The 57,671-nt window shown below is 48.4% G+C and carries 46 protein-coding genes and 1 rRNA gene (1 of these 47 running past the window's edge); 22 read left to right on the plus strand and 25 right to left on the minus strand.

Annotated features, from left to right (window positions below):
- The 4 genes from IC230_RS18630 to IC230_RS18645 all read right to left on the minus strand — a co-directional run.
- Positions 1-68 (minus strand): 16S ribosomal RNA (locus IC230_RS18630); the annotation flags it as partial.
- Positions 69-497: 429 nt separating this feature from the next.
- Complete coding sequence (gene tyrS / locus IC230_RS18635) at positions 498-1,799, minus strand: tyrosine--tRNA ligase (RefSeq protein WP_191040559.1); 1,302 nt, start codon at positions 1,797-1,799, stop codon at positions 498-500.
- A 107-nt stretch (positions 1,800-1,906) separates the two neighbouring features.
- Positions 1,907-3,121 carry an S-adenosylmethionine:tRNA ribosyltransferase-isomerase gene (locus tag IC230_RS18640; RefSeq protein WP_191040861.1) on the minus strand — a complete coding sequence of 405 codons (1,215 nt, stop codon included), beginning with the start codon at positions 3,119-3,121 and terminating at the stop codon, positions 1,907-1,909.
- The gene (locus IC230_RS18645) at positions 3,114-3,623 is read right to left on the minus strand and encodes a hypothetical protein (RefSeq protein WP_191040560.1); all 510 of its coding nucleotides are present in this window, start codon (positions 3,621-3,623) and stop codon (positions 3,114-3,116) included. Before IC230_RS18645 ends, IC230_RS18640 begins: the two co-directional genes overlap by 8 nt.
- A 165-nt stretch (positions 3,624-3,788) precedes the next feature.
- Between IC230_RS18645 and IC230_RS18650 the strand changes: the two genes are divergently transcribed.
- Positions 3,789-4,340, plus strand: coding sequence for a cob(I)yrinic acid a,c-diamide adenosyltransferase (locus IC230_RS18650; protein WP_191040561.1), 552 nt, complete (start codon positions 3,789-3,791; stop codon positions 4,338-4,340).
- A gap of 106 nt (positions 4,341-4,446) precedes the next feature.
- Positions 4,447-5,517, plus strand: a complete 1,071-nt coding sequence (locus IC230_RS18655) for a branched-chain amino acid aminotransferase (protein ID WP_191040562.1) — start codon at positions 4,447-4,449, stop codon at positions 5,515-5,517.
- A 74-nt stretch (positions 5,518-5,591) separates the two neighbouring features.
- Here the strand turns inward: IC230_RS18655 and IC230_RS18660 are convergent, their stop codons facing one another.
- Positions 5,592-6,170, minus strand: coding sequence for a hypothetical protein (locus IC230_RS18660; RefSeq protein ID WP_191040563.1), 579 nt, complete (start codon positions 6,168-6,170; stop codon positions 5,592-5,594).
- A 490-nt stretch (positions 6,171-6,660) separates the two neighbouring features.
- On the opposite strand from IC230_RS18660, the gene IC230_RS18665 reads away from it, so the two are divergent.
- Entirely contained in the window at positions 6,661-7,512 is an 852-nt protein-coding gene (locus IC230_RS18665) for an alpha/beta fold hydrolase (RefSeq protein ID WP_191040564.1), read from the plus strand.
- Between the two features lie 25 nt (positions 7,513-7,537).
- Here IC230_RS18665 and IC230_RS18670 read toward each other — a convergent pair whose 3' ends face one another.
- The 6 genes from IC230_RS18670 to IC230_RS18695 all read right to left on the minus strand — a co-directional run bounded on the left by IC230_RS18670 (position 7,538) and on the right by IC230_RS18695 (position 12,479).
- Positions 7,538-8,377: a S41 family peptidase gene (locus tag IC230_RS18670; RefSeq protein WP_191040565.1), complete on the minus strand. Its 840-nt coding sequence runs from the start codon at positions 8,375-8,377 to the stop codon at positions 7,538-7,540.
- 34 nt (positions 8,378-8,411) lie between these two features.
- On the minus strand, positions 8,412-8,651 hold the full coding sequence (locus IC230_RS18675) for a hypothetical protein (protein WP_191040566.1): 240 nt from the start codon (positions 8,649-8,651) through the stop codon (positions 8,412-8,414).
- A gap of 93 nt (positions 8,652-8,744) precedes the next feature.
- Positions 8,745-9,554, minus strand: a complete 810-nt coding sequence (locus tag IC230_RS18680) for a LytR/AlgR family response regulator transcription factor (RefSeq protein ID WP_191040567.1) — start codon at positions 9,552-9,554, stop codon at positions 8,745-8,747.
- The gene (locus IC230_RS18685) at positions 9,551-10,585 is read right to left on the minus strand and encodes a sensor histidine kinase (protein ID WP_191040568.1); all 1,035 of its coding nucleotides are present in this window, start codon (positions 10,583-10,585) and stop codon (positions 9,551-9,553) included. Before IC230_RS18685 ends, IC230_RS18680 begins: the two co-directional genes overlap by 4 nt.
- A gap of 38 nt (positions 10,586-10,623) precedes the next feature.
- Positions 10,624-11,643, minus strand: a complete 1,020-nt coding sequence (locus IC230_RS18690; protein ID WP_191040569.1) for a S41 family peptidase — start codon at positions 11,641-11,643, stop codon at positions 10,624-10,626.
- Positions 11,644-11,654: 11 nt separating this feature from the next.
- Positions 11,655-12,479 carry a hypothetical protein gene (locus tag IC230_RS18695; RefSeq protein ID WP_191040570.1) on the minus strand — a complete coding sequence of 275 codons (825 nt, stop codon included), beginning with the start codon at positions 12,477-12,479 and terminating at the stop codon, positions 11,655-11,657.
- Positions 12,480-12,761: 282 nt separating this feature from the next.
- Between IC230_RS18695 and IC230_RS18700 the strand changes: the two genes are divergently transcribed.
- Entirely contained in the window at positions 12,762-13,766 is a 1,005-nt protein-coding gene (locus IC230_RS18700; RefSeq protein ID WP_191040571.1) for an NAD(P)/FAD-dependent oxidoreductase, read from the plus strand.
- Positions 13,767-13,858: 92 nt separating this feature from the next.
- Positions 13,859-14,185, plus strand: coding sequence for a 2Fe-2S iron-sulfur cluster-binding protein (locus IC230_RS18705; RefSeq protein WP_191040572.1), 327 nt, complete (start codon positions 13,859-13,861; stop codon positions 14,183-14,185).
- 10 nt (positions 14,186-14,195) lie between these two features.
- On the opposite strand, the gene IC230_RS18710 is transcribed toward IC230_RS18705, so the two are convergent.
- A complete protein-coding gene (locus IC230_RS18710; RefSeq protein WP_191040573.1) occupies positions 14,196-15,059 on the minus strand; it encodes a PhzF family phenazine biosynthesis protein in 864 nt (287 codons plus the stop codon).
- Between the two features lie 92 nt (positions 15,060-15,151).
- Here IC230_RS18710 and IC230_RS18715 point away from each other — a divergent pair, with 92 nt between their 5' ends.
- Together IC230_RS18715 and IC230_RS18720 are read left to right on the plus strand one after the other, a co-directional pair.
- Complete coding sequence (locus IC230_RS18715) at positions 15,152-15,511, plus strand: winged helix-turn-helix transcriptional regulator (protein WP_191040574.1); 360 nt, start codon at positions 15,152-15,154, stop codon at positions 15,509-15,511.
- 161 nt (positions 15,512-15,672) lie between these two features.
- The gene (locus tag IC230_RS18720; protein WP_191040575.1) at positions 15,673-17,796 is read left to right on the plus strand and encodes a S9 family peptidase; all 2,124 of its coding nucleotides are present in this window, start codon (positions 15,673-15,675) and stop codon (positions 17,794-17,796) included.
- Positions 17,797-17,950: 154 nt separating this feature from the next.
- Here IC230_RS18720 and IC230_RS18725 read toward each other — a convergent pair whose 3' ends face one another.
- Entirely contained in the window at positions 17,951-19,198 is a 1,248-nt protein-coding gene (locus tag IC230_RS18725; RefSeq protein WP_223860715.1) for a hypothetical protein, read from the minus strand.
- A 530-nt stretch (positions 19,199-19,728) separates the two neighbouring features.
- Between IC230_RS18725 and IC230_RS18730 the strand changes: the two genes are divergently transcribed.
- Positions 19,729-25,116, plus strand: a complete 5,388-nt coding sequence (locus IC230_RS18730; protein WP_191040577.1) for a DUF7379 domain-containing protein — start codon at positions 19,729-19,731, stop codon at positions 25,114-25,116.
- A 43-nt stretch (positions 25,117-25,159) separates the two neighbouring features.
- Positions 25,160-25,723 carry a toll/interleukin-1 receptor domain-containing protein gene (locus tag IC230_RS18735; RefSeq protein WP_191040578.1) on the plus strand — a complete coding sequence of 188 codons (564 nt, stop codon included), beginning with the start codon at positions 25,160-25,162 and terminating at the stop codon, positions 25,721-25,723.
- 243 nt (positions 25,724-25,966) lie between these two features.
- On the opposite strand, the gene IC230_RS18740 is transcribed toward IC230_RS18735, so the two are convergent.
- Complete coding sequence (locus IC230_RS18740; RefSeq protein ID WP_191040579.1) at positions 25,967-26,974, minus strand: hypothetical protein; 1,008 nt, start codon at positions 26,972-26,974, stop codon at positions 25,967-25,969.
- 161 nt (positions 26,975-27,135) lie between these two features.
- On the opposite strand from IC230_RS18740, the gene IC230_RS18745 reads away from it, so the two are divergent.
- Positions 27,136-28,971: a toll/interleukin-1 receptor domain-containing protein gene (locus tag IC230_RS18745; RefSeq protein WP_191040580.1), complete on the plus strand. Its 1,836-nt coding sequence runs from the start codon at positions 27,136-27,138 to the stop codon at positions 28,969-28,971.
- Here the strand turns inward: IC230_RS18745 and IC230_RS18750 are convergent.
- Both IC230_RS18750 and IC230_RS18755 read right to left on the minus strand, forming a co-directional pair.
- A complete protein-coding gene (locus IC230_RS18750; RefSeq protein WP_191040581.1) occupies positions 28,968-30,059 on the minus strand; it encodes a toll/interleukin-1 receptor domain-containing protein in 1,092 nt (363 codons plus the stop codon). The genes IC230_RS18745 and IC230_RS18750 overlap by 4 nt on opposite strands.
- A gap of 6 nt (positions 30,060-30,065) precedes the next feature.
- Positions 30,066-30,749 carry a hypothetical protein gene (locus tag IC230_RS18755; protein WP_191040582.1) on the minus strand — a complete coding sequence of 228 codons (684 nt, stop codon included), beginning with the start codon at positions 30,747-30,749 and terminating at the stop codon, positions 30,066-30,068.
- 303 nt (positions 30,750-31,052) lie between these two features.
- Between IC230_RS18755 and IC230_RS18760 the strand changes: the two genes are divergently transcribed.
- Both IC230_RS18760 and IC230_RS18765 read left to right on the plus strand, forming a co-directional pair.
- Positions 31,053-34,910 carry a caspase family protein gene (locus IC230_RS18760; RefSeq protein ID WP_191040583.1) on the plus strand — a complete coding sequence of 1,286 codons (3,858 nt, stop codon included), beginning with the start codon at positions 31,053-31,055 and terminating at the stop codon, positions 34,908-34,910.
- 125 nt (positions 34,911-35,035) lie between these two features.
- On the plus strand, positions 35,036-38,158 hold the full coding sequence (locus IC230_RS18765; RefSeq protein ID WP_191040584.1) for a leucine-rich repeat domain-containing protein: 3,123 nt from the start codon (positions 35,036-35,038) through the stop codon (positions 38,156-38,158).
- A gap of 15 nt (positions 38,159-38,173) precedes the next feature.
- Here IC230_RS18765 and IC230_RS18770 read toward each other — a convergent pair whose 3' ends face one another.
- From IC230_RS18770 to IC230_RS18780, 3 genes are read right to left on the minus strand one after another with little or no spacing between them, the layout of a single operon-like run.
- Positions 38,174-39,103 carry a nucleoside hydrolase gene (locus IC230_RS18770; RefSeq protein WP_191040585.1) on the minus strand — a complete coding sequence of 310 codons (930 nt, stop codon included), beginning with the start codon at positions 39,101-39,103 and terminating at the stop codon, positions 38,174-38,176.
- A gap of 38 nt (positions 39,104-39,141) precedes the next feature.
- Positions 39,142-39,891, minus strand: coding sequence for a subclass B1 metallo-beta-lactamase (bla, locus tag IC230_RS18775; protein ID WP_191040586.1), 750 nt, complete (start codon positions 39,889-39,891; stop codon positions 39,142-39,144).
- A 16-nt stretch (positions 39,892-39,907) separates the two neighbouring features.
- Positions 39,908-41,806, minus strand: coding sequence for a CocE/NonD family hydrolase (locus IC230_RS18780; RefSeq protein WP_191040587.1), 1,899 nt, complete (start codon positions 41,804-41,806; stop codon positions 39,908-39,910).
- A 100-nt stretch (positions 41,807-41,906) separates the two neighbouring features.
- Here IC230_RS18780 and IC230_RS18785 point away from each other — a divergent pair, with 100 nt between their 5' ends.
- Positions 41,907-43,013: a hypothetical protein gene (locus tag IC230_RS18785; protein WP_191040588.1), complete on the plus strand. Its 1,107-nt coding sequence runs from the start codon at positions 41,907-41,909 to the stop codon at positions 43,011-43,013.
- A 4-nt stretch (positions 43,014-43,017) separates the two neighbouring features.
- Here the strand turns inward: IC230_RS18785 and IC230_RS18790 are convergent, their stop codons facing one another.
- Positions 43,018-43,521 carry a DinB family protein gene (locus IC230_RS18790; RefSeq protein WP_191040589.1) on the minus strand — a complete coding sequence of 168 codons (504 nt, stop codon included), beginning with the start codon at positions 43,519-43,521 and terminating at the stop codon, positions 43,018-43,020.
- A 72-nt stretch (positions 43,522-43,593) separates the two neighbouring features.
- Positions 43,594-44,745, minus strand: a complete 1,152-nt coding sequence (locus tag IC230_RS18795; RefSeq protein ID WP_191040590.1) for an amidohydrolase — start codon at positions 44,743-44,745, stop codon at positions 43,594-43,596.
- Between the two features lie 164 nt (positions 44,746-44,909).
- Here IC230_RS18795 and IC230_RS18800 point away from each other — a divergent pair, with 164 nt between their 5' ends.
- The 7 genes from IC230_RS18800 to IC230_RS18830 all read left to right on the plus strand — a co-directional run bounded on the left by IC230_RS18800 (position 44,910) and on the right by IC230_RS18830 (position 51,129).
- The gene (locus IC230_RS18800; RefSeq protein WP_191040591.1) at positions 44,910-46,184 is read left to right on the plus strand and encodes a M20/M25/M40 family metallo-hydrolase; all 1,275 of its coding nucleotides are present in this window, start codon (positions 44,910-44,912) and stop codon (positions 46,182-46,184) included.
- Between the two features lie 243 nt (positions 46,185-46,427).
- Positions 46,428-46,886 carry a RidA family protein gene (locus IC230_RS18805; protein ID WP_191040592.1) on the plus strand — a complete coding sequence of 153 codons (459 nt, stop codon included), beginning with the start codon at positions 46,428-46,430 and terminating at the stop codon, positions 46,884-46,886.
- A gap of 186 nt (positions 46,887-47,072) precedes the next feature.
- Positions 47,073-48,113, plus strand: coding sequence for a class A beta-lactamase (gene bla / locus IC230_RS18810; protein WP_191040593.1), 1,041 nt, complete (start codon positions 47,073-47,075; stop codon positions 48,111-48,113).
- Positions 48,114-48,122: 9 nt separating this feature from the next.
- Positions 48,123-48,689, plus strand: a complete 567-nt coding sequence (locus IC230_RS18815; protein ID WP_191040594.1) for a Crp/Fnr family transcriptional regulator — start codon at positions 48,123-48,125, stop codon at positions 48,687-48,689.
- Between the two features lie 89 nt (positions 48,690-48,778).
- Positions 48,779-49,141, plus strand: a complete 363-nt coding sequence (locus IC230_RS18820; RefSeq protein WP_191040595.1) for a DoxX family protein — start codon at positions 48,779-48,781, stop codon at positions 49,139-49,141.
- A gap of 67 nt (positions 49,142-49,208) precedes the next feature.
- Positions 49,209-49,622, plus strand: coding sequence for an EamA family transporter (locus tag IC230_RS18825; RefSeq protein ID WP_191040596.1), 414 nt, complete (start codon positions 49,209-49,211; stop codon positions 49,620-49,622).
- Positions 49,623-49,683: 61 nt separating this feature from the next.
- Positions 49,684-51,129, plus strand: coding sequence for a serine hydrolase domain-containing protein (locus tag IC230_RS18830; protein WP_191040597.1), 1,446 nt, complete (start codon positions 49,684-49,686; stop codon positions 51,127-51,129).
- A gap of 235 nt (positions 51,130-51,364) precedes the next feature.
- Here the strand turns inward: IC230_RS18830 and IC230_RS18835 are convergent, their stop codons facing one another.
- Positions 51,365-53,278, minus strand: a complete 1,914-nt coding sequence (locus tag IC230_RS18835) for a S9 family peptidase (RefSeq protein ID WP_223860716.1) — start codon at positions 53,276-53,278, stop codon at positions 51,365-51,367.
- A 330-nt stretch (positions 53,279-53,608) separates the two neighbouring features.
- Here IC230_RS18835 and IC230_RS18840 point away from each other — a divergent pair, with 330 nt between their 5' ends.
- Complete coding sequence (locus IC230_RS18840) at positions 53,609-54,571, plus strand: alpha/beta hydrolase (protein ID WP_191040598.1); 963 nt, start codon at positions 53,609-53,611, stop codon at positions 54,569-54,571.
- 196 nt (positions 54,572-54,767) lie between these two features.
- Complete coding sequence (locus IC230_RS18845) at positions 54,768-55,553, plus strand: DUF2490 domain-containing protein (RefSeq protein WP_191040599.1); 786 nt, start codon at positions 54,768-54,770, stop codon at positions 55,551-55,553.
- A gap of 8 nt (positions 55,554-55,561) precedes the next feature.
- Here IC230_RS18845 and IC230_RS18850 read toward each other — a convergent pair whose 3' ends face one another.
- From IC230_RS18850 to IC230_RS18860, 3 genes are all read right to left on the minus strand, one after another.
- Positions 55,562-56,836, minus strand: coding sequence for a sensor histidine kinase (locus tag IC230_RS18850; RefSeq protein ID WP_191040600.1), 1,275 nt, complete (start codon positions 56,834-56,836; stop codon positions 55,562-55,564).
- Positions 56,833-57,510 (minus strand): response regulator transcription factor, encoded by a 678-nt coding sequence (locus IC230_RS18855; RefSeq protein WP_191040601.1) that lies wholly within the window; start codon positions 57,508-57,510, stop codon positions 56,833-56,835. Before IC230_RS18855 ends, IC230_RS18850 begins: the two co-directional genes overlap by 4 nt.
- A gap of 140 nt (positions 57,511-57,650) precedes the next feature.
- On the minus strand, positions 57,651-57,671 hold the final stretch of the coding sequence (locus IC230_RS18860; RefSeq protein WP_191040602.1) for a hypothetical protein. The gene runs 300 nt beyond the window's last position; the window shows 21 of its 321 coding nt (coding positions 301-321); its start codon lies beyond the right edge, outside the window; it ends in the stop codon at positions 57,651-57,653.

The following is a 57,671-nucleotide window of genomic DNA, read 5'->3' on the forward strand; positions in this document are numbered from 1 at the left end:
CGTTCGACTTGCATGTATTAGGCCTGCCGCTAGCGTTCATCCTGAGCCAGGATCAAACTCTCCATCGTAAATAATTGTGAGACCAGATAAATCCAATCTCGATGTTGTTCAACCGGTGATCGAAATCACAAAGTTGAGTCTTTTGTTGTGCTGCCCGTTTGTCAAAGAACTTGGCGCCTGACCCGTTGGTCGAAGCGTTGTTGAGATCAGATGTTATTCGTCTCTCGTTGTTTGGGAGTGCAAAGGTACACTTTATTTCCCACTTGTCAAGTAAAAGCTGAAAATATTTTTGGGTATTGATTGTCAGCTTGTTACTCGTAATCTACTGATAGTCAAGCGGCTGCTCTTTGTATCAGCCCTGTTTCTTTCGATTTGGGACTGCAAAGGTATGGCTTCGAATCGCTTTTGTCAAGGGGCGGTCTCAAAATAATTGGGGCTACTACCGAACATTATTTGGTAATAGCCCCACCATCAGTCATTTAACGTCTAAACTATTTTTAAACTTTTTTCAAAAGATGGTTTTTCTTTCCTTTGGATACCAGTAAATACCGGTTCTGAAGCCATTCTAAATCAACTGGTGCCGTAGGATCAGCTACTTTTAGTTTATTAATACTTACCGCATTTTGTATAATGGCCCGTCGAGCTTCGCCTTTAGAAGAATACACCTCACCCCGGCTGGCAACCGATAGAAGATCAGTTATATCTTTACTGTTCGCTAGTTCCTCTTCAGAAACTTCAGTTTGAGGAACCCCCTCAAAGATGACATCAAATTCATCGACCTGAATTGACCGCAGTGTATCAAGTGTTGCTTTACCGAAAAGAACTTCTGAGGCTTTCACGGCCAAATTATAACCAGCCTGCGAATGAACACGTATCGTTACATCTTCTGCAATGGCTTTTTGTAAAATTCGCAAGTGAGGAGCTTCATTATGTTGACGCTCTAGCTCTTTAATTTCCTGTTGAGATAGAAGGGTAAACACACGAATAAATCGTGGACAATCGGCATCCGTACTGTTAAGCCAGAATTGATAAAACTGGTAAGGGGATGTCATGCCGGGATCAAGCCACACGTTCCCGCCCGCCGATTTACCGAATTTTGTTCCGTCAGCTTTTGTAATCAACGGAGTGGTTAGAGCAAACGCCTGGTGTTCTTCCGAACGGTCGGTCCCTGCGCCTTCCTTACGCCGGATTAGCTCGGTACCTGTTGTAATGTTCCCCCATTGATCCGACCCACCCATTTGCAATCGGACACCTTTATGTTTGTAAAGCCAGTAGAAGTCGTAGCCCTGCAATAGTTGGTAAGAGAATTCCATAAACGATAGACCGGTCTCCAGTCGCTTTTTTACGGAATCTTTGGCAACCATGTAATTGACTGTAATATGCTGGCCTGCTTCCCGCAAAAAATCCAGGAACGATATTCCTTTGAACCAATCATAATTATTGACCATTTCAGCGGCATTATCGCCGGAACTAAAGTTCAGAAAGCGCGCTAACTGAGCCCGAATACCTTCCTGATTGTGTCGTAACGTTTCTTCCGACAAATAATCTCGCTCGGTCGAACGGCCTGATGGGTCACCAATCATACCAGTAGCCCCACCGACCAGCGCAAATGGTTTATGACCTGCACGCTGTAAATGCACTAACAGCATAATGGTGGCGAGGTTGCCAATGTGAAGCGAAGCTGCTGTCGGATCGAAGCCGATGTAGCCTGCCGTCATTTCCTTCTGGAGTTGTTCTTCGATACCGGGTGTCATGTCGTTCAACATACCACGCCAGCGGAGTTCTTCAATAAAATTCATAGTAGGGGAAGAAAGAAAGGGAGGGTCGAGAGAAAAAAATACAACTATATAGGCTTATTTCCGTAGCCCTATTCACCCTCTCCTCCTTTTTTTGCAAAAGTAGTGGTTTATGGCAAAAGCAGCGATGAATCGCCATAACTCAGAAAACGATAGTGGTGTTGAAGCGCTTCCGTATAGACTCGTTTCCAATCTTTACCGATGAGGGCGGTAATAAGCAAAATTAACGTTGAACCGGGTTGATGAAAATTGGTGATGATACCTTTACATACATTGAACTGGTAACCAGGGGTAATGTATATGCTTGTATGCGCTACAATTGACGTTTGTTTTATACCAGTCAAATACTGCAAAACGGCACGTAGCGAATCAATGACCGGTGGCTTCTGCTCGGCTGGAATTTGGTAAGCGTAATATTGATCGAGTTGAAACGGGTCTGAATCGTTACGTATTATTTTAACGCCCATCCAATATAAGCTTTCCAAAGCGCGGACAGATGTTGTACCAACCGCAATAACATTGGCTGACTGCCTGATAAGATTCTGTAGATTTTCCTGCGTATAGACGACCTGCTCCGTATGCATATAATGCTGGCGAACATCGTCGGTTTTAATGGGCTGGAAGGTTCCGGCTCCAACGTGAAGGGTCAGATAATCGTAGGCGATGTTCCGTTCTGAGAGCGAATCGAACACAGCTGGCGTAAAATGCAACCCGGCCGTTGGTGCCGCTACAGCTCCCTCCTGCTTCGAGTAAACAGTTTGGTACGTATTCCGGTCAGCGTCGGTGGCGCTACGTTTCAGGTAAGGCGGCAAGGGAATTTCGCCAGCGTACTGAATAATTTGGGCAAAAGTTAAATCAGTTGGGGCCCAGCTAAGCTTAACGATTGACTGATCATAGTCGTGCCAGGATGCCGATAGCGTTACGTTGCCAATCATTGTTGAGAACGTAGTGTTCAATGTTTCTGTTGGTTTCCAGCGCTTACGGTTGCCAATCATACCTTGCCAGATAGCCGATCCCGTAGCTTCCATTGTCTGACTAATGGGTAGGTCATTTGGAAAAGGATTGAGCAGAAACAACTCGATCACAGCCCCGGTTGGCTTGGTAAAATGCAGACGCGCCGGAATGACCTTTGTGTTGTTAAAAACTAAGAAACTACCCTCAGGTAGTAGATTCGGTAAGTTCGAAAAGGTTTCGTGGCTAATCTGTCCACTTCGATAAACGAGCAGTTTCGATGCGTCGCGCGGAGATAACGGAAACCGCGCGATACGGTCATCAGGCAAATCATATTGAAACTGGCTCAGCAAAAATTCATGCGTTTCAGTCATCATCCCCGGGTTTCATGAACAAACGTACTGGTAGCCCAACCAGCACAGCGACCAGAATAGCCGTACTTACGGGCAGTAACCAGGCATAGTCATACGGCTGCATGGACCGATCTCCACGATTTAATAAGGATAGCACAAACAATCCGAGGGCCAGCACCGTATTTATAGATGCGGTAAGTGCATAAAACCAGTTCCTGAAAATCTCGTTTAACTGCGGGCGATGTGATACCCAAACCGCCTGATTCGGAATAGGAATCTGAGCTGTGGGCAAACGCAGAAAAAGCTTACTGATGGCATTGATTAGAGTAATATTGATGAGAAAAATGGCTACAGCAACGTAAAAAATCGCTTCCCGATTAATGGTTTGAATGGGCTGTTTTAATTCATTGAAGCGAACGGCAACATTTTCAGGATACGAAATATAACTGCTGAACAATGCGAACAATAATCCGAGAATGGACAAAATACGCCACGTACGGACAAAAAAAGTACCTGCTTTCATTTGGTCAATGACCGGGTCGCCGGTGCGATAAATAAACGAATGAGTGACTGACTCAATAACTCAACCAGCTCAAGGTCATTCATTAGAAGTAGGGCGCAAAGGTACGGCTCGAATGGGTGAAATCCGTTAGCTTATTCAATTGTTACAGATTTTGATTCAGAGATTATGAAGATTTACACAAAAACGGGCGATAAAGGGCAAACAGCACTGATTGGTGGGCGTCGGGTTAGTAAAGCAGATCTGCGAATTGATGCTTATGGAACCGTCGACGAGTTGAATTCATGGATTGGTTTATTACGTGATCAACCCCTGTACACTGAAACCAAAGACCTGTTACAGGAAATTCAGGATCGGTTGTTTACGATTGGAACCGAGTTGGCTATGGACCCAGAAAAAACCCCCAATCGATCAATGCCAGCCATTGTACCCAATGACGTTACGTTGCTGGAACAGGCCATGGATACGATGGATGCAGAATTACCTCAGTTAAGGGCGTTTATACTGCCGGGTGGTCATGAAGCCGTATCCTTCTGCCATCTGGCGCGTACGGTATGCCGCCGAGCTGAACGACTCGTAACGGCACTCAATGACGAATCGCCCGTGGATGAGCTGGTGTTACAATATCTGAATCGACTGTCGGATTATTTATTCGTTTTAAGCCGCAAAATGGCGCAGGATTTAAACGTAACGGAAGTCGTTTGGAAGCCAAGGACCTGACCGTTTAAAAAAAAGTTGTCAAGACAACTAAATTTACTCAACCTATTTTTTTAGCTTTGCCGCAGCCTATTGATAAAGAGGCTAAACTTATTAACCACAAGCTGTTATGACGACGGACGTCTTGCAAATTGAATTGCGGAAAGCGGAACGCTCCCGCCTTCAAGAGGTAGATTTTAATCATCTGCCTTTCGGAAAACATTTCTCGGACCACATGTTCGTGGCCGATTTCGTAGACGGTCAGTGGCAGAATCAACTGATTGTGCCGTTTGACAATTTTACCCTAAGCCCTGCTCTGTCGTCGCTACACTATGGTCAGTCTATTTTTGAAGGCCTAAAAGCCTACAAAAGCGAAGAAGGTAAAGTTTTGATGTTCCGGCCTTACGCCAACTTCGAGCGTATGAACGAATCTGCCCGACGAATGTGCATGGCCACCTTGCCCGAAGAGGTGTTCATGGGCGGTCTGGAAGCCTTGCTACGGGTGGATGCCGACTGGGTGCCCAACACGCCCGATAGTTCGTTGTACATCCGGCCGTTTATGTTTGCAACCGATACGTTCCTGGGTGTAGCGCCATCGAAGACGTACCGTTTCTGCATTTTCACCGGACCGGTTGGCGCGTATTATACAAACCCACCGAAACTGAAGGTTGAAACCGAGTATATCCGCTCGGCACCAGGGGGCGTAGGTTACGCTAAATGTGCGGGTAACTATGCCGGTTCAATGTATCCAACTCTGCTGGCGCAGCAACAGGGCTACGATCAGTTGATCTGGACCGATGCTCGTGAGCATAAGTACATTGAGGAATCGGGTACGATGAACATCATGTTTATGATCGATGGCAAATTAGTGACGCCTGCTACGTCGGATTCGATTCTTAAAGGGGTTACACGCGATTCGATTTTGCAGATTGCCCGTAGTTGGGGAATCACGGTTGAAGAACGGCTGGTTTCCATTGAAGAGGTGATCAGTAGCATTGAAACGGGTCGCCTGACGGAAGCTTTTGGGGCAGGAACAGCCGTTGGCGCGTCGCCTTACTCGCTTATTGGCTACAATGGTCAAGACTATATGCTACCCGAATTCTCTCCGGAAAACTCGTTTGCCGCTCGGGTGAAGGATTATTTAACCGATCTACGGACTGGTAAGATCACCGATGAGTTCGGCTGGATGCAGACGATCTAAGTCGATTCGTAATCCAAAAATAAAGCCCCAATCGAACGGTTGGGGCTTTATTTTTGGGTATGACTGAGACAGTTTTATTTCGCGGATGCTGTTGTTACACCGCCCGATGGCGAAATTTTAATTTTCAGCCCAAAATCTTTTCCCTTCGATACGTCTTTTAACGTAACCGTTTCACCTTTTGATCCCTTCCAGACAGTTTCGTCGCCGGTAGTCTTGGGTGTACCGTACCGAGCGGTGAAATAAGGCGTCAATTCTTTCTGATAATCAGTAACCGATTGCCGACTGATCAGGAATAAGTCGACCTCAATGGCTGAGACTTTTTGATTCGTCTGGTAATAAAGCATATCCGCCGTTTCGAGGTTTTCGAACTCGATTGTATAGCCGACGTGCGAGGCATCGCTCTCAAACGCTTCCCCTTTTTCAGTGGTTTTTACTTTAGCGAAATCGTCGCCAAGGTTAATGCCCCGCCAATCACTAGTTGTTGTTAGCCCGAGTCCAGCCAGGCGACTGGTTATTTGTACGTCGGATGAACCTGCCTGAACCGACGTCGCTACGGAGTCATTGGGTTGGCTATCGGTTTGTTGTCGGCTCCGACAGGCCTGCTGATATTGAAAAAACGTAATGATTATGACTAGTAGACCAATTTGTCGCATACACGCTGGGGTTGATTAGTAATACAAAGGTAAACGAGTAGATGGGGAAGTTGTCCTCACTACCTACCTTCTCTTCATCTTTCACTTGAAATAAGGTTCGTTCAGATGCTGATAGACTGGCGAGACAACGTCCTGCCTGTCGGAAAACGTGCTCGCCAACTCTTCGCTCAAAACGACGGTGATCAGGCGCTTTCTCCATCGAAGCTGGCCATTCCAGCAAGTGTGAACGATTGAATAAAGCCAGGGGAAAAGCTGGATCAATGCTCACACGTAACTCGACCAATTTCTAAGCAGGTACTTTTCACATATTGAGTAATCATTACATCGTTTCGTCTGGCCTTTTTGTCATTTGGCAACAATTGCTTCCCGGCAGAATAAATTGACGTTGTAGCTTTATTCCCAGGTTTCATACGTACAGGAAACCAGTTAGTTATTCAGGAGTGAGTGATTCACTACCACGTAAAAACTTCGGATAAATTTATTAGAAACAATGACCAAAACAGGTAACGTCAGCATTCAGGGGTTTACACTAAGATACCGCATTGAAGGAGAAGGGATACCGACTGTAGTGATTGGCGATTCGGTCTATTACCCAAAAATATTTTCCGGTATTATTCGGCAGTATTTACAGCTTATTTTCATCGACCACAGAGGGTTTGTTCCTCCCCCACCCGATCATCTGAAAAACGATGATGTTTCCCTGAATGTGTTGCTGGATGACATCGAGCTAATTCGTAAGACTCTGAATCTGAATTGCTTTATAATTTTAGGTCATTCCGGTCATGCGTTTATGGCGCTTGAGTACGCCAAAAAATACCCGCAGTACGTATCTCATGTCGTGATGATCGGAGCAAGTCCAGACTACAGTGCCGCAACCGCTCAGGCCCGAATGGATTATTTTGAGAAAGACGCTACGTTAGAGCGGAAAGCCGCTTTCCAACGTAATATGGCTCAACTGCCAGCGAAAATTGAAGCCGATCCCGAACGGCGGTTTGTGCACATGTGCGTATGTGCCGGACCGATTAGTTGGTACGATCACACGTTCGATGCGACACCTTTGTGGGAAGGGGTATACACGAATATGCAGATTCTCGATCATGTCTGGGGCGTGGTTTTTCGTGATATTGATATAACACAGAATCTGGATTCGTTCGACCGACCCGTTTTCTTAGCCCTTGGCAAATATGATTATTTAACGGGTTTACCGTTTCTGTGGGATCAAATCAAAACGCAGTTTAACGATCTGACCATTCAGGTTTTTAATAAGAGTGCCCACACGCCCCAGTTCGAAGAGCCTGACTTATTCAATCAGGCATTAATCAACTGGATTCACCAGCACTGAGCCACTAAAAATCTTCGCATTTTGGTTATTTAGCCTCTAATTTTTGATAGTAATTCTGCACAAACCCCACCCAGTCTTTTTCAGTCGACGGGATCGGTACGTCCGGTGCAAAACCTACGTTGTCGATGCGGTACTGACGAACCCAGCCATTACGTCCCCATGGCGTGGCCAGATTAAATGTACCGTCGCATAGGTCGAAGTTCTGATCACTTCCGTAATCCATCACACCATACGTATTGGTGCCGAACAATGTCACTTTTTTGCTTTGTTTGCCCTCAAAAACGAAGTACTCGGTTGAGCTGCCACAGCCTTTATTCGTAAGCAAAGCAACCCGTTTCGGATTAGCGGCTGGGTCGGCGTCGGAGGTTCGGGTTAAGTCGTCACCCTCGCGTACCAGTTCTCCCGGTTTGGCCTGCATCTGACGCAACAGTTGTTTAGCCCGCTGATAAAAAAAGGCATTGGTAATGGTATCTTTCTGATAGGCTTTCAGTTCTTTCTCCGTCGCCCGGATTCGTTCTGGACTCGACCGGTAATCCCAGGCGGGATAGATAATCGGATTGGTATAAATGAGTTTGACCATCTCTTCGGATGTACTGGCATTTCCTCCACCATTGCCCCGAACATCAAAAATCAGATTGGGCGTTTTAGCAATCAGACTGGCGTTGGCACGTAGTAGACTGTCCAATTTGTCAACTTCGCGTTGATTGAAAACAGCCAGTTTAACATACACGTAGTCAGCATTTAGCGGTTTAACTTCAACCAGGTCTGTACGATCTTTGAGCGCATCGGCGGTCGTTCGTGAACCATACTTTTGCCAGATAACAAACACGTGACTGTCCTTAAAGAAGTCGGTATATGACTTCAAAATAGTATGGCAGGCCGCCTGTGTATTCGCCTACTTAGCCCGATTTTTGTACGGATTGCACCAGACGATCATACTGCGCCTGCGTTTTCGGAGTCACTTTGTCGTTGAAGCCTGCATAGATTCGACTGACTTTATCAATGGTTTGTTCAAGAGCAGATGAACAGCTACACTCGTTTGACAACCGTAAGCGCTGTTCTTTATCACGTTGAGCCACTGAAAAACTGGCCATTAGCCAGCAATACATAGCAAAAGCAAAACGTATTGTCCGAAACATAATGGGGGAAACTTTAGGCAACTAAACCTATACTAAAGTTTATTTATCAAAGCAAATCCATAATCGTTTCTAACGGTATACGTTGACTTTTACTCATTCCCCCAGCCATTGCCGGAACGCCATAGCTTTCTCGCGGCTGATCATTACGTCCTCTTCAGCGGCCGGGCGTAGATCCAGTTTTAGTTTGCTGTTGAAATATAAATGAAGTTTCTGAACCGCTTTATGGCTCACGATAAACTGGCGATTTGCCCGATAAAACTGGCGGGGATCGAGCGTTTTCTCCAGTTCATCGAGCGAATAGTTCAGCATGTACTGATAGTCGTTGTGTGTTTTCAGAAACGTTAGTTTGTTGGTCGAATAAAAATAGGCGACCTCTAAACTCTCTATCGGCAGCAATCGTTGCCCGACGTGCACCAGAAACCGTTCACGATATGTAATGACGTGTTGCTGGCGCTGGCTGAGTTGCCGAATCAGGTCATTAATAGGTACCGTAACCGTTGACGTACCGCCGTAGGTTTGCTGAAGCTGCCTAAATTTTTGCAGGGCTTTCCGTAAGGCCGTTTCCTGGATTGGTTTCAGCAGATAATCGACACTATTGACCTCAAAAGCACGTAGCGCGTACTCGTCATAAGCCGTCGTGAAAATGATTGGACTTGTTACGTTCACCTGTTCGAAAATGGCAAAGCTTTGCCCATCCGACAGTTCAATATCCATCAGAATCAAATCGGGATGAATAGTCTGCTTTTCTCCACCTGATTGTGTGCTACTTTGCCGTAAATACTCAACCGATTGTTCAATACAGTCGAATACAGCCAATACGTGAATGTCGTCGCCTGCCCGCTCGACCATGGCCTTAAGTTGCCGGGCCGCTACGGCTTCATCTTCAATAATCAGTACGTTCATGACTGTACATGTTGTAGCAACGGAACCGATACCTGAAAAATGGTATCAGTCTGGTGAATAACAATGTCGGGCTGATTCAGCAGGCGGTATTTGGCCGAGATATTCGCCAGACCCATCTGATTCGACGGAATGACCGTTTGCTTCCGTTGCAGGTTATTAACCACCAGCAGATTGTGTGCGGCATCACTGTAAATACGTATCGTTAGCGGAGACCGGGTTGAAATGCGATTGTGTTTCACAGCATTTTCTACTAACATCTGAAGAGTCAATGGCGGTAATGCATAATCGAGTACATCGGATGCTACGTTGACCTCTAACGTCAACCCCTGTTCGTAGCGGGTTTTGAGTAGATCGACGTAAGCGCGGATAAAGTCCAGTTCTTTCGACAACGGAATCAGCACCTGCTCGTTGCTCTGTAGCAGATACCGATACACCTGCGACAGGTTGATAATAAACGCTACGGCCAGTTCTTTTTCGTCTTCCATCACCAGTCCCTGCAACGTATTGAGACTGTTGAACAGGAAGTGTGGTTTCACCTGCTCTTTCAGTGATTCCAGCTGGGTTTGCAGGTTTATTTTTTTTAATTCCTGGGCTTCGTAGTACGTAACGGTCCATTGCCGATACAGGTACATGCCTTCGTAAATAGCCGCTATCGGTATGATGCAAAAGAAGCCAACCGCTACGTTGTATACGTAACGAATGGGCGTATATGAATAGCCCCAGAACATCGTTACGTCGTAGATGAACGTAGTAAGCAATCGCAGGCAAGCCGTTACAGCCAGAAACCAAACTACCTGATACAGAATCCGTTGCCGGGTTTCACTTAGCGTTGGATAACGACGTCGCGCCCGCAGGATGCCGTAGCGGGCCTGCGTCCAGAGCAGCGACACTTCCAGCAGGCTGAAGATCCAGTCGATCCAGACCTGCTGGTTGTGCTGCCGATTGATTTCGTCGTAAAAAATCCAGTTCCCCAGCAACGCCATCGCCGGAATTCCCACCAGTCGAAACCATTTATCGTTTAACCGTATCATCCGTCGTTGATCAACAGTTGCAAGGTAATCGGCCCCGTTCATTGTAACAACTCAATAGCCCGCTCCAGCGCCCGGTCGTACCCCGCCTTTATTTCTTCCGGTGTATTTTTTATCCGGATTTTGGGTATGATCCCGATTCCTTCCAGACTCTGCCCATTTGCATCGCGAACGTCGGCGATGGGTACGCGAAAGCTCCAGCCATTCGGTAAATCCCGGGGAAGTGCATCGGGAAAAGCCCCGCCCGTTACGTCGCCAACTTGCGTGACCTGCTTATTTTGCAGCATGGCTAGCACGAATGTTTCTGCTGAGCTGTATGACGATATATTGGTTAGTATCACAACCGGTTTGGTGTACTGAAACATACCCGCAGGTTCGGTATAAAACGTCAACTCAGGCGCAAAATCAGTGTGGCGGGGTCCGTTCCGCATTCGGGCCGTGAACGACAGATGTCGCTCGCTGGCAAACCGGTTTGTTACATATTGCGCTATCCGATCTTCACCACCGCCGTTATCGCGCAGGTCGATGATGATGCCTTTCGTGTCTTTTAAGTAGGTCAGCACGGAGTCCATTGTTTTCTCATAGGTACCGTAATTATTCTCGAACCCTTTCAGCAGAATGTAGCCGACGTTCTGTTTGGTTTTGCTGCACAGAAATTCGCGCGTAATCTCTCTGGTTTCGGTCAAGTATGTTTTCACGACATCGGCGTTGTAATCTGTGACGGCTGTTCGGCCCAGAATCCCGCCCGAATACCAGGGCAGTTTCGTATCGGCTGTCGGGCGCAGGTAAACGTGGTTATCGTCCAGTACGTCCAGCAGTTTCGTCATCACCTGATACAGTTCGGCGTCCGTTGTTTTTTCGGTGATTTGGGAGCGATACGTTTTATAAGCAGCCTCCCAATCGATTTTTTTAGGTTCAAACGTCCCGTACAACAGATCGTATTCTTTCCACAGATAATCGAAATTAGTTATGGGCGAATTAGCCGTTTGTGGACTGATAAGCTGTGGTGTACAGGCTGTTGTCAGGAAGAACAGCACGAGTAGATAAGGTATCTTTTTCATGGTTGTAGAGATTAGAAATGAACTTCGCCATCAATGGAAATCGAGCTGCTAACCGCCCGAACAGGACGCGGATCTGGGTACGACAGATAACGGGCCCGATACGTAGCGCCCAGGCTCATGCGCGAACTCATACGATAGCTATAGCCAACCTGCACATTCACGTTTCCCAGCTTACCTACCGTTACTACCCGGGTTCCCTGTTTGAAATAGGCCCCAACGTTCGTATCATCCGTCGATTTGGGAAAGTTCGACCAGATCGCGCGGCTGATCAGCCCCAGAACGGTCATGTCGATACGTAGCGTGAGGCTATGATTTGGCTGGAAAGCATAGTCGGTTTGTATGACCGGCGCCAGCGTAGCCGTATTAACGATCCACGGAAAATTACCAACCTCATCGGCGTACCAGGCCGACTCCCGAATCGAACCGCCCACCCAGGTAGTGAATTTACCCGGTTCAGCCGAGCCAACACGCCGGAGGTAATCCGCTTCCAGATCAAACACATACATCGCCGACGAAATCTGATACGAATAGGTTTTCCCCTCACCCATCGGCGTTGTGTACGTGCGTGGGCCAAATCGCGACGGATTCATCGTTCCGGCACCGCCTGTCAGACGCAGGTTAAAGCGCGAGTTTTCGGACCAGTGGCGGTACGTGAGCCCGACTAAGGGAAGCGCATTGCCCGAATACTCCAGCACCGATGCCTGCTGATCGATCGACTGCAGTCGGAACGTACCGAGCGACAGACCGATGGCATTCTGGTACGTTTGGGCACTAGCCGATACCCCAAGACTTAGTGTAAGTACAAGGCTGAAAATTAGTTTAAGGTGTGGATGCATAATTTCTCTCGGTTGATTGATGCGACAAAGTTGCCACTCGCCTGACTGAACTGAAACGATCTACTGACGAACCGTAGCCAATCGATCACTAACCCGGAAAGAGAGGTACCGAAGTGCAATCCGTATTCCCTCTGCTTATCCCTCATTCCAATTTATCATAGCCTCCGAGCCTGTATGTGCCTCTACCTTTACGGCGTATTGCAGCAGAGCTATGACTGTCTGCTCCTACACAACACCTTATAACGATTGACGAGGCAGTACGTCCAACTCATCCACAACCACATGATAACAACAGATATTTGTATTATTGGCGCAGGTCCGGTGGGCTTGTTTGCCGTTTTTGAAGCCGGTTTATTGAAAATGCGGTGCCATCTGATTGATGCATTGCCACAGGTAGGCGGGCAGCTTTCAGAGATTTATCCGCAAAAACCGATCTACGATATTCCAGGTTATCCAGCTGTTAACGCGCAGGTGCTGGTCGATAACCTAATGGATCAGATTGCTCCGTTCAATCCCGGCTTTACATTGGGTGAGCGCGTTGAGTTGCTGGATCGGCAGACCGACGGTTCATATATTATTACCACTAACGAAGGAACGGCCGTTTACTGCCAGGTAGTGGTCATTGCCGGTGGATTGGGGTGCTTTGAACCGCGCAAGCCAGAGATTGAAAATCTGGAGCGATTCGAGGGCAAGGGCGTGGCCTACATGGTTAAGAATCCAGAACAACTTCGCGACCGTCGGGTAGTGCTGGCAGGCGGTGGCGACTCCGCGCTCGACTGGACAATTTTCCTCGCCGACATAGCGAAAGAAGTTACACTCGTTCACCGCAGTGATACGTTCCGGGGCGCACCAGATTCGGCCGAGAAGGTCTTCCATCTGGCGAATCAGGGACGTGTTAATCTGGTGTTGCAATCAAACATCACCCGGATCAACGGCAACGGCCATCTGAACGAGGTGAGCATTACGGCAAAAGACAAGACCGTAACGATCCTGCCTGCCGATCATCTGATTCCGCTGTTTGGCCTGACACCAAAACTAGGCCCGATCGCCGATTGGGGACTTTCTATCGACAAATCTGCCATTAATGTCAACACGACAGACTACTCAACCAACGTCGAGCGGATTTACGCCATTGGCGACATCAATACGTATCCGGGTAAGTTGAAACTGATTCTCTGTGGTTTCCACGAAGCGGCCCTAATGTGTCAGAGTGCTTTCCGCTACGTTCACCCCGATCAGAAACTGAGTTTTAAATACACGACCGTTAACGGCGTACCTACTTTTTAAACGGAAAGGGAGGAAGGATGAAAGGGTTGGTAGATTCCCAATCGATTTTTACTCCTCCCCTTCTTCCATCCTCCCTTTCTCCACACATTGCTATGATCCACTTCACCATTGAAGACCGAGACGGCGAACGACAGCCGATCGAAATACCCGAAGGCATTAACCTAAGCCTGATGGAAGTGCTGAAAGCGTCGGAGTATACCATTCTGGCCACCTGTGGGGGCATGGCGCTCTGTGCAACCTGTCACGTGCAGGTTCTGGATGGAATCGATACGTTACCCTCCGCACAGGATGCCGAACTCGATATGCTGGACACGCTCCCCGACGCCGAATCTGACAGCCGACTCGCCTGCCAAATTCGCGTAGACGAAACGTTAGAAGGGGCTGTTTTCAGAATTAAAAGTCCTGAACCGTCTTATTAGCCTGGACGGTTCAGATTACCCGCTCGCCCGATACGTAGGCGTTCCCTCCGGCAAACAATTTTTTGATTGTGCGACTCTCTGTCTCCAATCTGACTTCCAGCAAACTCCGGGACGGATGGCTCATAAACTTACCCTGCTCGATCCGAATTAAATTAGTGTCTACCAGATTATTATCATACAGGAAACAAGCCAGTGGTCCGGCAGCCATGCCGGTAGCTGATTCTTCATCGATTCCATACAGCGGGGCAAACATTCGCGTTGTGGCCTGTAGAAACGTATCGTTTTCCGGTTGCGTGTAAGCATAATAGCCGATTAGTCCATACCGCCCGGAAATGGCCTGAATTTGTTCGAAATTGGGGTTCAGATTCGTCAGAATCCGTTCATCGTTGAGTGGAATGACCAGGAACGAATTGCCTGTATTCACAATCATCGGTGATAAACCAGGAACAAGATCTTCCTCCGTAATGCCTATCGATTGATAGATAACCGGATAATCGCGCTCGGGTTTACTGTATGTTGGTGCTTTTTGCTCCATGAATGCCTTGCCGGATTCAAAAAAGATGGTCCGATTCCCGTCGATAGTTTCTTTAGACGATACGTCTCCAGATAGCAACCCCTGCTGCCTGAGGTACGAAAAGACGGCGATGGTTGCGTGGCCGCAATGTGGAATCTGTTTGGCTGGGGTGAAAAAATCCAGCTTGATTGCTGCTGTCTGCGAACGCGAGACAAAAGCCGTTTCGGGTACGCCTACTTTAGCGGCTATCTGTTGCTTCTCAGCGGAGGTCAGAGCATCAGCATTTAAGACGACACCGGCCGGATTGCCACCTGCATTATCAATACTGAATGCGTTGATTATTTTTACACGAACGTTCATGCGGTGTGTTGTTTTTGCCAAAGGTAAAAGCAGCCTCAGACGGACACAAACGATCAGCCAGTTGTGAGTAGCTAACAAAAATGTGAGTAACGATGAGCGAACGAAAACTTGCCTCAACAAACATTATCAACGAAGTCTTTCTGGAAGAACGTTGCGTACTGAATAAAGTACTCAAGCTCGTTAGTCAGCGGTGGGCGTCGGAGATTCTTCTGCTGATTGAAAAAGATTACACCCGTTTTACGCAATTGAAAGCACAACTGGAAGGTATTTCCGACATGGTATTGTCGAGAAGTCTGACCGAACTGATTGCGGCTGAAATTTTGACCAAAACCATGTATAGTGAAATTCCGGTTCGGGTAGAGTATCGATTAACGGACAGTGGCCGCGAGTTGGTGCAACTTTTACATAATTTCTGTCAATGGGGTAAACGGTATGTTGAAACAGGTCGCTAGTTTCAGAGGATATGCGATTATACTTTCGACAAATTATATTACGATAGCGTTGATTTTTAGAATTTTATCCTGTTGGCCAGCTAAAATAAAAAATAAAGTGCTTATTTGAGAGCAATGATTCGCCTGATCGGTGACGTGATTTTATTCCTCATTTACAGCACATGAAGACGTTTACTTTTCTATGCCTGACACTCGGCATTCTTCTTGTTCAGCCCCTTGCCCTACAAGCCCAGACCTTTTCGTTAGAGTCTGTCAAAAGTTATCCTTTTCCAACGGAATTAACCAGTTCGGCGCAGGGTTCGCAGATTGCGTGGGCGTTCAATGAGCAGGGCAAACGGAACGTATACGTAGCACAGGGACCCGATTTTACGCCCCGTAAACTCACCAGTTACAACGAGGATGATGGCCAGGAAATCACCAGCCTGTCAATTTCCGACGACGGAAAATGGGTTGTCTTCGTTCGCGGTGGCGACCACGGTTCGAACTGGGATGACGAATTGCCCGTCAATACAACTTCAGGTCCCGTACCGCCCAAAGTTCAGATCTGGAGTTTTCCGTTTGCCGGCGGTCAAGGCAAGGCAATCGCGGAAGGCGACGCTCCCGTTATTTCCCCAAAGAGCGATCGAATTGCGTTTATCAAATCAGGTCAGGTCTGGATAGCTCCGGCGGATGGATCATCAGCCGCTAAAGCACTATTTAACGCTCGGGGCACGAACAGTTCACTCGAATGGTCGCCTGATGGGTCGAAACTGGCGTTTGTCTGCGACCGGAAAGATCATTCATTTGTCGGCGTTTTTACAAACGAAACAACGCCAATAAGTTGGATAGCCCCTTCCTTCGCGCATGATGAATCACCGCGCTGGTCGCCCGATGGTAAACAGATTGTGTTTGTCCGCACGCCCGGGAGCGGTGGTGCACCGGACTCGCTCCTGGCGCGTCGACACCGACCCTGGAGTATCTGGACTGCCGACGTAGCATCGGGCTTAGCCATACAACGCTGGCAGGCACCTAAAACGCTGGCCGGTTCAGTCCCCACAACGCACGGAGGATTTAATCTGCATTGGGCGGCCGGCGACCGAATCGTTTTTCTGTCGTATCAGGATGGCTGGCCGCATTTATATTCGATGCCTTCGACTGGTGGAACACCGTTACTGCTCACACCAACGCCATTCATGGCCGAACACATTACGATAAGCCCTGATGGCAAATGGCTGGTATTTAGCGGCAATACAGGCCCGGACAAGCTGGATATCGACCGACGACACGTAGTGCGCGTACCCGTCGATAAGGCGGCCATGGAAGTGCTGACACCCGGCAGTGGTCTTGAATGGACACCCGTTATCACCGGTGATGGATCGACCGTAGCGATGATCAGCGCGACGGCTCAGCGCCCGCCCTTACCAGCCATTATGTCCTTTACGAAAGGAACGACCAAGGTGCTTGCCCAGAACCTCGTACCCGCCAGCTTCCCAGCGAATCAGTTAGTAACCCCAAAACAGATTACGTTTAAAGCGCCGGACGGCATGACCGTTCATGGGCAACTGTTTGAACCAGTTGGTGGCCCTGCAAAAAAACCAGCCTTAATTTACGTACACGGCGGCCCTCCGCGTCAGATGCTGTTAGGCTGGAATTATTCGGATTATTACGCCAATTCGTATGCGCTCAACCAGTATCTGGCCAGTCAGGGATTTGTGGTTCTATCGGTCAATTATCGGTTGGGCATCGGTTACGGTTATGATTTTCATCAGCCTGCCAATGGTGGAGCATCCGGGGCCTCGGAATATCAGGATGTTCGGGCTGCGGCTATCTGGCTTACCGAGCAATCGCAGGTCGATGCGACCAAAATCGGTATTTATGGCGGTTCGTATGGTGGGTACCTGACGGCATTAGCTCTCGCCCGCGACTCGAAACTCTTTGCCGCTGGCGTCGATATTCATGGCGTACATGACTGGAGTCAGCAACGTTACGGTGGCGCACAAAGCGATCGGGCTGAAAAAATACCGGACCTCGACCTGGCCAATAAAGTCGTCTATGAATCATCGCCCATTTCGTCGGTAAAAACCTGGACGTCTCCCGTACTCATCATCCACGGAGACGACGACCGGAACGTGCGCTTCAGTCAAAGTACAGACTTGGTCCGTCGTCTTGATAATCAGGGCGTTCCAATGGAAACGCTCGTGATCGTTGACGATACGCACCACTGGATGAAACATACCAACGCGCTGAAAATGAGTGCCGCTACCGCTGACTTTTTCAAACGCAAGCTGATGAAACCCAAACAGTAGGCCGGCTTGCAGTACTATAACCGAAGTTACAGTGAGGTGCTAAGTCAAGTGAGTAACAGCAAGTATTCATTCATCCAATACAAAAGCGCACAACGGGCGACCTGAGATCAGATCGCCCGTTGTGCGCTTTTGTATAAAGGCTAGTCTCAGGCCGTTACGAATATTCCAGCGCTTGCTCACTGGATACTGACAACTGGGTCACTAAATCCGTTAGCCGGTTCTGCATCAGATTTTTCAGTGCCTGCCATCCTGTATTCCATCGGCGGATTACATTCACCTTGCGAACTACCTCAGGCTCTTTGGGCTGGTTAGGTTGTTCGTAGTATTCCGGCATGCGGGCTGTCATTTGATCCACAATCGCGTCAATGGAACCGTAAAGAATCAGATCAGCATCGGCTTTTACCAGTTGGATCAGTGCCCGACCCATGGAAGCTGTGTAAAATGCGCAGTCGATATCCTGGTGACGAACGGGAACGCCGTCATGAAGACGCTGGAGTTTTACGGCACCATCTTCCAGCCGGTCCGAAGCAGGCGCATGGCCGTCGGGTTGTGGAAAAGCAACGTCGATCTTATGTTTGAATTTATTCCACCAGGGCGGCTGCTGACCTGGTTTCAACGTATCACAGAAAATAATTCGTTGCGGCAAAGCCGGTTGTTGGGGGTCCATGATCAGCAAAGCAGCGCCAAGATGCCGGTCATCGGCGGCATGGCGTCGTTGAATTACAAAGCAGTGAGGTTGCGTGTTCCCCTGCTCACCCAGTTGTTCCGTAAGGGTTCTTACCCGCTGGAGCGAATCATGCATGTAGCCTTCAGTGATAACGTGGGTGGGCATTTCAGACGCAGCCATCGCTTCCCAACGCAGTTGATGCGCCAGAATAGCCAACGCCGTTTCATCCGAACGACGGGTACCAAAATAGACACCAATATCTTCACGGGGTTGCCCGTCTGATGTATCGATCAGTTGAATCGTATCACCATGCGTTCCCTGGCGGCTGGGCGGGCTGTACCGAAACGGCACTTCCAGGTGTTCGCGCTGGGCGGCAATGTTATAGATACGCTTCTCAAATTTAGCTAATAGCGGCTCATAGGCATCACCCAGGAAATAGACCTCATCGATGGGACGTAATAAATGGCTGGCTATGGGCTCGTGTTCGAGCAGGCGCTCAAAGGCATCGTCCCGATATTTAAAAAAACTTCGCAGGGCACCGTGTTCAATAAACTCCTCGACATCGTCGGATTCCTCCAGGCTTTTGGTTGAAACGGTCCCTTGCTCGATCCACTCGCGCAGAAACTGTTTAACTGCCAGATCGAAGGCATCGTTGGCCGCTTCGGCTTGTTCTAGGGTATAATCTGTATGACGAAATTCAAGGGTACTGATGGAGGCAAATGCTCCAGATGCCATAGTCATTGAGTAAAATAGGAATAAGAGTAGTTAAATAATAGACGGATTTGGTTAGCCATCAGCTCTTTCTCGAGTTAAGGGCTAAAATAGCGTTTTTTTAGCGGACCACCAACTGGGGATCTACGAAAATAAACCAAAACTTTTATGGGTATTATCCAAGCGTAATCAACTCCGTATAAATGAACGATCTAGTTTATATATCGCTCGCTATTAAGTCCTCGACAAGGCATTAAACGCGGTTGATTATCCAAACTATCAATTAACTTTTCTGAGACGGAAACCCATCAGTGAACGGCTTACCTTTTGTGGGTGCATCAGTTAGTTGTCGTCTACGTATATAACACAAATTCCTACTCTTTTGATCACGTATCGATCAAAAAATAATAGGGTTACTCACCAAGTCTACCGTTTGCTAAATCCATCACCATCAGCACACCAACGTAGCGTTCCTTTTCCGTACTTACCAGCCATTTGACAGTAGATCTAACCTCTTTATTGTCAGATGACTACTCTATTCCTCTACCTTCCTCATGGCAACTATAAAAATTCGTGTTCACGGCGAAAAAAAAGTCACCACGCCCGTCAACGTAGCGGCCGAAGAAACCGAAACGCTATCGCTTGACGAGACCTATGTCATTGGCACCACGACCCGTGGTGAAGTCGAGAGCCGCCAAACCATCAAGCTGGATGAAACTAAGGTAGTTGAGTTTACCTACGACGATAATTCCGTCTGGATCGGCGACCATACCACCATCGATGAGATTTTCCCAGGTACCTCGGCGCAGCTACGTAGCGTCGAAGCAGGTGAGGACGATGTGATCGACATTCCTACCGAAGTTCAAACGGGTGAACTGGGACGTAGCGGGGGGCTGGCAACGATAGCCTTGAAAGTCGTTAAGATTTTCTCCAAGAAAACCCTTCTGGCTCCGCTGGTCAGAAAACTGGCGGGCGACCTGGAGGATAAAGTCCTTGGCCCAACCCGAGGATTGGTCTGGCTCAGTGCGGATTTTAAACTGACCCAAAAACCGGTAGCCGCCGACGGCGAGTACCTGCTGTTTTTGCACGGTACCGGATCATCTACCGAAGGGTCGTTTAGTGAATTGCAGGGTACAACGGTCTGGTCGTTCATTACACAAACCTATAAAGAGAACGTACTGGCGTTCCAGCACGAAACACTCACGAAAAGTCCGTTAGAGAACGTACTGGATCTGGTCAGCCAATTGCCCCAGAAAGCGACCTTAACGCTCGTCAGCCACTCGCGCGGAGGGCTGGTTGGCGATATTTTGAACCGCTTTTGCCTCGATGATCCCACTAAACGCGGCTTTTCGGCCAACGAGAAGAATTTCCTCAGTCGCCAGAATCGCACGGCTGACCTTCAGGTAATTGCGGACATTGAAACGGCAATCCTCGGCAAAAACATCACCATCGACAAATTCATCCGGGTTGCCTGTACGGCCAGCGGTACTACGTTGGCGTCACGTCGACTGGATATCTATTTCAACGTTCTCTTTAACGTGATTGGGCTGGCAGCGGCTCAGGCTACCAATCCGCTCTACGTTGCGTTTAAAGATCTGGTGGCGGCCCTGATCGAAAGCAAAGACGATGCCTCAGTGCTTCCAGGGCTGGAGATGCAGAATCCGCAGTCGCCGTTTAACCAGATGCTGAACAATGCCAGTCCAGAGGCCATCATCAACACCCCCCTGATTGTCATTTCGGGCGATGCCAAACTGAGTCGGCAGTGGTCGGCGATTAAAGTTGCGCTGGCGAATCTGTTTTTCTGGAGCGACAATGATTTTGTGGTCGATACGCGCTCGATGTACAACGGCGCCAAACGGGCCGACGGGAAAGTACAGTACTTTTTTGACGAAGGGGCCGATGTCAGCCATTTCAATTACTTCAAAAACGACAAGACCCGAAATGCCCTGTTTCTGGCCCTGAAAAATCCGGGCGATACGCTCATTCCGAGTTTTTCCAAACTGGAAAACCGCGGGTTCACCGAGGAAGAAATCCGCAACATTGATCCGGCAATTCTGGCGGGAGGCCGGGTATTCCGCAACAGCGTATCGGGCAAGAAGCCAATTGTGGTTCTGTTGCCGGGTATTATGGGTAGTACGTTGACGGTTAACGACAAGCTTGTCTGGGTTAACTTTTTCAGTTTCATCGGCGGAGGGCTTACCCGCCTGCTCTACAGCGACGATAACAACAAAAACGTTCGTCCAGATTCGCTGGTTGGAAGTTCTTACAAAAAACTAACGGAGTACCTTATACGCGACTACGACGTTGTGACCTTTCCGTTCGACTGGCGGCTTAGCATGGACATTAATGCCGCAGCCCTGAACCGGAAGCTTACGGAGCTGATGGATTTTCAACAGCCCATCAAACTCATCGGGCACTCGATGGGTGGTGTACTAATCCGGGATTTCATTATTAATCATTCCGAAACCTGGGGTAAACTGAATGCCAGTAAAGATTTCCGACTGGTGTTTCTGGGATCCCCGTTGGGTGGCTCGTTCCGGATTCCCTACGTCCTATTTGGGCTCGATTCGCTGATCAGTAAACTGGATCTGATCGACATCAGCAACTCCAGAAAGGACTTACTTAAAATCTTTTCCCGATTCCCCGGCATCCTCAGTTTGTTACCACTGACTACAGATTCGTCCAATGACTTTGCAGACCCAGGGGTTTGGAAAAACATGCGGGAAGCCTTCGGTGATATCGACTGGCCTACACCTGCCGACGACGTACTCACACAGTTTAAGGCATACCGCACTAAAGTGTTAAACGCAGGACCGATTGACTATAAGCAAGCTGTTTATATCGCCGGACAATCGCGCCAGAATCAGCAGACGATCAGCGGGTATCAGATTGGTGAGAAAGAAACCTGTTCGGGCAAAAAGCTGGAGCTGGAATTCCTGGCGACCAAAGAAGGAGACGAGAGCGTGACCTGGGATAGCGGTATTCCACCGGCTATGCTTGCGCAGAATACAGTTTACTATTCAGACGTAGCGCATGGCGAGCTGGCTAACGATCCAAAGTTGTTCGGCGCCATCACGGATATTCTGAACATAGGCTCCACCATCCAGCTAAAGAAAACCCGCCCCGCCCTGCGCGGTGCCGGTAAACCCTTCAAAGCCAGAGCCGTTTTCGATTTCGACCTCTCGCCCGAAGGCGTCGAGAAAACCCTGATGGGACTCGGTTCCGACAATCGTTTCACGGCCAGCGACGTACCGATAACGATTTCAGTGAGCAACGGTGATCTGAAATACGCCATGTATCCATTGCTGGCAGGTCATTTTGAAAACGACGGTATCCTCTCGGCCGAAAAGGTCATTGACTGGAACCTGCATGGAGAATTAGGTCGTAGGCATCAGTTAGGTCTGTATCCGGGCGCGTTTGGCACCAGCGAAGTCGTAGAATCTGGAAAAACGAAAGGGTTTCAGGGATCGATCATCATTGGTTTGGGCCGACAGGGTTTTCTGACGGAAGTCCGGCTTACAAGTGCCGTTGAACAGGGTGCCTCCAAGTACTTAGCCATCCTGAACAGCAAATCGGACACATCCTTGAGTAAAGACCTGACGCCCAAGCGTATCGGCCTTTCCGCTTTATTGATTGGTTCTGGTTACGGCGGGTTGCGGGTCGAAAATTCGATACGGGCAATCATACAGGGCGTGCAAAACGCCAATACTAAAATTCGGCAGATCTACGACTCGCCCAGGATCATCGATACAATCGAGTTTGTCGAACTCTACAAAGACAGGGCATTGGCCTGCGTAAAGGCAATTGGTGCCATAGAGAAGGAAGAAAGTCGGTCGCTAAATATTTTTAGAAGTGGCAACAAGATCAAACAGCTCATCGGATGGCGTGAGCGGCTGCCGGTTGATGATACGACCGAATGGTGGACACGTATCAACGTGGGTCGCTATGCAGATGACGAGGACGTAGCGCCTAGTCAACGACACGATCTGCGGTTTACGATTTCTACCGATGCCGCCCGGGTTGAAGAACGTTCGCTGAAAACGCTCAACGATACGCTCATCAAGATGCTGGAAGGCATATCCCGAAAAGATGACTGGTCACCCGAACTAGCCAAAGCCATCTTTGAACTGATGATTCCCAACGATTTCAAGGATCAGGTCAAGCGCCAAAATAACATCAACTGGATCGTAGACAAATACACAGCCGCTTTCCCCTGGGAATTGTTGCAGGATAACCTGGCCAATGCGCGACCTCTGAGCGTAAACGCCGGTATGATTCGCCAGTTGGCTACTGGTGATTTCCGCATCAACATCAATCCGGTAGCTGAACGTACCGCCATTGTGATCGGTGATCCTGACCTAAAAAATCCGGCGATTCAACTGCCCGCAGCTCAGGCCGAAGGCGAAAAAGTAGCTGATCTGTTTGGTACACAGGGTTTCGACGTAACAAGGCTACTGAGAGGATCGGCTGAACAAATTCTGCTGAATCTGTTCAGCAAGAATTATAAAATTGTCCATCTGGCTGGCCATGGCGTTTTCAACAGTGACCCCAATCAACCCACGGGTATGCTAATTGGTCCGCATGCGTTACTCACCCCTTCTCACATCGACCAGATGAGCAACGTACCTGATCTGGTCTTTGTCAATTGCTGCTATCTGGGTCAGGCTGACGGCACGGCCGAGAAATTTAGCCAAAGCCGGTTTCGATTGGCCGCCAATATTGGTACACAGCTAATTCAGATCGGTGTCAAGGCGGTGGTCGTGGCCGGGTGGGCGGTCAACGACAGTGCAGCGCTCGAATTTGCCGAACGGTTCTATCAATACATGTTTGAGCGATATACTTTCGGTGAAGCCATCAAAAAGGCGCGCAAAACCATATTCGAAAAATACGGGTCCCGGAACAATACCTGGGGAGCGTATCAGTGTTATGGCGATCCGTTTTATAAACTTTCGAACGACGCCCGAAAAACAACGGAAGCTTACAGCTTTATTATTCCCGAGGAAGCCGAAATCGAATTGAGTAACCTGCTTCACAAAGTTGAAAGTGGCGGCTACGACCCTGAAACCATCGGACAGACCATGGACGCGATCGAAAAAGCGCTCATACAGGCTGGCATCCAGAGCGGAAGGATCACTGAACTTCAGGCACTTTTATACAGCGCCCTGAACAAATATGAGCTGGCTATTAAAAAATTCGATGCGCTCTGGAAAGAAGAGAAATCCACTTTTTCGTTCTCGGCTACCGAAAAATATTGTAATACAAAAGTTAAGCTGTATGCCCAACAAGTAAAGAAAGAAGGGCAAAGCAATACCCAAGTAAAGCAGGAGGCAATTGTAGGGTTGAAAGAAGTCATCAAAGATTTAGAAAACCTGAACCGGTTTGGCGCGACGGTTGAGCGGACAAATATCCTGGCCAGTGCGTACAAACGGCTGGCGATGATCAGCGACACCAAAACGGATAAACAGGAAGCCTATTCCTGCTCAGCTTCCTACTACCGAAAAGCGTACGATTCGGTTAATAACAAGGCGAAATATTATCCGTTGGTCAACTGGTTATCCATCGAAAATGCGCTTGTGCTGGCAGATGGTCACGAGTGGGGAAAAAACAACCTACCTAAAAAGGGCGAAGTTAAGAAAGCCGTTGATGATGAGTTGGAGAACATTCGCAGGAAAGATCAGGACGAGAAAGAATATTGGGATTGGCTTGCTGAGGCTACGCTTCTCTTAGGTAAACGACTCCTCGGCGACACAAAGGTTACCGAGGATAGTATTCTAAGTGAATACAAAAATGCCTGGGACATGATTGGTACCCAGGGTCAGCGTCAGGCTGAAATCGAAAACCTGGAATTTCTGGAAGATGCATTAGAGATGGGAGAAGACAAGTCGAAAGAAATCATAGAAGTGATACGGAGGATAAAGCAATCGTTGGAAGAAATGTTGTAAGCAGTTGATTTTCTTATGGTGTTCTGCTGTTCAATAAAGGTTTATGGCCAGCTATAATTTTTATGACAACGAGGACCGTCCCCTGTGGAATCGCTTCGCATCGATCGTAGAATCAACGGAGGAAGATGAGACCTTCTTCCGTTCGCTTTCTCTCTGGCAAGAAACATTCAGCCCTGATCGGCCGGTTCCGTCCGAATTTGCCATGGCCGATCTGCTGAATAATCTAAAAACGCTACCATCTATGTCGCCCAGGCGGAGTTGTCCTGTACATCGGCTGTTCGTTTCTCACCGTCGAGTCGATAAAAACTACGCGCTACGTATCGCCAACATGGCCTATAGCAACGGTTTTGACTTTTGGCTCGATGTACTGAATCCTCCGTTGACCAGAGTAACTGCTTCGACTCGGCTTTCTCCAGTGCAAAAGGTACTATTGACCGCTTTCATTATCGAGATGGGACTTGTCAACAGTACACACGTATTGGCCGTGATGACGCAGAATACCAAAGGCGGGGAATGGGTTCCTTACGAATATGGGCGTGTCCGCCAGATTGGCAATACGGCTTGCTGGCAGCATCCAGGCCATTCCCTGGCTAAATGCATACCCTAACCATTCGACCAGTAGTTTACCGTAAGAGTTGTGGGGACGGGTTCTTAAACCCGCCCAGTGAGGTTTCTCAAAACCTCGTGAACAGGAACAAAGGATTGATTGACAAACCCCACTAAGCAGATTTAAGAATCTACCTCCACTGAAATGGGCAAAACTGGAGAGTGTAACCAGCCTTTACACATGCGGTATAACTTTAACAGGGTCATGCAAAACTATTGTCAGTTTGATGCCATGCGCCATTACTTACAATTTCTTCAATAACTCTCCTGCTGCAGCTTTCACCTGTACCCAGTCTTTATCAATATCGGCTTCGGACAGAAAATAGAAGGGCGTGAACGTAGCGCGGGTAATGCGGTCAAGGCCTCGGAACGGTTGTCCGGCTTTCCAGCCAGCGTTGGCAAAACGACACAGCAATTCTCGGTCCTGTTTACTGATCGTATCGGCGACGATTGCCTTCAAAATGGTGGACGGACGTTTTTGCTGGGTGGTCACCAGGTAACTAAGGCCACCTTCCAACTCATAAAAACCCGCTACGTTCGTGGCGATTTTTTGCTCCTTCACGGACTTCTTCACTGTAGCATTCTCCTCTTCGGGGGTAAGAAACGGCGGGGCAGGTTTATGCTGGGCTGTATAACAAGTAGAATCCTGATAGGCTGCGATGGTTGCGGCAAACTGCTTATCCTGCAATAGACTCCGCAGCTTCCTCATCTGTTCGTCTGCGGAACTCTCCCGAACGGGCTGCATGGCCGCCAACAGTTTTATTGCCGCTGCCTGGATCTGATCATAATCTTTTTTGACTTCATCTTCCGGCAACAGACTGGCTATTTTAAAAATTGGGCGTTTGATCCGTTCCAGCCCCCGGAAGGGTTGCCCAGCTTTCCACGTAGTGTTGGCAAACCGATTTAATAACAGGACCGTAGCAGAGTCGGCTTTATTGTCGACAATCATTTGCAGAAAATCCGTTGGCTTCTGATTTGTTTTCGCGCATACCGCCCCAAGTCCACACTCCAGGGCGTAAAAACCCGCTACGTTCGTCGCAATTTTTTCGTCCCGCTTCCGGATAGTTACGCTGGCGGTATCATCTCCAAGCACCAATAAAGGTTTAGGTGTTTCGCCCACTCCAACGTAGTACGCCCTATTCTGAGCTTCGGCTATCTCCACCGCGAACGATTCACTACGTAGCAGCGAGTCGATGGTGGCGAGTTCTTTCTCAATCTGCTGATTTGGGCTATCCTCTTTCCGTTGCTTCATACAGGACAAAGCTACGATTGGAAGCAATAAGTACACATACGAGTGGACTGATTTCATACTTGCTACGTATTGGGAGGTGGAAGAATTAGAAAAGTGGAATAAGCTCGTTTTATACAGTAATAGAAAATTGCTAATTTGTGTTTTATTCATGCCAGGCTGTCATGCAAAAAACACCGACAATCTTCCTCTCCTACTCCCGAGCTAACACCGACGTAGCCGACTCCATTGACAAGGATTTTAGAAGCGTCGGCATCACTTTCCGTCGTGACATTCGCGACGTAGCGTACCGCAGTAACATTAAAGAATTCATGAACACCATCGGCGAATCTAATTTTGTACTGATGCTGATCAGCGATGAGTTTTTGAAAAGCGACTGGTGCATGTACGAAGTGACCGAATTATTGAATACAAACAAGTTCCATGACAAGATTTTGCCGGTTATCCTTGATAATGCAGCTTCAATTTTTAAGCCAAAAGGTCGGTTACCATACTACGAGTATTGGGACAATATAACAGACGAGCATAGCCTTTTATTAGCCAGACATCCTAATACTGATTTGGTTGAGGTTTCAAAAAGATATAGAAATGTGGTTAATTACTTGGGTGACTTTTTTAAAGCCATCACTGAAATAAATCATTTAAGCATCGAAGGATTAAAGCAACAGAATTACCGTCCGATTTTAGACCTTGTTGGAGTTGATAATAAATCGCAACTAGAGGAATTATTGGCAATCTGGCAACTAACAGAGCAGGAAGAGAAAGAATTGGCCTTAGATGATTTTGGCGGTAAATATCCATCCAATCAGTATTATTTTTTCTTAAAAGCTCTAATTGAGGAAGATAATAATAAATTCAAGAAGGCTAAGCGATACTATGATGAGTGCGTACGTATCGATCCAGATTATGCTTTTGCCCATTATAACTTAGGACTTTTGCTCAAGAATAATTTCCAAGATTATAAGGAAGCCAAAATTCAGTTTGAGGAGACTCTACGCATTAGTCCGGACGATGTAGATGCCCGTATCCATTTAGGGCTTTTACTCAAAAATCATTTCCAGCAATACGAGGAGGCTAAAGTCCAATTCGAGGAAGCTGTACGTATCAATCCGGACCAAGCTGATGTGCATACTCATTTAGGAAATCTGTTCAGGACTAATTTTCAAGAGTACATAAAGGCTGAAGCACAGTATAAAGAAGCCATACGAATTAATCCTTATTATGCAGATGCCCATTACAATCTAGCTATTCTACTCAAAAATAACTTTCAGGATTATGAGGGAGCCAAAGCTCAGTATGAGAAAGCTATTCTTATTAATCCAGACCATGTACTCGCCCATTATAATTTAGGAAATCTGCTCAAAAACAACTTTCAAGATTACAAGGGAGCCCAAAGTCAGTATGAGGAGGCTCTACGTATCGATCCAGACTACGTACTTGCCCATAATAATTTAGGGATCCTGCTCGGTACTGACCTCCATGAGTATGACAAGGCCAAAACGCGGTTTGAAGAGGCCATACGTATCAAACCAAACCATACTCTTGCTCATTTTAATTTAGGGATTCTACTCCAAAATAGCTATCAGGATTATCAAGCAGCAAAAGATCACTACGAAAATGCTCTATGTGTTGATCCAGAGTATACCGATGTGTATATCAATCTAGGAGTTTTACTTAGTAACAACTTTCAGGACTATCAAGCAGCAAAAGATCATTACGAGACTGTTCTACGTATTGATCCTACCCATGACCTTGCCCACATCAATTTAGGTAATATGCTTCGGAATTACTTTCAGGATTATCAAGGAGCAAAAGACCATTATCAAAAAGCTATCCGTGCCAATCCAGAGTCTGCTCTTGCTCATAACAATTTAGGCAATCTGTTTGCAAAAACTTTTAATGACATGGAACAAGCCAAGAAGCACTATGTAATCGCTACTCAGTTAGATCGTAATTTTATTAATGAGGAGGCAGACAGTCTTTTTAATATTAAACGCTAAATCTTAACCAGTTGCTCAAGTTGCTCAGCGGCTGCTTTGAATTTCTCTACATTGCCTTCGGTGCAGTCGATGTAACTGTAGATGGCCATCATGGGCGGGAGGTCAGCGTCATTGCAAAAGTTGATCGTTCGGATCATTAATTTCTTACGGCTCTCCATAATATAGGCGCACTGAAACTCATCCCAGCATACTTTCGATTGGCTGTATTCGGGGGTCAAAACGCAGATCACATTTTTTGAATGTTGGATGGCATCGGAAATCATTCTGATCCACAGTCCACCGGATGGAATGCTGCTGCGGTCGTAGAAAATACGTAGCGACGGATTCCGGCTACGCAGCGCGTTCACAAACTCCTGCACTGCCGCCGTGTGCTTGTGCGAGTAGCTGATAAAGTAATCATATTCCATTGCGCTGCTCTCTAAACATAGCGGTTCCTGTGGACCAAATCCTCGTGTGCCCACTACGTTAGCCATGTCTTCGTTAATCTGCTTCAGATCATACAGTTCCTTGACCGTCTCGAAAATAGGCAAACCTTTTTGCACCTGTTCGTCGCGATGCAAGACCAGCTTCAGCGACTTCAGCGGCAAACCGGTCTCTAGCCAGAAAATAGCCGTCTCTAATAAAGCCGGAAGCATGGCTTCGATCGGAAATCCCCGGTCGCCCGTTGTCAGCACCGGCATAGCGATGTCGTCGTGGTGCGCGTCGATGGCAAACGTATTGATCGCCCGGAACAGATTGCCGACTTCGGTATCCACGTCATCAACGCTTCCCACTGGCTCGAAGCAGAGGATTTTTTTGATGTTAAAGTGCGCTTGTTGCTCGTCGGTCAGTGGTTTAGACAGCCAGCAGCTTACCTGATTCACTAAGTCGACTTCTTTGTCCTCAGCCAGGTCAGCTACCGAAATCCCTACGTTGAACAGAGCGTTCATCAGGGTTTTTCGAGTCGTTCGGTAGTCACCGCGAAACGCCGAAATGGCCAGAATGTCAACAGCAAACTCCTTCGGTATATCCGTTAAATCACCAGACAACAATTGAATCGTTGCGTTGCCTTCCGGACGTGGGATGATAATTTGCGAGAGAAGTTCCATACGAGGTCAGGCTCGGCAATACTTCAGTACGTTATCCACCTTATTTTCCGCTTTCCATTTTTCTAACTCTTGCCTGATGTATTCTCTCGACTGCCTACGGTTGCTGCGGTTGTAAGCATAATAATGAGCGCCCTGAATATCAGCAGGCAGATTCGCTTCTTGGGTTTTATCATACAACAGGAACACGTCCTTACCCAGCGAATCGGCAATACCCAGTTCGTAAAATACATTCGGATTGTTCTCCGAAATTTCGGCAACGATCAGTCCCACTTCTTGTATCTGCACCGCAACATTGTTCGCCAATTTACCAACTCGTGGGATCATATCTCCCCGAATGCATGTCAGGTTGGCGTCCTCAATAGCCGCCTTGATGATCTCTTCATAGACAACAGTCGACCACAACTTTGAGAAGGGCATGATCACAAAACAGGACGGCATGTTGATGTGAATTTCTTTGGTATCGGTCGATCCCATAGCCACAAGAAACGTATTCAGCATCTTCCGAGTCGTTCGATTGAGTCGATACACCTCATGTTGAGGGTCATACTCAACCAGCCCGTCATCGACCAGGAGTTGTACGGTGTCATCATGACAATCTATACCCATTTCAACCAGTTCAGCTTCCGTTAGCTTTCCTGTTCGGCTGGTATTCAGCATGTGCAGCATTTTCCATTGATCACCGTAGGCCATAATTCGTTGTACGACTGTATCGTGAAAGTCCAATCGACAGAAAATTACTGACATTTCCCGGCTTACTTACTGCCTATTTATCAAACGGGGCAATCACCTGGCCACTTTCCTTTAACGTAACGATAGGTACGAAGTTACAACCTCGGCGAGCGTTCAAAATAGGTGTGTGGGTGCAAAGGCAATGCTGACGTACCGTTCCCTAAATCATAGCGTTCGATTGCAGTAAAATGCGGTATACTCGTCCTCATTGTTCCGCATACCTGTCCTCTCATCCAGATAACAGAACTATCCCTTCCTACTACCATGCGATACGATAACCTTGCCGCTGGCGAAGCGGCTTTCCGAAAGCGTACGGATTACACCTTTACCCGATTTACGGCACCCGTTCCGGGCGAAAACCTGACCTTAACCGGTATTTTTTGTCAGCCTAAGACACGTAGCGGCTATTTCAATACCCCCGAACCGCCACCCGTCAAACAACGTATTCTGCTACACTTCACAGCTGGTGATCTGAGTGGCGGAATCAACCAACTGACCCGCCAGAATACGCACATTTCGGTACCGTTCGTCCTGGCCCGCGACGGTACCGTTTATCAATTATTTCCCTCTAAATATTGGTCGGGGAATATTGGTCAGGGTATCGGCAATACTGGTACCAACAATGCCCAGGATAAGGTCACCGTCAGCATCGAAATTATCAACTTTGGTTATCTGGTGGAGCGGAATGGCAACCTGGAAACCATTTACAGCGAACCGGCCGCCGGGCAACCCGATACGTATTGCAAACTGACCCAAACGGAAGCGTATCAAAAACTCGTCGTGCCGTTCAGAACGCAGCGGTACTACGCTACGTATACGCCCCAGCAGTACGACAGCTTGATTATTCTCCTACGGTTTCTTACAAAAAAATACAACATCCCCCGCGTTTTTCTGGATGAGAGCAAGCGCTACGAAGATACCAACGACGTACTGAACTTCAAGGGGATTGTGTCGCACGTCAACTATCGGGGCAAAAACAAGTTCGGTAATTTTGAGAAATGGGATATTGGCCCCGCCTTCGACTGGAAAACGCTGATCGCGGGGGTTCAGGCACCCTCGTATACGCCTAAGTTTGCGCAACGAAGCCTGTCGCCCAATGAAGACGTCATTACGTCGGAAGAGCAGATGGAAGAGATGATGAACGCACCGCGCGGTGTGGAAGTAGCTCCGCCCGAGGAGTTTAGCTCTGATTTCGGAACGGGGGACAAGGTTGAGACCGTAAAGCCGAAACTCTTCGCGTTGCTGGTGGGCATCGACAAGTACGAGCGATTTCCCCTGGGTGGCTGTGTCAACGACATGAAAGCCATGGAAGACTACCTGCGGCACAAAACGGGCTTCGATCATCAGATTTTAACGATCCAGGACAAAGACGCCACCAAACAGGCTATTGCCAAAGCGTTTCGGAATCATCTGGGCAAGGCATCTAAAAACGATACGGTTCTGTTTTATTTCTCGGGACATGGTACGCAGGAAAATGCCGACCCGATCTGGACAAACGATACCGACGAAGGACTGGAATGCATTGTTACGTACAATGGGAATGCCCAGACAACGTCGGATTACCTCGTGGCTGACAAAGAATTACGCTACCTCATCCACGACGTATCAACGAAAACGGGAGCGCACGTGGTCACGATGTTCGATTGCTGCCACTCCGGCGACAATACCCGTAGCCTGGCCTCCGAAGCTTTTCAACGGGAAGCGGAGACAAACGAACGGCGGGTCCTGGATCGGAACGGCGATTATTTCCCCAAACGGGATTGGAACGGGTTTCTTTTCAGCGACGTGATTCCGTACGAAACGGCAAAGCATAAAAAGCTGGAAGAGTTTTTGCCCGAGGGCGCTCACGTGCAGTTGTCGGCCTGCGAGTCGGATGAAGTGGCCCTGGAAGTGGGCGGCCGGGGTGTATTTACCAAAACCCTGTTGAACGTACTGGAAAAATCGGGCGGAAATGTGAGCTATCAGTCACTACGTAGTCGGGTCCGGCAGTATATGAAGTTTGGGTTCGACCAGAAACCTAAAATTTCGGTAGTGGTTAACCCGGATTTGCTGAACACTATCTTTCTGAATCAGGGGGTTGATTCCCGGAAAAACGTTGGCGAGATGGTCTATAACGATACCAAAAAGGCCTGGTTACTGAATTTCGGCGCGATTCACGGTGCCAAGGCCGATAGTCCGGTACAGATTGTCGATCCGCAACAAGCCACAAAGACCTTCCCGGCAGTCGTTCGCGACGTGTTTATCGACCATTCGGTACTCGACACCGCTGATCTGCAACTCGATCAGACAACTGTTTATACCGTACTGACCGACGAGCTGATGGTGGAGGAGGTGAAGCTTTTCCTGAATAACGTCAATGGCAATCAGGCCGACTTGAATCCCCTGGTTGAAAAACTGCTGGCGGCTTCGGGAGGATGCTACGTATTTGAAGCCGATGAAGCAACGGCTGATTTTACCCTGCACATCAACACGGGCCAGTGTTACGTTACGCGCCCAAATGATCCGTTCCGGCCGTTGTTCATGCCCGTTCAGCTCGACGATCCGAATAAGGAAACGACGCTGACCAACGCGTTGCGGCACATGTCCAGACGGCAGTTTGTAAAAAAGCTAGACAATACGTCCGGCAACACGATCAAAGGCGATCTACTCCGTATCGAACTGAGTCAGGTGAATGCCAACGGTCGGGAAACGGCCTTGCCGGTAACGGGCAAGAAAGCAAAGCCCGTTTACGAAAAGATCGGCGACAAATGGCGGGGTAAACTCAAGATTAAGGTGACCAACCAGTCAGACCGGAAACTTTACTTTTCCGCCTATTACCTACCGTCTGATTTCAGCGTTTCGCTCGATTTGATGAACAACCGCGTTACGTTGCTCGAGCCCGGAAAATCCGTTAATCTCTCGTACAGAAACAACGACGAAATTCCCCTGACGCTCGAACGGATTGTGCGCGAATACAACTGGCCAAAGTCTGTAGAAACGCTGAAATTTTTGGTTTCGTCGCTCGAATTTGATCCGGAAGGTTTCGTGCAGGCGGGTCTGCCCCTGCCGCCGTTGAGCACCGACAAGGATAAACCCAGAGATAAAGCAACAAGAGGCATTGGTGAAGAGGAAGAAGAACCGAAAGCGCTAACGCTGGATTTCTGGCAAACACAGCCGTTGACGCTGGAGTATGCGAATCCTGAATATAACAAAGTCAGTCAACCCTGGCTGGATACGTTATTGTCGTACCCTCCGCTGGCCGAGTTTCTGTTTGGCGTGTATTACGACGTAGTGACCGACGAGTTCGGGCAACCCAAACCCGTTCTCAAGCCCGAACTGATCGTTCCGCCGGGCGAACGCGGCCTCCTGGACGATGCCAAATTATGGGCTGCCAACTCGGTTGAACTCTGGCGCCGTAACCGCCTGTACAACCAGGTAAAGAATTCCCGAACACGAATTGTGGCGGAGGGCGATTCCTGGTTTTTATATCCGTTTTTCGTCCAGGAAATCCTCGATCACCTATCGACCATCTACGCGGTGAAAAGTCTGGCAGCCGCTGGCGATACGCTCGAAAATTACATGCGTTCGGACGATTATCTGTCGGCCATTGAGGAAGAGAAACCGGCGTTTTATTTGGTCAGTGGGGGCGGCAATGATATTCTTGGCAAACAATTCAAAGACTATCTACACCAGGCCGCCGACGTACCACCCGGTTCAGCACCCGAAGCGTATCTAAAAAAAACGATCTCGGCCAAGCTCGACCAACTTCATGATTGGTACGTTCAGATGTTCGATAAAATCCGTCGCGAACACCCCGACCTGCCCATCATTTTCCACGGCTACGATTACCCCATACCGGTCGATACGGTAGCGACGCCAGACAAAACGAGCTGGCTGGGCAAATACATGATTGAAAAAGGAATTGGCGACCAGGCGCTACGGGCCAACATCATCAAATACATCATGGACCAGTTCAACCAGAAAATGCAAACCCTCGCTAGCGAGCAGCGTAAAATCTATTTCATTGACGTACGAAATATGGTGATCGGCTCAAAAAACTGGTACGATGAAATCCATCCCTCTTCCGCCAGTTTTCAAACCATCGCCTTCAAATTCGTTGACAAGATGAAAGAGCTAGCCTAAGTGGATGGTTAAATGATCAGCCGTGCTACAACTCGTGAACGTAGCACGGCTGATTGATTAGGAGAAATCCTGTTTTATAAATCTATCTGTTCCATAAAAACGAATCTTCTATCCGCACACGTAGCATGACTCCGCCCCTCGCCTTAGAACTGATTAATAAAGCATACGCCGAAAAATCCACCTTCCTCGACCTCGGCAATTGCGGTTTAACTTTTATCCCGGAAGAAATCACCAAACTGGCTTCTTTTTTAAAGGAATTGAATATGGGAAGTTACTACTACAAATTAGATCAATACGTTGAAAGTGAAAATGAAGGTGCATCCAATGACTTCTCAAATAGTGAAGTGGATTTTAATATTTTTCAAAAGCTGGCATTAACCGGACTTTTTATAAGCAAAATTCACCTTTCCAGTAGCATTATACCACCGGCAACCAATCTCACAAACCTAGTTTCCTTACAGATTGCAGAGAATGCTCTGACTGATGTGCAGGCCGAGTACATTGGTGCTAATTTCAAAGATCTAAAATCCTTTGATATTTCCCGGAATCAATTATCTGCTCGTGGGGCTCAACATATTGCCAATAATCTCGAATTTCTCACCTCTCTAAATATTTCCGAGAATCAAGTAACCGATGAGGGGGCTCAATATATTGCCAGTAACCTCAAATCCCTTACCTCTCTAGATATCTCTTATAACCGGTTGACCGATGAGGGAGTCAAATGTATTACTAATCTCGAAAGCTTAATCGCTTTACAAATTTCATCCAGTAAATTAACTGGTCTGGGAGTACAGTATATTACCACCCACTTAAAAAACCTCATCTCTTTAGATATTTCTTTTAATTCACTTACTGACGCAGAGGCTCAGCAGATTGCTCAATATCTCAAAAACCTGACTAGATTAGACATTTCCAGTAATCAAATTACCGATGAGGGAGCTTTACACATCGCTCATAACCTTAAAGCCCTGACTTACTTACAGATTTCTGGCAATCATTTGACCGCCAGGAGCGCTCAGGCAATTGCCACCAACCTCAAAAGCTTGAACTCATTGCGGATTTCCGAAAATCAATTAAGGGATAATGGTATTGAGTTGTTGGTGAACATGCCGAAACTAACTTTTCTGTTTGCTCGTGACAATAGAACCGATTCAATTCCAGAAACCCTTCTCGACAATATAAAAGCGTTACGAGACTATTTTAAAGCTGAACAACTAAACAAATTAGTTGATAATAATTTTGTTAAAGTGATTCTCATGGGAAACACTACGTCGGGTAAAAGTAGTCTGGCTAATTATTTAGTCGATGGTACATATATTCCTGGAAGGAAAAGCACACACGGTATTCAGCTTTGGAAATGGCATACCGATCCAGAGAATCCCAGGAACGATCTGACCGTGAACATATGGGATTTTGGTGGTCAGGATTACTATCACGCCACACATACACTATTCCGAAGTGCGAAAACTCTATTTCTGTTTCTTCACACCGACGAAGAAAGCCATAAACAAAGTAAGCCCGAAGAAAATCAATATTTAAAGGAGGAATATTGGCTGGCAAATATTCAGTCGCTGGCGGGCGAACGAAGCTTTGCCTGGTTTATACAGTCAAAGTACGAACCCGATTTCACAGGAACGTCAGTCGAGCGCATATTTCTGAACGCGGAAACGGCAAAAAAACTCGTCCGAAATCAGTTTGCTATATCCGTAAAAAAAACATCTGAGAATGATCTTGATTCTTTTCGCAGTTTTACCTACTTCCGCGAAAGTCTGAAGACCGAATTGCAGAAGCTTGCTACAGAGAAATTACAGGCCAGCTGGGTTGAGATTCGTGACCAACACCTGGTTGAGTGGCGCAAAAACAAAGCAGATCTTTGCATGACAAAAAAGATGTTCTGGAAAAAATGTCAGAAGGCTGTGGCGGATGGTCCATTTCAGAATGATTTTAGTGAAAAGCCCGAGGTATTTCTGAAATATCTTCGGGACTGTGGTGAGATTGTGTGGTTTGAAAACAACGCCGAATTAAAAGATCAGCTTTACTTGAGCGTGGATGAATTAACAACGGAATTATTCAAACTGCTGAACAAAGAGTATATCGATCAGCAGGGCAGTTTTACGTTATCCGCTTTAACAACAGTTGATCAAAAAGCCCTTGCCGATTATCTGAAAATTCTGCTGGAGTTTAAATTGATTTTCCGGAAAATAAATACGACTGATACGTTTGTAGTCCCACAGTATTTGCCGGAAAATCCATACACTATCCATTTTCAGCAACTGATTCAAATAGCCTACGCAATCAGGTTTGCTTACTTACCGCGTTCGCTGGTTACGCAGTTCCTGGTTACCTACGCCAATGTGGAAGGAAGTTATTACTGGCGCTACGGAGCTTTTTTTAGAAAAGGGAGTTTTCGGTTGTTTGTCCAGATGGATGCCTATCAACAAACGGTAGCCATCCACGTCAGCGACGGCCCAACCCGCGAAAAGTATAGTATTCTTAAAGACCTTTTTGAGTTTTTTACGCAGCCAGAACGGAACGAACTGAATCGTCCTGGCAGTATGCCCCTCAGTAAGAACAGAGTAATGCCATCCGAACGTTTTTTTCTTTCTGATGGCGCCAGGAAAACAATTCAACTTTCGTCGGATGGCGTAGAATTCGTTACCATCACCAATCTTGAAGAAGCCATTTTAAATAAGATCACCAAAGTAAAAAGTGCAACTGGTAACTACCTAACGATTAGCCCCGTCATGCACCAGTTACTGGTTAGTCAGGCGCAAATTCCCAAGAAAATATTTCTCTCCTACGCCCATAAAGACGAACTATACAAGAAAGAACTGGATACCCATTTTGCCGCATTAAAACGTAGCGGTTTGGTCGAAACCTGGCAGGATCGGGAAATCCTGGCGGGCGACGACTGGGATAAGGTGATCAAGGAAGCTATCCAACATTCTGATATTGTGCTGCTGCTGCTCAGCCCGGATTTTATGGCTTCCGACTACATCTGGAACACCGAATTACCTGCGGCTAAAGAACATGGCACGGAGATCATACCCCTATTTATACGACCTTGTGATTTCGAAGAAACTCAGTTTGCTATTTATAAACAGCAAGGATTACCCGGCTACGAAGGCCCGAAGACTGATTTGGACAAGGCCAAAACGCGTTGGATCGTCAGTTCTGACTTTCCAAACCGAGACGAAGGCTATCTGAAAATCGTAGAAGGTGTAAAAGCCAAACTAAAAACGCCCTAATTTTCGGTTTGCGGGTTACTGCTTGAACTGGCTCAGTAGATAATCGTAAAAATAACCCGTGTTCACGTCCGTTGCGATTTTTACTACATAGCCCTGGTCATCCAGATACGTTTGTCCGGCGTTGGGTGGTCGGGTGCTTACGTTGGCTTTCACGAGTTCAGTCGTGAAGTAGTCGGGCATGGCCAAGTAACTGGTCGCCAGAATGTCCCACATGAAATACGTGTAGTGATAACTCGGGATCGTATCGAGGGTCAAGGCCCAGAGCTGCCCGGTCAGATTCGACAGCTTGTAATCAATCTGCGTCGCTAACGTCGAGAGAAATTGCTTCGTGACGGGTACGTGATTCGTTACGTCCAGCGGGATAAGTGTTAACGGTAGTTCGTATGATACCAGCTTCTGCGAGCTGACCGGGTCCCAGAATACGTTCCATTCGGCTGAGCCATCGTGCTGGTACGTCTGCACGTTTCCGGTAGTTCGGAATGCCCCCGCCATCCAGACGATCTCGTCAATTTTACCTTTCAGTTCCGGTGCTTTTTCCAACGCCAGTACCAGGTTTGAACACGGCCCCGTCATTAAAACTGTTACTTTCTCCTTAGCTGCTGACAGCCTGTCGATGATCAGCTCGGGCGCACTCGGGTACGCATACGGGTCCGGCGATTTCGGCAGATTGATCAGCATGGGTAACGCATTGATGATCTCGGGTCGCGCCCGCCATTCGCTTGGGAAGGCGTTGATACCGTAATAATCACCTCGGCCTAGCGGAATTTCTTCCTTGCCCATCAATTGAAGCAGCTTATAGGTCGATTCGAGAGCGGGTTCGATGTAACAGTCAGCGGGCGTTACCGTAACGCCGATCAGTTCAGCATCAGGCATGGTCAGCACGAGCAGTTGCGACAATAAATCGTCGATGGCTCCGTCGTGATCCATTAAAATACGTTTAGGCATGTGTATAATGTACGTTTTGTAAGTGGTGTGCCCGATGGTTACTTTTTGGTAGCCAGATAGTTATCAATCAGCTTCAGCGTGTGGTCTAATGATTTAACATCGCTCCATTCTTCATGGCCGGGAACGATAATTCGGGCTTTGCCAAACTGAGTTTTTACGTTCCGAATCGTATTACCCCACTCGGACAGATTGGCATCGCCAAGGAATCCCATTCCAAAAGCTGCGACACTTTTAACCAAACAGCCGCCATGTAAAATCTGCTGATTCGGCAGATAAACGACAATGTTGTCTCTCGTGTGGCCTTCGCCTGGAAAATAGCAGCGAATCGGTTCTCCACCAATGGTAAATGTGGTATCGGATGGTAAAATGCCCTCGGGTGCTGGATAGCCTTCTTTAACCGAATTTTTCGCTGTCAGGGGCGTGCTGACGACTCGAACTCGCGCTTTACGAAGTGCACCCGTACCGCCCACACGGTCGCCATGTGCGTGTGTAGCGATGCAAAGTCGAACAGGTTGGTGTAAGTTATCCTTTACCCACTGGAGTATTTGCTGAGTATTATCAGCGACGGAGTCAGTATCCCACCCCGTATCAACGAGCACAACACCATCATCGGTCTTAATAATCAGCCCATTAGAAGGCACTGCTTCGTTTTGGTAAAGACCGTACGTAGTGTGTACGTACACCCGCTCGTTGAGGGGCGTAACCATGAGTTTAGGCTTTTGCACCGACTGAGCAAAAGCTACGTAGCCGATAAAAAAGCTAAGTAAAAGCGTAACTGGAAATCGCATAGACGGATAAAAATGGTTAGTTCAATACACCAACTTTCAGGAAACTTGCGCCCGATTTTCCGTGATAAACCCGGTGCGTGGCTTTCTGATAATCTGATTCTTTGGCGCTGAAGACGGGCACAAACGTCTGCGGATTCCGATCGGCCAGCGGGAAACACGTACTCTGCACCTGTACCATCAGGCGGTGGCCTTTTTTAAACGTATGCAGTACGTCCTGTAATTCGATCGGCACTTGCGTTGGCTGATTGGGTGTAAAGGCTTCGGGTTTGCTGGTATTGTTCCGATAACGCCCCCGCATGATTTCACTACGTACCAGTTGCTGATAATCGCCATACACGACGTCTGGTTTTTTCGGATTCTCCGGTGCATCGGATGGGTATACGTCAATAACTTTTATCATCCAGTCGGCGTCCGTTCCCGTAGTCGATACAGTGAGTTGGGCTACGATCGGCCCGGCCAGGGTTAAATCGTCGGTGAGCACATCGGTCTGGAAAGTCAGTACGTCGGGTCGTGAGGAGGCAAATCGCTGATCTTCGACCATGTAATCGGCGGAAAAACCATCGTTGATTTTGCTCGAAAATGGAACGGGATGCGCCGGATCAGACGGAAATTCCGAGAAAGTAGCTCCGGTTGTCGATGCCGAAAAGCCAAGTTTACCATTGGCCTGCAAATACAACTGTTTTTGCACGGTTCCCTTCGGCGGATACGTATCGAACGAACGCCAGCGGTTAGTGCCGGTCTCGAATAACGTTGCTTCGGGTAGTGCTAATGGTGTCGTCTCGTTAAAGAGATAATGTTTGAAGAATTTCGCTTCGATGGTTTCCTGGTAATACGGCGACGTCTGCGAACCAAAATCCAGATCAGCTAAGGTTTGCCCCGACTGTCTGGCCCAGCCCCCATGTACCCACGGCCCCACGACGAAGATGTTCTGAATACCGGGATTCTGCTTCTCGATGGCTTTGTACGTGTTGAACGTACCGTACAGATCCTGCTCATCGTACCAGCCTCCGACAACCATGACGGCGTGTTTGATGCCTTTCAGGTGTGGCAGGATATTCCGTTTTTTCCAGTGATCGTCGTAATCCGGATGTTCAAAATTCTCGTGGTAATACGTATTCCGGCCTTTGTAATACTGACTCTCGGAATTAGCCGTTGGCCCCATGTTCAGGTAAAAATGATAGCCGTCGGGATCGTTGATCTCGAACAGGGGCGTTGGCCGCTGCTTCGTCGGTCCCTTTTGTTCCTGAAAACCCGTATAGAAACCAAAGTTGGCGGCAATCTGGAAAGCGCCGTTATGAAACGCATCGTCGCGCCAGAGGTCGGCCATGGGCGCCTGCGGAGAAGACGCTTTCAGAGCCGGATGTCCCGACACTGACCCCGCCGACGTAAAGAAGCCGGGGTAGCTAATGCCCCATTGTCCTACGTTCCCGTTATGATTCGATATGTTCTTCAGCAGCCAGTCGATCGTGTCATACGTATCGGATGCTTCGTCATGATCGGTTTTACTTTTTTTATTGTCAACATGCGGAGTCATCTCAACAAACGTACCTTCCGACGCCCAACGACCACGAACATCCTGATAAACAACAATGTAGTTATCCCGTAGCATAAACGCATTCGGACCAATACGCGGACGAAACTGATCCGGTCCGTACGGGCGGCAGCTATATGGTGTTCGCTGCATAATGATCGGGTGCTTTACCGACTGATCTTTGGGCGCATAGATCTGCGTGAACAGTTTAGTGCCGTCGCGCATGGGCACCATGAATTCAGTTTTTTGATACTTTTCCCGGGTATATGCCGAATCCTGAGCGAACGTATTGGGATACGGGTTGGTAGACGTAGCGGGCTGGGCGACCGCCAGCATTGGCATTAGTAACAGAGCAATGGCTACTTTTGAGAAGTTGGTTGGCATGAAGTTGATTTAGATAATCCGTACAAATTAATGGGTAATTAATTTACATTGAGTCGCAATTTTACAAAACCCAACTAGAAAGAAATCGAATCATAAAACGATGGCTAGGAAATATACATCCCTTCTTGTTGTACTGATTGGTTACTGTCAGTTTGTATGGGCCCAGTCTCCCCCATTACGTACTAAGTCAAGTGAGGTAGACACCGTATTTCTGCCGATCATCCAGTACTTCGCCAACACTCGAAGGGAACTACGCGATACGACTACGTATCCGCTGCCAACTTTGTACGAAAGTCAATATTATACGCTCAAATTAGCCCATTCGGCCCTGCATTGGTCTAAACACAAACGTAGTGTACACAACCCGTTCGGCGATGACAAATACCCGCTTTCTTATTCGGTACTGTACAAAGGCTGTTTGGTCAGTCTGTTTTCGCCGGGCTTCTTTGCCTGCTACAATAGTGCAAACTGGACACGTAACAAGGTTTTAGAAAAACAGCTTAATGCCAAACGGTTTCACTATCACTGGTTAATTAACGGGCAGTTGATTGGTTTGTCCGGGGGACGCTATTGGGTATTTACTGATCAGATTGGGTGGACGCTTTACCTGAATCCTGTTCCATTCGGAAAACAACCAAAATTATTCGAAGACTCGAAGTATCTAGCCTATAGCAATTGTAAAGGGGAATTTGGCGGTACGATATTCTTTTACGAGAAACAGAGCCGAAAAATTCATAGCACACAAGCCGTCTGTGCGAATTGGGTTTATCATACTCAGGATGGGTATCATGTCTTATCCAATCTGGGCCATATGATCGGCAGTGCAGACGAACAGGTCATTCAGGACCCTGGACGGCTACCTTCTCCCGAACCGAAAAATGCAAAACCTGGTGCCCCCGATTTAACGGTCACCAAACTTCAATTTGATCTGACTGGTATTCAACTGTTTGGTGGCTTCCTCCTTCAAAACAAAGCGGTCTACTTAACACTCGTGGGTAATGGAACGTGTTTAGCAACGCTGTCTGGAAAAACCTTCACAATTATCGATCCTTTGTTCGACTCGGAGATTTATACACATAATCCCGTTAGCACTACATATGGCGAAATAACTGTCATTAATCTTGATTTCTACGGACTAGGCCGAGAGCACGAAGTGCAATGCTTAGTTATCCGAAATGGGCACGTAGAATTGATACAATGGATTTAACGGATCAGCTTTTCCAGGCGCCCAATAACCGGCGAATGAGAATGATTTCACCGATATGATACGCAGTGTGGTCGGCAATAAGCAGTGCTTCGCGGAGTAGATTTTGGCCATCGCCATGCGAAAGCGGTTCGTATAAGTCGCGTTGCGGATCGTTGAGCAACGTAATGAACGCATCACGATCCTGCCGAATCTGAGTCAACGCCTGCTGCCATTTAGCCTCATCAGCTGGTGCTATTTCGCTGGGCCAGTAGCCTTTCGGCCAGGGTGGCGACTGATGTGAGGCATCCCGCGAAAATTCGAGAATGTCCCATTGAACGATTCGTATGTGATCGACCAGTTGCCAGATACTGTAAGGCAACTTATCCGGGATTACGCCCCGTAGTTCGGCGGGCAACTCCTTTATCGCGGCTTCAAACGGCTGATGCGCGTTTCCGCTGGTTAACAAATCGATGAGTTGCCTGCGAACGGCATCGTTAACAGCGGCAACGGATTGATCGGACTGGGCCATGATACGTAGTGGTGTTCGCTTACATAACAACCAACTCGGCGATAGGTTAGGGCAGTTACCCATTATTCCAAATCAACTTACTCCCGGCCTGTGATCAATCTCAATCAATTCTAGAAACAGACGGGCGGCTGGTTCGATCAGGTTATCGTTGAAATCGTAATTATCGTTGTGCAAAGCTGGCGAATTCTCTCCGTTGCCCATGCCAAACATGGCTCCTTTGTGGTGCTGCGTAAACAAGCCAAAATCTTCGCCCCACTTAAACGGTTCCTGCTTTTCGACAAACGGATAGCCCAGTTTCACTGCGCTCCGTTTGATTTGTTCATACGCTTCAGGATCGTTTTCGTTGGCAAAAAAGGCTTCCGTATAGCGGGTTGCTACGTCGATACCGCTATCCGTCGAAAGCTCAGCCAATACGTCCAGTAGTTGCGTAGTCAACTGTTCCATTCGTTTCGCATTACGGGTTCGGAGGGTTACGTGGACTTCACCGTAGCCCGCCGATATGCCGTACGATTTTTCACCCATCGTGGTATAGACCGGGGTGATCAAGGCGAAATCATCAGACTGTGGGTCAGGCTGTTGCAATCTTCGGGAACGTAGCATAAACTCCGCCATCATGTAGGCGGGATTAAGACCTTTTTCGGGTTCAGCCGAGTGCGACACTTTGCCCGTGAACGTAACGATCATGCTCAGAACGGATGCCGTAAACGGTCCGGGTCTGCATACAACAACGCCTTGTTCATAGCCGGGCAAATTATGTAGCGCAAACACCCGGTCGGGCTGAATGGATGTAAAAAACGGATCGTTCAGAACGGCCTCAGCGCCCTGGCCGGTTTCTTCGGCAGGCTGAAACACCAGATACACCCGCCCATTCCTGAACGGTTTTACGGCCAGTAAAGATGCCAATCGGGCGAGGATAGCGGTGTGACCATCGTGACCGCATTTGTGCGAAACGCCTTCTATCCGTGACTTATGGGCGAACGCATTGACTTCCTGAATTGGCAATGCATCCGTATCAGCCCGAATCAACGTAACAGGTCCGCCCTCACCCAACCCATATTGTAACAGCAAACCCGTACCGCCCACTTCCTGTATAGCATCCGGATTAAATTGTTTCACGAAAGCTTTTATCCGTTTCTGCGTTTCGACCTCCTGTCCCGAAATTTCCGGAAACTGATGAAGCGCATGTCTAAACTGAATAAAGGCATCAGGCAGGTCTGTACGCATAAAGGCGTTGTTTACTTTATGGCTCAATTACGCCTTTTTTGTGTTGTCAGGCAAGATCATAGCACTCAGCTTAGTTTTTGATTCCTAAACCTACCGTCGAGGCTGGGACAATGACAACTTTCTGTATTTTAGCCATTCACAACCTGCTTTACCGGAAACCATTCATGCGAAAACTCGCCTTTCTCTTCCTGATCGCCAGCTATACCGCGTCGGCTCAAACGCTTTCCAAACCCGAAAAAACCGTTCTCGCTACGGTGCAGAAACAGATGCCGGAGACGGAAGCTTTTCTGGAAAAAGTTGTCAATATCAACAGCGGTACACTGAACAAAGAAGGCGTTCGCACCGTCGGGAAACTGATGTCGGATGAGTTCGATAAGCTGGGTTTCAAAACCGAGTGGGTGACGTTACCCGACTCGCTGAATCGGGCGGGCCATCTGGTAGCTACCCGGCAAGGCAAAAAAGGTAAAAAACTGTTTCTGATCGGCCACCTGGATACGGTGTTTGAAAAGAGCCTGCCGATGGAGCCTTACACCCGCGTGAACGATTCGACGGTTGCCGGGCAGGGGGTCAACGACATGAAAGGGGGCGACGTAGTTGTCATTGCCGCCCTGAAAGCGTTAAATGACCAGAAATTGCTCGATGATACGTCGATCACCATTTACTTTACCGGTGACGAAGAAAGCGGTGGTGGCCCGGAAAGCCGCCGGGATTTCATTGAGCGGGCGAAAAAATGTGATCTGGCGTTAGCTTTTGAAAGTGCCCAGGGACTGCATCACGTAACGACCGGCAGACGGGGAGCCAGCGGCTGGACACTCAACGTAAAGGCGCGATCGGGACACTCATCGCGTATTTTCAACGATTTGGGGTACGGAGCGATTTATGAAGCCGTCCGCATCCTGAACGAATTTAGGCGGACGCTCGGCCAGGAGCAATACCTGACCTTTAATCCGGGCCTGATCGTGGGCGGAGCGGAAACGCATTATGACGATAAGACCGCCAAAGCCGACGTAGTGGGCAAAACCAATATCATTGCCGGGACAGCTTTGGTTAAAGGTGATCTACGGTTTCTTACGGAAAGTCAGAAAGAAAAAGCCAGGGCCAGAATGCGCGAAATCGTTGATAAAAGCCTGCCGCTGACCAAAGCCACGATCTCGTTTGTAGACGGTATTCCCGGTATGGAGCCGACAGCCGCCAATGATGAGTTGCGCAAGCAAGTCGACAAGATCAGCCGGGACATGGGCATTGGCCCGGTCGAAGCATTTGATCCGGGCGCGCGTGGCGCTGGCGACGTATCGTATGTGGCTCAATTTATGCCTTGCCTGGATGGCTTGGGTGCATCGGGCAAGGGAGCTCACAGCATCGAAGAAACGATGAACATCAAGGAATTTCCGCTACTTATTCAGCGGGCTGCGCTGTTGATTTACCGATTGTCTCGCTAACTTACCTGTAATAAATAATTGACCACAGAGCCACAGAGGGCGCAAAAGCTTACTAGTACTCGTCCAATTTACTGGTTTGAGAAAAAGGTACCACGGGTTTTAACCCGTTCGGGAGTTGATCTAAAAAACGGGTTAAAACCCGTGGTACCGGTAATTAAGAATTAAACTGGAGCAGTACTAGTTACCTGAACGCTGTATTCGCTGGGACTCTGTGGTTAATCTAACTATTTACCACTTTTTATCATGAAACATCTCTTACTTCCTTTGCTGTTGCTTGGCATAAGCTTTTCTTCTTTTGGTCAGGACAAACGGATTATTCAGCCCCGAACCGTACCCGCCGTTCCGTATCCGTTTAGTCCGGGCGTGATTAGCAATGGGTTTCTGTTCGTGTCCGGACAGGTGGGTACGGATCCACAGTCGGGTAAATTGATTGACGGGGGCATCGAAGCCGAAACTGCGCAAACGATTCAAAATATCACAACGGTGCTGAAAGATGCGGGCACTTCGCTCGAAAACGTCGTGAGCGTAACGGTCTACCTAAGCAACATGGATGACTTCCCGAAAATGAACGCGATTTACCAGAAGTATTTCCAAAAGGACAATTACCCCGCCCGTACGACCGTCGGTGTTGCCAAGCTGGTGTTCGGTGCCAGCGTTGAAATGACGATGACAGCGGCCGTTCCTCCCCGGCGCATGAAATAGACTCACCCGTTAGAGGTAGTCAATTAGAACGGAGTCGAACCATTTATTTCGGAATACGTATAACCCCGTTGGGGGCACATGTTTATAGCGATAAAGGCTGTTCTATAAACATTTGACCCCAGCGGGGTCACACTAATTTTACGCCAGATTAATTTTACCAAAACACCACGTACAAACCAGTCAACAATGCACCTTCCGATCAACCTTCTTACGGTTACGTTCCTTTGTTGTTCGCTACTCTCGTTTGCTCAGAAAGCAAAGACGACAAAATCCGCTCCTGCACAACCCGCGTTTACCGTACCGGTTCGACTGGAACAGGAACTGCTACGTCTCTCCAGTCTGTCCGGGGGCAAAGTGGGGGTCTGCGCGACGCATCTTGAGAGTGGACGAACCATTACGCAAAACCCGAAAGAACCGTTTCCGATGGCAAGTTCGTATAAGGTGGCCATCGCTACGCAATTGTTGAGCCGTGTGGACAGTGGCCGTATAACCCTCGCCCAGCTCGTACCGATCACGAAAAATGACCTGCATCCGGGCAGTGGTATGCTAACCGAGCGCTTTGACTGGCCCAACACGACTGACCCCAGTTTGTCGCTGTCGGTCAGGAGTTTGCTGGAACTGATGCTCCTGATCAGCGACAACAGCGCCACCGATATTTGCCTGCGACTGGCGGGTGGACCGGCCGCAGTGAATGCCTGTATGAAACGACTGGGTGTTGAAGGATTACAGGTGAATCGGCCAACGGCCTGGCTCATTGCCGACTGCGTGGGTATATCGATGGATATGAACCTGGCCTGGTCGCCCGCTCGTTACGACTCGCTGTCAAAATTGAATACGTCTGCCATTCGGGAAGCCAGTTACGTAGCGTTTGAGACCGATGTGCGCGATACGTCTACCCCGGAAGCGATGACCCTACTTCTCACTAAATTGTATACCCAGCCCGTTCTGAAACCGGATAGCAAAACCTTACTCCTCGACATTATGCGCCGGTGCGAAACGGGTCTCGCCCGCCTGAAAGGCGCGCTCCCACCCGACACCGAAGTGCTCCATAAAACCGGAACGATTGGCCTGACCGCCAGCGACGTAGGCATCATTACGTTGCCGGGCGATGCTGGACACGTAGCGATTTCCGTCTTTGTCAAATCGTCAAAAAAACCGGGTCCTGTACGCGAACGGACTATCGCCGAAGTAACCCGAACGATATACGATTACTTTCTTTTTCAATGAGTAGTCATTATGAGTAACCCGTTTCTTGAGGTCGTGAGTCAGTTTACACCTTTATCTGCTGGTAGTCAATCGGCGCTGGCAGCGGTTCTAAAGCGACTAGAGCTCGAAAAAGGACACGTACTGGTACGGCAAAACACGGTCTGCCAATGGGTCTATTTCATTGAAAAAGGGCTAACGCGAACGTACTATTACAAAGATGGGAAAGATGTTACCGACTGGCTGAGTGCAGAAGGACAATTTGCGGTGTCAATCAGTAGTTTTATGACGCAGCAACCCGACCGGCGGATTGTTGAGCTACTGGAACCATCCGTACTCTGGGCCATTTCGCACACGGATCTGGAAAACCTCTATCAGCAACATCACGATATTGAGCGCTTAGGCCGTCTACTCGCCAGTCATGGTTTGCTTCTGGTTCAGCAACGCTTCGATGAACTTCATTTTGCTACGGCTTTGGAGCGGTATCGAAACCTGATGGCTCTCAATCCAACCCTTATTCAACGCGTACCGTTGGGCATGATCGCTTCATATTTGGGCATGACTGCCGAAACATTAAGTCGTATGCGGGCGCAGATTTAGACGCTGAACTTTCAGATTTTGACAATTATCAAAGGATAGAGTCTGATTGCCAACCAATTTTGCGGCAGAACGTAAGGATAACAAACGTCATGAATACCGCACTTTGGATCAGTCAGGCTTTTTTAGCCATCGTCTTCGGGTACTCTGGCTGGATGAAATCGACCCGGTCAGCGCCAGAATTAGTGGCGATGGGCCAAACCGGCGTCGAGCATCTGTCTATTCCACTCATTCGGTTTATTGGCCTTTCTGAATTATTGGGGACGGTTGGTTTATTGATTCCCTGGTATACGCAAATCATGCCGATCCTAACGCCTGTTGCGGCTATCTGCCTGGGCTTGATCATGCTCCCCGCCGGTGTGATTCACTACCAACGTAACGAAAAGCGAACCGTTTGGCTGAACGTAACGATCCTACTGCTTTGTGCCTTTGTAGCGTATGGTCGGTTTATGTAAACCAGGTAACCTGTGCTCAAACGAACCAATTCAGTTATGAGATGGTCATTACGAAAACAGTTTGACCATGTGGTGGATTTACGCGTTACTTTCTGCACTGTTTGCAGCCCTGACGGCAGTACTGGCTAAAGTGGGCATTCAGGGTGTTAATACCGATCTGGCAACTGCCATTCGTACGGTCGTTATCGTGCTGGTCGCCTGGGGTATTACGTTCTGGCGGGGTGGCCTCGATACGTTGCCCGCCCTCAGCCGACAGAACTGGCTGTTTCTGATCTTATCCGGATTGGCTACCGGGTTTTCGTGGATTTTTTACTTTAAAGCCTTGCAGCTTGGCAAGGTTTCGCAGGTTGCTCCGGTCGACAAACTAAGTGTGGCCATTGCCATTATCTTATCCGTCGTTTTTCTCGGGGAAGTTCTGACCTGGAAAGCCGCTGTTGGTGCCGCCCTTATAATTGCCGGAACGCTGGTGCTCATTGTTTGACCAGCTACGCTTGTACCTGGCACCCAAATCTGCTATCTTACGGGCTTCTAATTTTGCCTACATGCGTACACCGTTCCTGTTACTTACCGGCTTGTTTGCCTGTTTTTCGGTCTATGGTCAAACCACTTCCAGTCTGCCCGAGAAGATTCGTCAGGTCGAAACTCATCTGTTACCGATTCTCATCGTGGAGGGTGATACGGCCTCCCAGTTTTCGCTTGAAGCTCGGATGAAGCATTACAAAGTGCCGGGGGTTAGCCTTGCCGTTATCCGAAACGGAAAAATTGAATGGGCCAAAGGGTACGGCTTTGCGGATCAGGAAGCCAACCGCCGGGTCGATACAACAACCTTATTTCAGGCCTCATCGATTAGCAAACCCATCGCTGCGCTGGCTGCGTTGCACTGGGTCGAAGCAGGTAAATTTGCCCTGGATTCGAACATCAACAACTACCTGAAAGACTGGCAGGTTCCCGACAGCCCGCTTACAGCGACCGAGAAGGTAACGCTACGTCGGTTGATGACAAACACGGCTGGCCTGACGGTTCATGGTTTTGCCGGGTACCCCAAAGGTAAATCCGTACCTACGCTGATTCAAATCCTGAACGGCGAAACGCCCGCCAACTCACGAGCGATTCAACTGGACACCATCCCTGGTAAAGTCAATCGAAATCCGGGCGGTGGCTATGTGGTTCTGCAAAAAGCAATGATCGATCAGGTTGGTAAACCCTTCCCGGAAATCATGCAGGAAACTGTCCTGGCGAAACTCGGGATGACGCGTAGTACATATGAGCAACCACTACCGGCCAAACTCGATTCGATGGCGGCTACCGCCTACACATCCTACGGAACCCCGGTCAATGGTTCCTGGTACACGTATCCGGAAATGGCAGCGGCTGGCTTGTGGAGTACTCCATCCGATCTGGCCCGTTACGTTATCAACGTACAGCAGTCGTTACAGGGAAAATCGAACAAAGTGATATCGAAGCCGATGGCGAAACAAATGCTCACCAAACATTTGGGAAGTATGGGACTCGGACCTGCGCTACGTAACACCGGCGACTCGCTCATTTTCAGTCAGAGTGGTGGCAATCAGGGCTTCCGGTGTTTGTTTATGGCTCATGCTACGAAAGGCGATGGGGTGGTTATCATGACCAATGCCGACAGCGGCCTGGAACTGGCGCAGGAACTACTCAATAGTGTTTCGGCTGCCTATAAGTGGGATTTCAGCACACCGAAACGAATGAAGAAAGCGAACCTCTCGACCGCACAGGTTGAGCAGGTGCTGGGCAACTACCGCCGTGATCGGTACATTTTCGAAGTAACTCAGACAGATGGTAAACTCTACGCCAAGCCCCGTTGGGAAGAAGAATCGCGGGAAATGATTCCGGAGGATAAAGCCCAGTTCATTATGCGCGACGGTCAGCGCGCCGAGTTTATCTACGACAGCAATTCGAAGGTAACAGCTGTCAAATTGTTTGGGAATGTGATCTTTACAAAAATGTCGAAATAACCTATAGAATCTGTTTGACTTAGTGAGGGCAGGTTCTTAAACCTGCCCAGGGCGGTTTCTCAAAACCGAACCATTACAAAACGCTCGGTTTTGAGAAACGCACTGGCGGACCATCCTCACTGAATCAGATTGACAAACGACTCGGGAGCCCCGCTGACTCCACGAAACGGGTGGAATTGACTAACCCAGACACAGTCATAAAGACTCTGTGAGTTGAGTTTTTCGAACGTCATCCTCACTGCCCCGGTCCTTTCAGGTATTTATCCAGAAACTCGCGGACGGCTTTATAGGCGGTAATCTCGTTTTCCTTTTTCACAAACCCATGTCCTTCGTTTGGGAAGGTAATGTACTCGACGGGCACCCCATTTTTCTTCACGTTGGCCACAATCTCGTCGGACTCAATTTTCAGCACGCGCGGGTCATTAGCGCCCTGAATGACGATTAGGGGCTTTTTTATTTTATTTGTGTGAAACAGTGGTGACTTGTTGTACAGCGCGACCGAATCCGCTTTGGGATGCCCGATCTCCTTGAACATCGCATCCCGCTGAGGCCCCCACCATTCGGGCATGCTGTTCAGTGTACGGAGCCAGTTGGCCACCCCAAAGATATCGACACCGACGGCAAACTCATCGGGCGTAAAGGCCAGGCCTGCCAGTGTCATGTAGCCCCCGTACGATCCGCCCATAATACCGATTTTAGACGGATCAACGTACCCAGTTCCAGTCAGAAACTTCTTCGACTCCACGCAATCTTTCAGGTCAGCGTCGCCATGTTTGCGGTCGTCGGCCGCATAAAACGTTTTGCCATAGCCCGAGCTGCCCCGGTTATTCACCGCCAACACTACGTATCCACTGTTTACCAGGTATTGGACCAACGGCGAATAACTCAGTCGGGTCTGGCCGCCCGGTCCGCCGTGAATCGACAGGATGGCCGGGAGTTTATCGCCTGCTTTGGCCTCTTTTGGTTTGAACAGCAGCGCTGGGATCTCCATGCCATCGAACGATTTGTAGCGAATCACTTCACCCAACACCAGGTCCTCGGCGTTGATTTCGGGATTTAAACTACGAACTAACGGCGTCGCTTTGCCAGTCTTGAAGTCATACGAATACAAGGTTGAAGGCGAATTGGAACTGTTCACGTAGAATGTCATTCGGCCTTCGCTGTCAGCAATGTTTACACCGGTTACGTCCCCACCGGGTAGTGCGGGTAATTTAACCGCCTGATTGGTACGGGTATCAATGATTTTCAGCTCCGTGCGCGCATCATTATTCACCGACAACACCCGGTACTTACCACGATACGACAGGTAATCACCCATAATATCCCAGTTCGCTTTATCGAGTACGGTGCTCTGCCCCGTTGCCAGATCATAGGCTTTTATGTACGAAAATTCATTTCCGTCATCGGTCGATATCAATAGTTTCTTCCCGTCGGGCGTAAATCCGGCAGACCCATTATTCACATCGCCTTCGTGTTTTGTCAGCAGTTTGGTTTCCTTGGTCTGGGTGTCATACAGATACGTATCGCTGTTACTGGTCGTCATGGTTTTCGTCAGCGATACGTAACGTTTATCGGGTGATACGTCGCTGGGCAGAAAACCACCGGGATTTTCGAAAATCAGTTTCGGTTTCATGGTGGCTAACTCCATTTCGAAGAGATCAAACGCGGCCCGGTTGCGCTGATTCGACCCGTAGAAAAAACTCTTACGGTCGTGACTTAATCCACCAAACTGATATTTTGCTTTTTCGCCGGGTGTCAGGTCCGAAATAGCCCCGTCTTTTTCGCGCAGATAGATGTGCGTCAACTCATTGCCACCCTGGTCGCTGCTGTAGAGTATTCGACCGTCGGGCAGGTAGCCAATCGCGAAAATAGCGTTGGTTTTCGAGCTGGTCAGCTGCTTCGGCTGGCCACTGCCATCAAACGGAATCTCGTACAGATTGAACACGCCATCCTGATTACTGCTGAACAGGACCGTCTTTTCATCGGGCGAAATGTCGCTGCCACCAAAGCGAATGGTTTTCATAAACTGCTCGATGGTGTATTTGCGAACCGCATTCGGCTTAGGAGCTGGCCCCGCCAGAATCGTTACGTTAACACTCACTGAAACGCCTAGTGCCAACAGTGTTTTGGAGTTGAAGAGAAATTTCATAGACAAACGAAATACGAAGGGATAAATGGGTTTAACGGATCGTGTGTATATATCGAAATCGATGTCACCCAAAGTAGACATTAATTTTTAAAAGAAGCGGCTGTCAATGAAGTTTTTACGAAGGAATTGAGCGAAAGGTAATTGTCTTACACGCCTTACCCGAAGCAGCATTTTGTCAGTTCAGATCGCTGGTTGCCTGGTTAAGACGCTGAATTCATCAGTTCATCCAGGCTTGGGTTTTTCACGGCGACCAGACACGGTTATTTTGCGCTAAGGATGTCAACTTCATCAACAAACGTGTCTGTCAAAAAGCCTATCCACACCCTAAATATGCCTACTTACCGTCTTTTTAGCCTCATCTTTCTGGCAATCAGCTCGTGGCTGACTGCTACGGCGCAAACGTCAGAGCTTCCCCTTCATCTGTTTTCGTACGATAAAACGGCTCCACTTGCGTTTACAGACTCCCTTATTGGTACGCAACAAGGTGTTCATATTCATAAGGTCAGCTATGCGAGTCCCGTGAAAGGGCGCGTATCGGGTTTGCTGTTCATACCATCGGTGAAGGGGCCTTTTGCGGGGATTTTGCTTCAGCATGGCGCGCCCGGAACGGCTATGAATCAGACGCCACGCGGGGTGTATCTGGCGCGTCACGGCGCGGTGGTACTGGCAACCAATGCGCCATTCGCCGAACGAGGTGGTGACCCCATTCAGTTTACGCCTGCCGACAGTGTTGAGCAAGTTACCTACATGATCAATCTACAACGGGCCGTCGATTTGCTGATCAGCCGTCCAGACGTCGATCCGAACCGGCTGGGCTACGTTGGTCGTAGTCATGGGGGCGCAATGGGTGCCTTGTTTGCGGGTATCGAGCGTCGTCTGAAAACCTACATTTTAGTCGTAGCTGATGGCGGCCTCATCGCTCACTTTAGCTCTGAAAAGGGCGAATTAAGCGATCAGGTGCCGCTTACATGTGAGCAACGAAAACGCTGGATAGCGGCCATGCAACCCATCGAACCGATTCGATACATTCATCGAGCTGCGCCCGCTTCCTTATTTATGCAATCCGCACGGCAGGACGAAGCCGTTTCGACATTTGCGGCCGAACAACTACAAAAAGCGGCTCCAGCCAATAAAGTTATAAAGTGGTATGACGCTGGACATCGGTTAAATACACAGTCGTACATTGATCAGTTAGCCTGGTTTCATGATCAATTAGGGACAACAGCCCCCGGACCAGATGACCAGAAAGGACCAGATTTCCCCGATGCAGCTGCGCCTAAAAAGAATCCGTAGTTGAGTTAATTACCTCTTTCCGCATAAGCTTCTTCAGCTATCCTTGCAATCGGGTATCTGACGAAACGCTGTCTAATGTTACGGAATTGTTAACAAACCAATTTGATAGATTACCAAATTATTAACTCTGCGAATCTAACCATGACGGCTTCTTAACATCCTCTACTTTTGTGGCGATCTATTCCGTTTCGCCTTCGTGAACCGCTTCCGTTTTGTTATCAGCCTGACCGCTCTTCTGTCGGTTTATACTTTATCTCACACGTTCGCTCAAACATCGCTGACCTCCCCCACACCCTGGGGATCGTGGCTCATTGGTACGGTTCAGCTACCGGGAGGTGAGAAAAAATGGGGTGGTTTTGCCGAAGTACAGGCTCGAAGCAACGCCCTGTTCAGCCAGTATTTTTACAATGAACTGAAAGGTGGCGTTAGCTATGATATTGATAAAAATTTCACCCTGATGGTAGCCGGTGGGCGGTACGCTACGTATGACTACCAGGATCTGTCGACGGGTCCGCTCAATACGGAGAAACGTTTGTGGGAACAGCTGATTGTCAATCAATACCTGGCGCGGTTGAAATTTGAACACCGGTACCGGGTGGAGCAACGATGGTTTACGTTTCGCGACGGGTCGCAGCCGTTCCGGAACCGTATTCGTTACCGACTGAATATGTTTGTGCCGCTCAACAATCGAACGATTACCGATAAAACTTTCTTTCTATCGGTCTACGATGAGATTTTCCTGAATCCAATCGGTCCGACGTTTGAACGAAATCGATTTTTTGCCGGGGTTGGCTATCAGCTCGATTCGCATTGGATTCTGCAACTTGGTGCCGTCAATCAGACGAATTACAATCCCGCTACGTTCGAAAGTGGCGTCTTCACTCCCCAACTGGCCTCCGGTAAGTATAACGTAGTGATCGGCCTGACGTATCGATTAAAACGGCCTGGCAATTCAGAAAAGTTACCATCGCAGCCCGATTAGCGAACGGATCAATGGTATTCGTCGGATCGGGTAATGCAGAATTGGTGGATACCGGCTGTTTCCTGATAGGCAATGCGTAAACCATAGCTATCGCATATCTGCCGGACAATCGCCAGTCCTAAACCAACCGAATCAGGACCAGTGCTTTCTTTTTTGAACCGTTCAAATAGCCGCTCAGGGTCTGATGAAAGGTGCCCGCCCGTGTTACTCAGGCACAATTGATCAGCATTTGAGGTCAATTCGATGCGACCCTTCGGCTGGTTGTGACGGATGGCGTTGCTGATCAGATTCGTTACCAGACTGTCAGCCAGTGCGCCCGGTAACTGCACGTCGAAAGGCGCTGTTGTCTGTACCTGTACCGACAAGTGCTTAAACAACAAAACTTCTTCCATATCGGTCAGTTTTTCAGCCAGCAGGTTTGACAAGTCAATACTCTGGCTATCGCTGAATTGCCGATTTTCGATTTTAGCCAGCAGTAGCAATCCCTGATTGAGTCGGGAAATCCGTCGGGAAGCCTGGTATATGGTTTCGATCCATTGCGTCTGGGTTTCGGACAGTTGTTCGGTCTGGATGAGCTGCTCTACTTTGGCGTTGATGAGTGCCAATGGCGTTTGCATTTCGTGCGACGCATTCTCCGTAAATTCCTTCAGGCTCCGGTAATCCTGCTGCATCTTAGCGGCCATTTTTTGCAGTACGTCGTTCAGCTCATTGAATTCCGTGATTTCCGGCTTATCCAGCTCCAGAGACGTATCGCTGCTAAGATCGAATCGTTTGATGCGTGAGAGCGTATCGTAAAACGGATGCCAGAGTTGACCCGACAATTTTCCCTGAAACCAGAACGTACCCAGCAGCAGCAACCCCAGAAACAGAATCATGGTGACTGTAATAACTTCGATGAGCCGGTACGTCTGAATCAGGGACTTACGGATTTCAACCCGATGCATTCGGCCCTGAATCGGCTGATAGAACGTTAACTGACGGAACGGAATCAATTCATCATCGTAACGGTTCCGAATCAGCGTGTCCGTGAACACTTCCCGAAACGGCTCCGGCCGACCTACCGGAACCACGTCAATTTTATTCTCGACGAAATACGGAATGGTTGACCAGGTATTATGCGCCCGAACGTACGCGTCAAAATCCCGTCGTTCGACCCGTAGCCGATTCTCGACCTCATCATAAATCAGCAGCCGGACGATCTGGTAGAACGCCAGCGCCGTAAGCAGATAAACGACCAGCGAAAACGCCAGGTAAATGCGGTTGGTTTTGGCGAGCAGTTTCAAGGCTGACTGAATTTATAGCCGATCCCGTAAATCGACTGAACGTAGTCGGCAGACCCTTTTTCCAGCAATTTTCGGCGCAGATTCTTGATGTGCGAGTAGACCATATCGAACGAATCGGCCGAGTCGATGTTGTCGCCCCAGAGGTGTTCAGCGATTGACGCTTTGGTCAGTGCTACGTCCACATTGGACAAAAAATAGAGTAACAAATCATATTCTTTCCGGGACAGGGTCGTCGGTTGCCCGTTGACGAACACCTTACGGGTATGGGGCACGACCGTGATTTCCCGAAACTGAATTTCAGTATGTCCGCCAAACTGCCTCCGGCGTAGAAGCGACTTCACACGCGCGTTCAACTCCGACAGATGAAAGGGTTTGGTCAGGTAATCATCTGAACCGATTTCCAACCCTTTTAGCTTATCTTCCAGCGCGTTACGTGCCGAAATAATGATAACCCCCGTTGTGGCAATCAGTCGCTTCAGGGTTTCGATCAGTTGAAAACCATTACCGTCGGGTAACGTCAGATCAACAATGACACAGTCATAGGTATACAGGTGTATTTTCTCGTCAGCTTCCAGCAACGTAGCCGCTGTTTCGCAGACGTAGCCATCCTTCGCCATGTAGTCGATAATACTTTCCGCTAATCCCTTTTCATCCTCTACAACCAGTACTTTCATACCTTTATCAGCTTACGTAACGGCTAAAGTAATGGGCAATGTTGGAAAGATTTGGGATGATAAAACATAGATCCGCAGAGAACTCAGCGTTTTTATGACTTATGCCCGTTGCGTTCTCTGCGGCCCTATGTTTACATCGTTCAGTAGCCTTCGTCGGTGAC

It is taken from the genome of Spirosoma validum (genome assembly GCF_014699035.1).
In the GTDB taxonomy this organism is placed as follows: domain Bacteria; phylum Bacteroidota; class Bacteroidia; order Cytophagales; family Spirosomataceae; genus Spirosoma; species Spirosoma validum.

What these genes read in the sequence shown, in the direction of transcription:
- tyrS (WP_191040559.1), bottom strand. Translation starts at nt 1,799, where the DNA reads ATGAATTTTATTGAAGAACTCCGCTGGCGTGGTATGTTGAACGACATG.
- IC230_RS18640 (WP_191040861.1), bottom strand. Translation starts at nt 3,121, where the DNA reads ATGACTGAAACGCATGAATTTTTGCTGAGCCAGTTTCAATATGATTTG.
- IC230_RS18645 (WP_191040560.1), bottom strand. Translation starts at nt 3,623, where the DNA reads ATGAAAGCAGGTACTTTTTTTGTCCGTACGTGGCGTATTTTGTCCATT.
- IC230_RS18650 (WP_191040561.1), top strand. Translation starts at nt 3,789, where the DNA reads ATGAAGATTTACACAAAAACGGGCGATAAAGGGCAAACAGCACTGATT.
- IC230_RS18655 (WP_191040562.1), top strand. Translation starts at nt 4,447, where the DNA reads ATGACGACGGACGTCTTGCAAATTGAATTGCGGAAAGCGGAACGCTCC.
- IC230_RS18660 (WP_191040563.1), bottom strand. Translation starts at nt 6,170, where the DNA reads ATGCGACAAATTGGTCTACTAGTCATAATCATTACGTTTTTTCAATAT.
- IC230_RS18665 (WP_191040564.1), top strand. Translation starts at nt 6,661, where the DNA reads ATGACCAAAACAGGTAACGTCAGCATTCAGGGGTTTACACTAAGATAC.
- IC230_RS18675 (WP_191040566.1), bottom strand. Translation starts at nt 8,651, where the DNA reads ATGTTTCGGACAATACGTTTTGCTTTTGCTATGTATTGCTGGCTAATG.
- IC230_RS18680 (WP_191040567.1), bottom strand. Translation starts at nt 9,554, where the DNA reads ATGAACGTACTGATTATTGAAGATGAAGCCGTAGCGGCCCGGCAACTT.
- IC230_RS18685 (WP_191040568.1), bottom strand. Translation starts at nt 10,585, where the DNA reads ATGATACGGTTAAACGATAAATGGTTTCGACTGGTGGGAATTCCGGCG.
- IC230_RS18690 (WP_191040569.1), bottom strand. Translation starts at nt 11,643, where the DNA reads ATGAAAAAGATACCTTATCTACTCGTGCTGTTCTTCCTGACAACAGCC.
- IC230_RS18695 (WP_191040570.1), bottom strand. Translation starts at nt 12,479, where the DNA reads ATGCATCCACACCTTAAACTAATTTTCAGCCTTGTACTTACACTAAGT.
- IC230_RS18700 (WP_191040571.1), top strand. Translation starts at nt 12,762, where the DNA reads ATGATAACAACAGATATTTGTATTATTGGCGCAGGTCCGGTGGGCTTG.
- IC230_RS18705 (WP_191040572.1), top strand. Translation starts at nt 13,859, where the DNA reads ATGATCCACTTCACCATTGAAGACCGAGACGGCGAACGACAGCCGATC.
- IC230_RS18710 (WP_191040573.1), bottom strand. Translation starts at nt 15,059, where the DNA reads ATGAACGTTCGTGTAAAAATAATCAACGCATTCAGTATTGATAATGCA.
- IC230_RS18715 (WP_191040574.1), top strand. Translation starts at nt 15,152, where the DNA reads ATGAGCGAACGAAAACTTGCCTCAACAAACATTATCAACGAAGTCTTT.
- IC230_RS18720 (WP_191040575.1), top strand. Translation starts at nt 15,673, where the DNA reads ATGAAGACGTTTACTTTTCTATGCCTGACACTCGGCATTCTTCTTGTT.
- IC230_RS18725 (WP_223860715.1), bottom strand. Translation starts at nt 19,198, where the DNA reads ATGGCATCTGGAGCATTTGCCTCCATCAGTACCCTTGAATTTCGTCAT.
- IC230_RS18730 (WP_191040577.1), top strand. Translation starts at nt 19,729, where the DNA reads ATGGCAACTATAAAAATTCGTGTTCACGGCGAAAAAAAAGTCACCACG.
- IC230_RS18735 (WP_191040578.1), top strand. Translation starts at nt 25,160, where the DNA reads ATGGCCAGCTATAATTTTTATGACAACGAGGACCGTCCCCTGTGGAAT.
- IC230_RS18740 (WP_191040579.1), bottom strand. Translation starts at nt 26,974, where the DNA reads ATGAAGCAACGGAAAGAGGATAGCCCAAATCAGCAGATTGAGAAAGAA.
- IC230_RS18745 (WP_191040580.1), top strand. Translation starts at nt 27,136, where the DNA reads ATGCAAAAAACACCGACAATCTTCCTCTCCTACTCCCGAGCTAACACC.
- IC230_RS18750 (WP_191040581.1), bottom strand. Translation starts at nt 30,059, where the DNA reads ATGGAACTTCTCTCGCAAATTATCATCCCACGTCCGGAAGGCAACGCA.
- IC230_RS18755 (WP_191040582.1), bottom strand. Translation starts at nt 30,749, where the DNA reads ATGGCCTACGGTGATCAATGGAAAATGCTGCACATGCTGAATACCAGC.
- IC230_RS18760 (WP_191040583.1), top strand. Translation starts at nt 31,053, where the DNA reads ATGCGATACGATAACCTTGCCGCTGGCGAAGCGGCTTTCCGAAAGCGT.
- IC230_RS18765 (WP_191040584.1), top strand. Translation starts at nt 35,036, where the DNA reads ATGACTCCGCCCCTCGCCTTAGAACTGATTAATAAAGCATACGCCGAA.
- IC230_RS18770 (WP_191040585.1), bottom strand. Translation starts at nt 39,103, where the DNA reads ATGCCTAAACGTATTTTAATGGATCACGACGGAGCCATCGACGATTTA.
- bla (WP_191040586.1), bottom strand. Translation starts at nt 39,891, where the DNA reads ATGCGATTTCCAGTTACGCTTTTACTTAGCTTTTTTATCGGCTACGTA.
- IC230_RS18780 (WP_191040587.1), bottom strand. Translation starts at nt 41,806, where the DNA reads ATGCCAACCAACTTCTCAAAAGTAGCCATTGCTCTGTTACTAATGCCA.
- IC230_RS18785 (WP_191040588.1), top strand. Translation starts at nt 41,907, where the DNA reads ATGGCTAGGAAATATACATCCCTTCTTGTTGTACTGATTGGTTACTGT.
- IC230_RS18790 (WP_191040589.1), bottom strand. Translation starts at nt 43,521, where the DNA reads ATGGCCCAGTCCGATCAATCCGTTGCCGCTGTTAACGATGCCGTTCGC.
- IC230_RS18795 (WP_191040590.1), bottom strand. Translation starts at nt 44,745, where the DNA reads ATGCGTACAGACCTGCCTGATGCCTTTATTCAGTTTAGACATGCGCTT.
- IC230_RS18800 (WP_191040591.1), top strand. Translation starts at nt 44,910, where the DNA reads ATGCGAAAACTCGCCTTTCTCTTCCTGATCGCCAGCTATACCGCGTCG.
- IC230_RS18805 (WP_191040592.1), top strand. Translation starts at nt 46,428, where the DNA reads ATGAAACATCTCTTACTTCCTTTGCTGTTGCTTGGCATAAGCTTTTCT.
- bla (WP_191040593.1), top strand. Translation starts at nt 47,073, where the DNA reads ATGCACCTTCCGATCAACCTTCTTACGGTTACGTTCCTTTGTTGTTCG.
- IC230_RS18815 (WP_191040594.1), top strand. Translation starts at nt 48,123, where the DNA reads ATGAGTAACCCGTTTCTTGAGGTCGTGAGTCAGTTTACACCTTTATCT.
- IC230_RS18820 (WP_191040595.1), top strand. Translation starts at nt 48,779, where the DNA reads ATGAATACCGCACTTTGGATCAGTCAGGCTTTTTTAGCCATCGTCTTC.
- IC230_RS18825 (WP_191040596.1), top strand. Translation starts at nt 49,209, where the DNA reads ATGTGGTGGATTTACGCGTTACTTTCTGCACTGTTTGCAGCCCTGACG.
- IC230_RS18830 (WP_191040597.1), top strand. Translation starts at nt 49,684, where the DNA reads ATGCGTACACCGTTCCTGTTACTTACCGGCTTGTTTGCCTGTTTTTCG.
- IC230_RS18835 (WP_223860716.1), bottom strand. Translation starts at nt 53,278, where the DNA reads ATGAAATTTCTCTTCAACTCCAAAACACTGTTGGCACTAGGCGTTTCA.
- IC230_RS18840 (WP_191040598.1), top strand. Translation starts at nt 53,609, where the DNA reads ATGCCTACTTACCGTCTTTTTAGCCTCATCTTTCTGGCAATCAGCTCG.
- IC230_RS18855 (WP_191040601.1), bottom strand. Translation starts at nt 57,510, where the DNA reads ATGAAAGTACTGGTTGTAGAGGATGAAAAGGGATTAGCGGAAAGTATT.